Source organism: Paraburkholderia caffeinilytica (genome assembly GCF_051027425.1).
Classification (GTDB): Bacteria; Pseudomonadota; Gammaproteobacteria; order Burkholderiales; family Burkholderiaceae; genus Paraburkholderia; species Paraburkholderia caffeinilytica_A.
Window position 1 is genome coordinate 1256022 of the sequence record NZ_CP186552.1, and the last position, 57671, is coordinate 1313692.

Sequence of the window (57671 nt, forward strand, 5' to 3'; positions counted from 1 at the left end):
GACAGCAGTAACCATGGAACAAGTGGAGGAAGTGATCGAGCAGGCGGTGGCCGCAGAGGAAGCCGGGTCAGTGCAATCAATTGCACAAACGGTCAAGCCCGTGCATACGGTGGGGGGTATCAAGGACGCCGCCCGCCTGTCCCGTACAGTTACCGTGGGCGTGAACCTTGGCATGCAAGTCATCTGTCAGTACGACAAGGGAGCGGTGCCTGCGCATACGTTGATCGTCAATGGCGTGGTGGTCGATGAACCCACGTTAGCGCGCATGCTGGACCGCGCCCAGCGTCGCTAAATTAGGAGAAGCACCATGACCGCGACATACACCGCTACCGTGACAGCGACCTTCCCCCCGCAGACCAAGGCGGTTGGAGACATACCGTCAGGGACGATCACCAACATTGCGTGCGGTGGGCCGTGCGTGGGTGCCCTGTACAGCGGTGCGGGTACGCTGCTGGCGAACTTCAACAACGCCGAGGCGTTCAGTATGCCGGTTAGCTATGCCTTCAGCGGTGGCCGTCCGAGCGTGACCTTGCAAACCCCATCGTCCGTTACTTTTACGATAGTTTCTTAGGAGTAGGAAATGTCAGCAGATAGCCATACAGGCCGTAACAGCAATAACGCGGGCAGCGATACCGCGAAGCACTACGCCAAGGGCGGCGCGATGGAGCAGTTCCAGCGCAGTAGCGTTGCGCCCGCCGCCCCCAACATGAGTGACCCATACGTGCAGAGCCGGACCGTTAAGGCGACCACGGAAGGATCGATCAAGAACTGTGCGTAAGACAGCGGTAATCTGAGCCGATGCATTTGACAATGCAAGTGAGGTCGACCGACTTCTTGAGATATGTCTATTTCAGTTTCGCCAAAGTCACCAATTCCTGGATGACCACGCGTAGGTCTGGGATCAGCTTGTCTATGTCTTGCCGGTGAGCGACAAAGCGTCGGCTGTGGGCGGACTGGTCGCCTACATCCTTCAGTCGAGGAAGCGCCGCTTTGGCGTTCCGGGAAAGATTCCAACTCGTCTCAGCGACCAGGATGCCTATGAGGTCTCGTAGGTAGAGAAAGTCGCCTTTAGGGTTCTTGATTTTGTCGGCGATTCCGCTTGCTTCGAAAACTTCGATGATCAGTGTTTCGACAAGCCGACGCACCATGACGGCTGATGCGTCGTACCAGCCACCCTCATATGCCCCATTTATCTGATGCACTATTTTCTCCAGGTAGGGGCGGGTGCCCCTGACCAGCGAAAAATAGACTACAGGCTCCTCTGAACTGGGGGCTCCTTCTTCGGGTGGCGGGTTTTTAGCTCGCACGGCATCTCGCAGTTGTTTCGCTACTTCAAGAGCCTTGGCAATGTCCATGTTCGTACTCAAGAGCGGAAGTCCTTGAGGTGCTTCGCCATGCTTTCGAAAATCTTGTCGATCTGTTCGGGGCTGCTCTCCGGCGAGATATGAATTTGCACGTCTATGTGGAGCTTGGGCGCGAAGGTGTGGCCCCCTTCGCCTAAGGGGGGGTGTTGCTGCAAGGGCGCTGCACCCATTGAGCCGTTGGTCGTCGTTGATGCGGCGGATTTGGCTGGCTTCGGCGTCGCGGCCTTGGACGGTGCGGGTGACGATTTGGCCGTGGACTTTGCCTTAGGGGGTGTCCCAACCTTGGCTTTATCCAAATCCGCCTCAAGCAGCATCAAATATGTTGCTGCATACTTGGTCGCTGCCGCCTCGCCAACTCCCCCTTGGCGGGCGAACCAACCGGCTAACCTTTTAGTGTCCGTATCGGGCGACGGAAACAGGTCATGAAGTTCGCCCGGGTAGGTGTTTTTTATGATGGTCGAGCAGACCTCGGCGTACGTTTCGTCGTCCCTCCAGTGCAAAGCCAATTCGGTGGGCTTGCCGTTATCGTCAACTAAACCGAACGTTCGCAAGGGAGCGATGACGTTTGCACTTGCGGACGCAGGTGTCATGTTCAGTGCGGTTGCGATGTAGCTGGGGGAAACATCGGAGGGCATCCGTTGCTTGAACTTGTCGCGAAGACCAAACCAACTGCCTTTGGGAATCTTCGGATAGCCGCGCTTCTTATTGTCTTCTGCCACGTTACACCCCACTAGGTGGACGCCTATTTATCTACCCAGCCGCGTTTTATGAAGACACTGCGACCGGGCACTCTCAATAGCGCGAAATAGTGACATAAAAAGAGCATTTGGAGGGGACTTGGCCGTTTGTGAATGAGAGTGAGACGGCTGCACGTCCTGGCGGTGCGAGTTTCGCCATGAAGGGCGATATGCGTGCGGAGGGGGCGCTTGCCGCTGCAATCAGTTGCACTTTCCTTGGCTCGTGCGCAGGGTTGGGGGCGAATCTTGGGGGCAAATACTTGCCCCGCCAGCGCCAAATACCCAATAACCAAGCGTATTCAGCGGATTACCACCACCCATGCGGGTTACGCTTGGTAAATGGCATTAGCCAGCGCCGCCCCCAGCAAGGTATTTGCGGATGGTTTCCGTGTCCCAGTACGGGCGCAGCCAGCGGCCCACATAGCCATCGTGGCCGTCGCACGGCGGCACAGTGCCATTCTTGATGCGGGTGCGGAGGGTTGCCCCGCTGATGCTAAGTAGCGTAAGCAAATGGCCTTCTCTTAGCCGTCCGGGCTGATCGAGCGGGAGCGTGACGGGCAGAGGCTTGGTGTTGCCGTTCCGTTTTTTCTTCGGCGCTGGTGCCAGTACAGCTTTTGATGCGAATGAAACGCCCATCACCCCTCCTTACAGGGGATAACGGCACTCCATTGCCAGGTGGATTAACAGTGGCAGACGCCCCCCGTTAGGGCGTCCGTTGCTACGTGACTAATGTGGCTCCGTCCTTAGTCGTATTCAAGCGTACTTGCTGGAATATTTTCCGGCATCGCGGCGGCGCGTAGCTGGTCAAGGTAATCCGCCCAATCCTGCATCATGGGGATGCGTTGATCGAGATAGTCCGCATCGTTGTACGCGCCTTCGACGCCCCGCACCTTGTGGGCCAGTTGCGCTTCGATCACGTCGCGCGGGTACTTGCGAGCGCCATTTGCCAGCATGCCGTTTATCAGTGTCGAGCCTGTGCCACGGCTCCCATGCGCGCGGAACCACGGCAGGGATTCGCCATGCCCCAGCCGCGCCAGCGCGTGGTTGAACGTATTGGCGTCCATCGGCTTCGTGGGGTGTTTGGCGTTAGGGAAGAGCAGCCCCTTGTTGCCGTATTTCTGGAGTTCGCGCAGCAGTGCGACGGCTTGCTTGGAAAGCGGCACGGTATGTTCGACGCGCATCTTCATGCGGCTGGCCGGGACGACCCATACAGCGCTGTCCAGGTCGAACTCGCTCCATGACGCGCCCCGCAGTTCGCCGGTGCGGGCGAGCGTGAGCAACAACAGCTTGAGGCCGATACGCGTCTTCTCCGTACCGCCATGCTGTTCGAGCTTCGCCAGCAACCCGCCTAACTGGTCGGGCTTCAGCTTGGCATTGTTGCGGGTCTTCAGCTTTTTATTGCCCAGCACTTCAGTCAGCCCCACGTCTTTGACGGGATTGCGGTCGGCCTCATCCATGACTAGCGCAAGGCTGAAAATACCCTGCAAGTGGTGGCGAATCCGTATGGCGACATGGGGTGCATTGCTCTTGACCTCGCCCGATGCCTTATCGATTTTCTCCCGCTCCGCGATGCCGGAGAGCAGTTCGTAGATGTGTTTGGGCGCTATGTCCCGCGCCTGCATCTGGCCGATACCATCCTTGACGTACCGTTCCAGGAAGCGCACCGCCTGACTGTAGTAGTACGCCGACCAGACCGGCTTCTTTTTCTTCAGCCACTTCTCAACGATGGACCAGAGCATGCCCTTGGCGGGATCATGTTTCTTATCCTCGGCCTCCGCTTCGTCCTTGGGATCTTTGCCGCTCTTGAGTATCTTTTCCAGCTTGCTGCGCGCTTCACGCGCGGCGGCGGCGCTTACATCGGGGAACTTGCCTATCTTGTAAACGCGGTCCTTGCCATCCGGCGCGCGGTACGCCCAGAGCCATGTCTTGGTCCCCGCGACGGACACCAATACGTACAGCCGGTGGCCCCCGCGTAAGCGGTAGGGCTTGGCCTTGGGTTTCGCCTTGTCCACATCGGTATCGGATAACTCTACGGCGGTCTTCACGTCAGCACTCCTTGCTTGGGGTACTAACCCGTAAGTTTACGCTTCTCCTTGCCCCCACTTGCCCCCATTTGGGTTAAGTACGGCCAAGTACGGATTAGTACGGTTATGGGCAGAAGCCTGTTTTTACAAGGGTTTGCGAGGACCATGTAGTACCGTTAAGTACCGACCCTATTTAGTATTGAGAATCGCATGCCATGTCTCCAGATGAATCGGGCGTGGTGGCGCGATGCATGCGAACCGGCGAAGGTGCCGGCCGCATTACGATGCACCACTGGCACTATCATGACAAATTCCTTCCGTTTTGACGGCCTGTCCAAAAGGCATAGGAGGAATGACATAAAAAAGCCCCGCGCGCGGCGGGGCATTCTGATGTCGGACGGTGCGGCGCAATGACGCCGACGCCGGTGGGTCAGTGGAAATGCGGTTGCGCGGGCTCCGCGTCTTCCGGCATTTCGGCATGGACGATCTCGCCGAGCGGGTCCGCATAGAGCGGGACGCCACAGTCATCGCAATATTCCGGCTCGAAGCGGCCCGAGTGGCGGCGCACGTCTGTCACACCGGTTTCCTTGAGCAATGCGACGATTTCTTCGAGCGGGTCGTCTGACGCAGCCGTTTCTTGCGGTTCTTCATCGATGCCGGGTTCGCCGTTTTCGCGGCCATAAAGCGGCCACACAACGCCGTAGATCACATCATTGCTGCCCTTGCGTGTGAAGCCGACGCGATATTCGTCGATACGGCGTTCGCCGAAGCCCGCGACAACCGCGCGCAACTCCTGGGGCGCCGCTCCGATTGTGTCGAACAGATAGCGCACGGCGGTACGTACCGTGTGAGGGCGCACGCGTTCGTCGGCGTCGCGGCAGGCTGAATAATAGGCATCCGGCAGCAGACACTCGAATTCACATCCGGGCAGCGCCAGCGACAGATTGGCGCCGCCTTGCGTTGCCCATTGTTCGAGGCATTGGCCACGCTCGATCCGGGTGCCGTTTTCTTCTTCCTGCCAGCGAAACGACGGTTCGCCCACCGGCGCCGCGACCACAGCCAGCAGAAAGCGTGGGTCGGCCAGGATTGGCGAGGTTTCCGGCAGTTCGCCGAAATTGAGTTTGGCGTTGCCGCCGGCCATTGCTGCTTGAGCGAGTTGCTGGGCAATTCGCCAGGTTTCGACGTGGTGACGCGGCAGTTGATCGATGCTGTACAGGAACGGCACCATGGCGACACGCGTATTGGCGGCGAGCACATGCGCCTGCAAGTGTGCGCGCAGCGCGTCGGCGGCGTCCGGTTTGAGCGGGCCGGAAGGAATCATGTAGCGAGTCCAGGCCAGCACGGGCGCGGCGATCAGCAACGCTTCATAAGGAACGTCTTCATGTTCGATGATGAATGACTCGCTGTGCGTTTCCGCCATGTCGGCGAGTGCGCCGTAGGCATCAGGATGATTCTGCTGCAGATGATCGAGCGCGGCGTCCAGCGTAGTCTGGTTGGCGTTGCGGACGATCTTGGTCAGCAGCGCATCGAGCTTCGCTTCCCAGAAGCGGTCTTCGGTGCGGCTGCCCGACGCGAAAAGCGCGAGCGAGAGACCGACGAGTTTGTCGGCATCGGGAGGGAGACGTTTGGCGATTCGCGAGCGCATAAATCCAGAAATTTGGGGGCACAGAACCTTATATTCTAGTCTTTTCTATGCCGCCATATTATTTGGCCGACTATGCCGGATGGATTGGGACGTTTCCGCATTAAAAATAAGCCTGTTACGGGCCGCTGCCAGATGCGTTGCGCGGCGTCTTGGCCGGATGATATAAGACAGGCCCGGAGGTCTGACTCGCTTCTATACTGGCTGACTTCGGTGGGCGCCTCGCAAGCGTGTGTCTATTCGTCGCTGTGGTCTGGCGCAACAGGAGATTCATAGTGAAATCGGACCAACTGATTGAACGACTCGCCGCAGTGTTCGCGCTGATCATCTTGGTGGGCGGCTCTCTGCTGGTGCTTGCGCCTTTTACAACCGCGCTGTTGTGGGGTGCCATTCTCAGTTATAGCTCATGGGGTTTGTACCGGCGGCTCACTACGGCAGTCGGGGGGCGGCGGAAGCTCGCTGCGACGTTGATCGTGCTGATCATTCTGATTGTGGTGCTTGGCCCGTTCGTCTACGCGGGCTTTGCCTTTGGTGCGCATGTTCACGACATTGTCGCGTTGGTACAAAGGCTCTTCGAGGCTGGCTTGCCGGATTTGCCGCCGTGGGTCGGGCGAATCCCACTGGTTGGCTCGAACATCGAGGCGTTCTGGACAAATGTAACGAGCAGCAACTCTGAGCTGATCGCGCAAATGCGCGCGCTTGCGGCGCCGGCCGGCAAGTGGATTCTGGCAGCCGCGATTGCTGTTACGCACGGTTTGGGTTTGTTGGCGCTGAGTATCGTGCTCGCTTTCTTCTTTTATACCGGAGGGGAGGGGGCGGCGGCCTGGCTGAGGGCGGGCATGCGGCGCATCGCCGGCGAGCGCGCCGATTATTTGCTGGCGCTGGCAGGCAGCACGGTGAAGGGCGTGGTCTACGGGATTCTCGGTACGGCGCTTGTGCAGGGCATTCTTGCTGGCTTCGGCTGCTGGATTGCGGGCGTCCCGGCGCCGGCGCTGCTTGGGCTGGCGACGTTCTTCCTGTCGGTGATACCGGGTGGGCCAGTTGTCGTCTGGTTGCCTGCGGCGATCTGGCTGTATCACGGCGGTGCGACGGGTTGGGCAATCTTTCTGGTCGTGTGGGGTGTGTTGGTTGTCGGCATGTCCGACAATGTCATCAAGCCGATCCTGATCGGCAAAAGTAGCGACATGCCGCTGATCCTGGTGATGCTGGGTATCCTGGGCGGCGCATTTGCTTTTGGCTTCCTTGGTGTTTTCATTGGCCCAACCTTGTTGGCGGTTGCCTATACCGTACTGCACGACTGGACGATCGGCGCCCCGGCAGCACGTGTTTCGGCGCCCGAGGTGGAAGCGCCGGTTGTAGATGAGCCTGGCCGTATAGAAAAGGCGCCTTGAAATAAATTCCAGATACCGCTTGCAAGGCGCGGTGCGGCTCGCTAGAATCTCGCTCTTTCGTGCTTCGGACAGCGAGGCACGGGAGGCGGGAGAGCCAGCAGTGGCAAGGCTTTGCGCGAAGTGAACGGGTTCAGGAAGTTATAAAAACCTGTTGACGGCGTAGCGGAAGTTCTTCATAATCTCGTTTCTCTGCTGCAGATGCAGCGACGCAGAACGAAGCGGTGCCGGTGGTTGCGAGGTGTGCGGCGCGGTGCGGTTTCGGTAGTGAATGCGGATCGATCTTTAAAAATTAACAGCCGATAAGTGTGGGCGCTTGATGCGCGACGCGAGCTGGATCTTTCGGGGTCTGGCATAAGCGAAAGTATCAAGTCTCACACTAGTATTAAAGGAAGGTTTTCCTGTCGGGGTGGATTCACGCCGATGGGATGATCATTCGTCAGTACGTTGAGTGAGCGACCGGGTTCGAAAGAGCCCGAAAAACAGTAACAGGTTTGAACTGAAGAGTTTGATCCTGGCTCAGATTGAACGCTGGCGGCATGCCTTACACATGCAAGTCGAACGGCAGCACGGACTTCGGTCTGGTGGCGAGTGGCGAACGGGTGAGTAATACATCGGAACGTGTCCTGTAGTGGGGGATAGCCCGGCGAAAGCCGGATTAATACCGCATACGCTCTACGGAGGAAAGGGGGGGATCTTAGGACCTCTCGCTACAGGGGCGGCCGATGGCAGATTAGCTAGTTGGTGGGGTAAAGGCCTACCAAGGCGACGATCTGTAGCTGGTCTGAGAGGACGACCAGCCACACTGGGACTGAGACACGGCCCAGACTCCTACGGGAGGCAGCAGTGGGGAATTTTGGACAATGGGCGCAAGCCTGATCCAGCAATGCCGCGTGTGTGAAGAAGGCCTTCGGGTTGTAAAGCACTTTTGTCCGGAAAGAAAACCTCCGCCCTAATATGGTGGGGGGATGACGGTACCGGAAGAATAAGCACCGGCTAACTACGTGCCAGCAGCCGCGGTAATACGTAGGGTGCAAGCGTTAATCGGAATTACTGGGCGTAAAGCGTGCGCAGGCGGTTCGCTAAGACAGATGTGAAATCCCCGGGCTTAACCTGGGAACTGCATTTGTGACTGGCGGGCTAGAGTATGGCAGAGGGGGGTAGAATTCCACGTGTAGCAGTGAAATGCGTAGAGATGTGGAGGAATACCGATGGCGAAGGCAGCCCCCTGGGCCAATACTGACGCTCATGCACGAAAGCGTGGGGAGCAAACAGGATTAGATACCCTGGTAGTCCACGCCCTAAACGATGTCAACTAGTTGTCGGGTCTTCATTGACTTGGTAACGTAGCTAACGCGTGAAGTTGACCGCCTGGGGAGTACGGTCGCAAGATTAAAACTCAAAGGAATTGACGGGGACCCGCACAAGCGGTGGATGATGTGGATTAATTCGATGCAACGCGAAAAACCTTACCTACCCTTGACATGTATGGAACCCTGCTGAGAGGTGGGGGTGCCCGAAAGGGAGCCATAACACAGGTGCTGCATGGCTGTCGTCAGCTCGTGTCGTGAGATGTTGGGTTAAGTCCCGCAACGAGCGCAACCCTTGTCCCTAGTTGCTACGCAAGAGCACTCTAGGGAGACTGCCGGTGACAAACCGGAGGAAGGTGGGGATGACGTCAAGTCCTCATGGCCCTTATGGGTAGGGCTTCACACGTCATACAATGGTCGGAACAGAGGGTTGCCAAGCCGCGAGGTGGAGCCAATCCCAGAAAACCGATCGTAGTCCGGATCGCACTCTGCAACTCGAGTGCGTGAAGCTGGAATCGCTAGTAATCGCGGATCAGCATGCCGCGGTGAATACGTTCCCGGGTCTTGTACACACCGCCCGTCACACCATGGGAGTGGGTTTTACCAGAAGTGGCTAGTCTAACCGCAAGGAGGACGGTCACCACGGTAGGATTCATGACTGGGGTGAAGTCGTAACAAGGTAGCCGTATCGGAAGGTGCGGCTGGATCACCTCCTTTCTCGAGCTAACGTGTCAATGCGTTGAGCGCTCACGCTTATCGGCTGTGAATTAGGACAGTAAGTCAGACAGACTGAGGGGTCTGTAGCTCAGTCGGTTAGAGCACCGTCTTGATAAGGCGGGGGTCGATGGTTCGAATCCATCCAGACCCACCATTGTCTTGTCTGCGATGGCTGCGCTAGTCGATGAACCCTGAAGTGTGATGATGCTATCTGTGCATGACTGGGGGATTAGCTCAGCTGGGAGAGCACCTGCTTTGCAAGCAGGGGGTCGTCGGTTCGATCCCGTCATCCTCCACCAATCTTCAATGCCGGTTTTACTGCGGCAAGCCCTGAAAGGGGTTTGCGGTGTAGTGAAACAGGCATTGGCGATTGAGCCAGTCAGAGTGATACGCGGTTATAGCAATCGTGATATCGGCTGTCGTTCTTTAACAATCAGGAAGAAGTAGTAAAGAGATTCACGAAAGCATACTTAGAGATGGGTGTGTGAGTAGGTGAATCAGGGTTGTGATTGTATCAATGTATTTTTAAGTGATCGAAAGATTGCTTTGGAATACGGCGCAACACGAATACTCAACCTGTAGCGATTGTGGCGAAGGTGGCATTCCCAGTGAATGACACATGAGACACACCCGTTATAGGGTCAAGCGAACAAGTGCATGTGGTGGATGCCTTGGCGATCACAGGCGATGAAGGACGCGGTAGCCTGCGAAAAGCGACGGGGAGCTGGCAAACGAGCTTTGATCCGTCGATGTCCGAATGGGGAAACCCACCTCTTTTGAGGTATCCGTAACTGAATACATAGGTTACGTGAAGCGAACGCGGTGAACTGAAACATCTAAGTAACCGCAGGAAAAGAAATCAACCGAGATTCCCAGAGTAGTGGCGAGCGAAATGGGATCAGCCTGTACTCTTTATTCTTATTGTTAGTCGAAGGCTCTGGAAAGTGCCGCCATAGCAGGTGATAGCCCTGTAGACGAAAACAGTTTGAAAGAACTAGGTGTACGACAAGTAGGGCGGGACACGTGAAATCCTGTCTGAAGATGGGGGGACCATCCTCCAAGGCTAAATACTCGTGATCGACCGATAGTGAACCAGTACCGTGAGGGAAAGGCGAAAAGAACCCCGGGAGGGGAGTGAAACAGATCCTGAAACCGCATGCATACAAACAGTCGGAGCCTCGCAAGGGGTGACGGCGTACCTTTTGTATAATGGGTCAGCGACTTACATTCAGTGGCAAGCTTAACCGATTAGGGCAGGCGTAGCGAAAGCGAGTCCGAACAGGGCGTTCAGTCGCTGGGTGTAGACCCGAAACCAGGTGATCTATCCATGGCCAGGATGAAGGTGCGGTAACACGTACTGGAGGTCCGAACCCACTAACGTTGAAAAGTTAGGGGATGAGCTGTGGATAGGGGTGAAAGGCTAAACAAACCTGGAAATAGCTGGTTCTCTCCGAAAACTATTTAGGTAGTGCCTCGTGTATCACCTTCGGGGGTAGAGCACTGTCATGGTTGTGGGGTCCATTGCGGATTACTACGCCATAGCAAACTCCGAATACCGAAGAGTGCAATCACGGGAGACAGACATCGGGTGCTAACGTCCGGTGTCAAGAGGGAAACAACCCAGACCGCCAGCTAAGGTCCCCAAATATTGCTAAGTGGGAAACGAAGTGGGAAGGCTAAAACAGTCAGGAGGTTGGCTTAGAAGCAGCCATCCTTTAAAGAAAGCGTAATAGCTCACTGATCGAGTCGTCCTGCGCGGAAGATGTAACGGGGCTAAGCAATATACCGAAGCTGCGGATGCACATTTATGTGCATGGTAGGAGAGCGTTCCGTAAGCCTGCGAAGGTGCACTGGAAAGTGTGCTGGAGGTATCGGAAGTGCGAATGCTGACATGAGTAGCGATAAAGGGGGTGAAAGGCCCCCTCGCCGTAAGCCCAAGGTTTCCTACGCAACGTTCATCGGCGTAGGGTGAGTCGGCCCCTAAGGCGAGGCAGAAATGCGTAGCTGATGGGAAGCAGGTTAATATTCCTGCACCATTGTTAAATGCGATGGGGGGACGGATCGCGGAAGGTTGTCCGGGTGTTGGAAGTCCCGGTCCTTGCATTGGAGAAGGCGCTTTGGCAAATCCGGGCGCGGAATTCAAGGGTGCGAGGCCATTCACTTAGGTGAAGAAGCAACTGGAAGTGGTTCCAAGAAAAGCCTCTAAGCTTCAGTTTAACAGGACCGTACCGCAAACCGACACAGGTGGGCGAGATGAGTATTCTAAGGCGCTTGAGAGAACTCGGGAGAAGGAACTCGGCAAATTGGTACCGTAACTTCGGGATAAGGTACGCCCCTGTAGCTTGACTGGCCTGCGCCAGAAGGGTGAAGGGGTTGCAATAAACTGGTGGCTGCGACTGTTTAATAAAAACACAGCACTCTGCAAACACGAAAGTGGACGTATAGGGTGTGACGCCTGCCCGGTGCCGGAAGATTAAATGATGGGGTGCAAGCTCTTGATTGAAGTCCCGGTAAACGGCGGCCGTAACTATAACGGTCCTAAGGTAGCGAAATTCCTTGTCGGGTAAGTTCCGACCTGCACGAATGGCGTAACGATGGCCACACTGTCTCCTCCCGAGACTCAGCGAAGTTGAAGTGTTTGTGATGATGCAATCTCCCCGCGGCTAGACGGAAAGACCCCATGAACCTTTACTGTAGCTTTGCATTGGACTTTGAACCGATCTGTGTAGGATAGGTGGGAGGCTATGAAGCGTGGACGCCAGTCTGCGTGGAGCCGTCCTTGAAATACCACCCTGGTTTGTTTGAGGTTCTAACCTTGGTCCGTTATCCGGACTGGGGACAGTGCATGGTAGGCAGTTTGACTGGGGCGGTCTCCTCCCAAAGTGTAACGGAGGAGTACGAAGGTACGCTAGGTACGGTCGGAAATCGTGCTGATAGTGCAATGGCATAAGCGTGCTTAACTGCGAGACCGACAAGTCGAGCAGGTGCGAAAGCAGGTCATAGTGATCCGGTGGTTCTGTATGGAAGGGCCATCGCTCAACGGATAAAAGGTACTCTGGGGATAACAGGCTGATACCGCCCAAGAGTTCATATCGACGGCGGTGTTTGGCACCTCGATGTCGGCTCATCTCATCCTGGGGCTGTAGCCGGTCCCAAGGGTATGGCTGTTCGCCATTTAAAGAGGTACGTGAGCTGGGTTTAAAACGTCGTGAGACAGTTTGGTCCCTATCTGCCGTGGGCGCTGGATATTTGAAGGGGGCTGCTCCTAGTACGAGAGGACCGGAGTGGACGAACCTCTGGTGTACCGGTTGTCACGCCAGTGGCATCGCCGGGTAGCTATGTTCGGAAGAGATAACCGCTGAAAGCATCTAAGCGGGAAACTCGCCTTAAGATGAGATATCCCCGGGGCTTCGAGCCCCTTGAAGGGTCGTTCAAGACCAGGACGTTGATAGGTCAGGTGTGGAAGCGCAGTAATGCGTTAAGCTAACTGATACTAATTGCCCGTAAGGCTTGATCCTATAACAGGTGTGTTTCGTTTCGGGTTGCGCTTTAGCGCTTAGCCGAAACAACCCCCGCAGGGGGCAGCACACAGGTTGAGATCAGTGTTGTGCCGGAAACAACACAACCCCCGAATCTCCCTCTGGTGAGCATCACCAGAAACTACTTCTTCCAGATTGGCTGTCTTGCCCCAAGGCACTACAGCAACAAGTCATGCCTGATGACCATAGCGAGTCGGTCCCACCCCTTCCCATCCCGAACAGGACCGTGAAACGACTCCACGCCGATGATAGTGCGGATTCCCGTGTGAAAGTAGGTAATCGTCAGGCTCCCCTGCAGCAACAGAAACCCCACCCCGCAAAGGTGGGGTTTCTGCGTTTACGGCGGCAGCAACCGGCCCGGCAAAGCAGACCCGGACCCGCTACGCGGCTGCGCCTTGCCATGCCATCACGACCGCGACAGTCCGCCCACTGCCTTGCGCAGGCACGATCTACCCTTCTTCTTCAAATCTGCCTTCAGGGTCGTGCGCAGACCGGCGGTCCGTTCGGCAGCCATGGCCGGACCGGAAAACCCCGGCGCCACGCAACTTCGCCCGGTACGCGCCGGTTCCCCGGCGCTCACTCCTTCCCGACCCGCAGCACGCTCGCGTAACCCGGCAGTTCTTGCCCACATCTACAGCATCCGTGCGCGGCCTCTTTGTTCTCACTCCTCCCCGAACATGCTCTAACTTCGGCTTTGTTCGCTTAACAGCAGTGCTAAAAGGCAGTTCCCCCTCAGGCGAGAAATCTGCAGCAAAAACAACTTCATCCCCCTCCCCATTTCCTTCCTGCGCTCGTTTCTGTGCATCGGCTTGTCTTAACATCTGCCTCCAAATACTGTATAAATATACAGTAAAAATGCGTCACCCCATGCCTATCCGGTGCCGGGCAGGGTGGAGCATTCCTTATTGAATGAGCGTATCTATGGCTGCAGCGGTTCACCTGGCGACGACGACGTTGTCGTCGCAATTGCGGCGTCAGGTGTGGCAGGGCAATGAGCTTGCCGAAACGGACCCTCGAGTGATTTCCAGCGGGTATGTCGCACTGGATCAACTGTTACCTGGGCAGGGCTGGTCGGCTGGTGGCCTGACGGAATTGTTGATTGAACATGGTGGAGTCGGTGAACTGCGCCTGTTGGCCCGCGCGCTTCGGCATCTTACGGCACAAGCTGAACGGCACGTCATGCTCGTGGCGCCCCCTTACCAACCTTGTGCTTCGGCACTGAGGGCTTGGGGTATCGATGTCGAACGCGTCTTATGGGTGCGTTCGAGTGAGGATCAGGCGCTGTGGGCGGCTGCTCAGGCATTGAAGCAGGATGGCATCGGCGCAGTGCTGGTATGGCTGCCGAATGCGCACGCCGACAAGGTTCGGCGTCTGCAGGTGGCCGCTCAGGAGTCGGCATCGCTGGCATTTTTGATCAGGCCTGTCGAGGCAGCTACGCAATCGTCGGCGGCGCCATTGCGAATGATTTGCGAGCCGCTCTTGCCGGTCAATGCGCAGACGATCAATCGTCGTCAATGGTTGCAGGAAATTGGCATCTCGATCGACATCTTCAAGCGCCGCGGGCCACCGCTAGCTGAGCCTCTGCGACTTATTTTGCCGTTACAAAGCGTCTTGTTGCCAGAAAGCAGGGGCGGCAGCAATCAAGGGCGAGAGATCAAACATGTTGTGGATCGCAGTCACATTGCCACTATTGCCACTGGAAGCGGTGAAGCCTCTCGAGCCGCTCCCGGATGGTTCACTCGCGAAACCGAATCGGTGTAAGTCAGGCGATGCGGCAAGCCAACCTCCTGGTGCCGAAGATGTCACCAAGGTGCGCTGCTATGCGCTGGCCGATCACGCACACATCCTGATGCCGGATTTCGACGCATTGCGTGCTGGGGTGCATGCGGGCCATTCGCGCTCGTACGCATTGGCATTGGCTCCTGGTCTCAAGATGCTTTCCGCGGATACAGACCGCGAAACCTCGGCATTCGAAGCGATGGCGCTCGCTTTGCTGACATACACACCGAAGGTGTCGCTCGCGCACGCGCACACCTTGTTGTTGGAAGTCGGCTCTGGTTTGCGGTTGTTTGGCGGTTTACGCGCGTTGTTGTCACGGGTATCCGCGACAGTGGCTGAATTCGGCTATACGGCGCGTATCGCATGCGCGCCGACAGCTTGGGGCGCATGGCTCTTGGCGCAGGCACATGCCGATCGCCAGGGGCATCGTTGGCATGTGATAAAGGAAACGTCGCTTGCGAGGGTGCTCGACCGCGTATCCGTGTCGTTGCTGCCGGTCTCGCAGGCGCATCGCGATGCGTTTGCACATGTCGGTTGCGCGACATTGGCGGACTTGCGTCAGTTGCCAAGGTCGGGTGTCGTGCGGCGTTTCGGCAGTGGCATTCTGGATCTGCTGGCCCAGGCATATGGCACACGTCCGGATCCACGCGAATCGTTTCGCGCGCCGGCATCGTTTCATGCTCAATTGGAGTTGCCGTCGCGGGTCGATAATGCCGATGCACTACTGTTCGCCGCACGTCGGTTGATTGTGCAACTGGCCGGATGGTTGAGCGCGCATCATGCAGCGCTCAGTGGTTATACGTTGGTGCTTGAACATGAATTGGCATCCCGTCATGCACCGCAAACATCGAGTCTGAAGGTCGCGTGGGCCATACCGTCGCGCGATGCCGAGCATCTGATCTGGCTGTTGCGTGAGAAGTTGAATCAGACGGTTCTGGTGGCGCCCGTGATCGAGTTGAAACTGGTCGCGGATCAGATCGATGAGTATGCAGGGCGGTCGGATACTTTGTTTCCCATGCCGGAATCAGACTGCGATTCGATTGCACGTTTGCTCGAACGCTTAAGCGCGCGTTTGGGGCCGGAGAACGTGCTGCAGATGGCGGTGCAGGATGATCATCGGCCTGAGCGGGCAATGCGCGTCGAGGCCTACCAGGCGCAAGCGTTTTCGCGCAAGGCGCGTTCGTCCGCGGAAGCCAAGACAAAAATCAAAGCGGATAAAACCTGGCTGACCGATGAGTTGCAGCGGGCTGCATTGGAGCCTGAGCATGGAGACGGCGGTGTGGCGACGCAGGCAGAACACGCAGAACACATATCACCACACGCTGAAAAAACGAGTGACGCTAAAAGCAACCGCATATTCGTAACACCAGCGGCTGATGCTCAAGCTTCGCTCGATCTGCCTGACAGTGCATTGCCATCGCAGCCTCGTCCTGTCTGGATGCTCGATAAACCGCTGCGCCTGATGGTGCGCGACCAGCGGCCGGTCTATCGTCGGCCGCTAAAAATGCTCACGCGTACCGAACGGATCGAAGCAGGATGGTGGGACGGTAACCGCGTCGAACGGGATTATTACGTTGCGGCAGACGATCGTGGCCATATGTTCTGGGTATATCGAGAACGTCTTGGTGGCGAGTGGTATTTGCAGGGTTTGTTCGGCTGAGCATCATGGCAGATTCCCAGCCCACATTCTTATTCGAGCAGGCGCTTGCGGCCCAATTACCGCCGTATGCGGAGCTGCATTGCCTGACTAATTTCTCGTTTCTGCGTGGCGCTTCACATCCGTATGAACTGGTCGAGCGGGCGATGTCGTGCGGCTATAGCGCGCTTGCGATTACCGATGAATGCTCGCTGGCGGGCGTCGTGCGCGCGCATACCGCGGTGAGAGAAATCGAACAGGAGCGAGACCGCCAAAAGAAGGAACTCGAAGACAAGGCGAAAGCTGCGCAAGCAGAAGCGTCTTTAGAAGAAGCGTCAAAGTCGACGACCACAAAACCGGAAACCTCCCAACGAGAAACCCTCCAACAAGAAACCCCTACCTCAAAAGCCCCTGATCAAGAGGCGCTAAAACCGATCCCTCACCTCATCATCGGCAGCGAGCTCAATCTGACGGACGATGCAGGCAACCCGTTCTGCACACTGATAGCTCTCGCGACCAACCGCAATGGCTACGGCAACCTCTCCGAACTGATCACACTCGCTCGCTCGCGTGCCGACAAAGGCAGCTATCGCCTCAGCCCATCCGATTTCACCGATGCGTTACCGCATCTCGAACATCTCAGGACCTTGCCCGATTGCGTCCTGATCCTCGTGCCGCAACGCACGGCGACGCTCTCGCACACGCTACGCTGCGCGCATTGGCTCGCCTCATTGGCTCCGCAACGCTCATGGATCGCGCTCGAACTCTGGCAAACCGGCAGCGACGATCTTCAGATCGACGCGTTGCGGATGATTTCGAAAGCAAGCGGATTGCCTCTGGTGGCAGCAGGTGGCGTCCTGATGCATGTGCGATCGCGCAAGCCGTTGCAGGACACCCTGACCGCGATCGGCCTCGTCACGCCGCTATCGGCGTGCGGTCACGCGCTCGAGGCCAATGCCGAGCGGCATATGCGCACTCGCGTGCGGCTCGCCAAGCTGTATCCGCGCGATACGCTCGAAGAAACGCTGCGTATTGCAGCCCTATGCCGTTTCTCGCTCGACGAACTCAGGTACGAGTATCCGGAAGAGCTGGTGCCCACCGGTGAATCGCCATCAAGCTATCTGCGCAAGCTGGTCATGGCCGGTGCAGTTGAGCGTTGGCCGGATGGCATGAATCTCAAGGGGATCAAGCAGATCGAAAAAGAATTGCAGCTGATTGCCGAGCTGAAATACGAAAAATATTTCCTGACGGTACACGATATCGTGAGCTTTGCTCGCTCCAGAAACATCCTGTGCCAAGGTCGTGGTTCGGCTGCAAATTCGATTGTGTGTTATTGCCTGCATGTGACGGAGATCGATCCGATAAGTATGAATATGCTGATCGAACGGTTCATCTCGCGCGCACGCAACGAACCACCTGATATCGACGTCGATTTCGAGCATCAGCGTCGTGAAGAAGTGATTCAATATATCTACGGCAAGTACGGCCGTCATCGGGCGGCGTTGACTGCGTCGCTGATTACGTATCACGCGCGCAGTGCGCTGAAGGACGTGGGCAAGGCGTTGGGACTCGAAGCGTCATTGATCGAGCGGATCAGTAAATCGCAGCAATGGTGGGACGGCACGGATGCGGTCGCCCAATACCTGGCTGAAGCGGGCTTCGATGCCAACTCGCACATCACGCAGAATCTGATCCACCTCACCAAGGAATTGCGCAATTTTCCGCGTCATCTGTCGCAACACGTCGGTGGTTTCGTGATCGCGAAAGACAAGCTGTCGCGACTCGTGCCGATAGAGAACGCGACGATGAAAGACCGCAGCGTGATCGAGTGGGACAAGGACGATATCGATGCGCTCAATCTATTGAAAGTCGACGTGCTGGCGCTCGGCATGTTGTCGGCTATCCGGCGTGCGCTGGAGTTCGTCGCATTGCGGCGCGGCTTGCCGAAATTCAGAATGCAGGATATTCCGCGCGAGGATCGGGCCGTCTACGAGATGTGCGGCCATGCCGACACGATTGGAGTATTCCAGATCGAATCGCGTGCGCAGCAAAGCATGTTGCCGCGGCTGAGGCCGAACAAGTACTACGATCTCGTAATCGAAGTCGCGATCGTGCGGCCCGGACCGATCCAGGGCGGCATGGTGCATCCCTATCTGCGTCGCAAGCAAGGTCTGGAGCCGGTGGACTACGCTAAAGATGAGTTGCGCCCCGTGCTCGAGCGTACGCTCGGCGTACCGATTTTCCAGGAGCAGGTGATGCACCTCGCGATGGTCGCCGCGCTCTACACTGGTGAGCAGGCCGATCAATTGCGGCGCGCGATGGCTGCGTGGCGGCGCACCGGCAATCTGGCGAAGTATCAGCAGGATCTGACCGAGCGCATGCTCAAACGAGACTATGAGCCCGAGTTTATCGCGCGCATCTGCAAACAGATCGAAGGTTTCGGCGAGTATGGTTTTCCCGAAAGCCATGCCGCGAGCTTTGCCTTGCTCGTCTATCTCAGTGCGTGGCTGAAGCGTTATGAGCCGGCTGCTTTTCTGGCGGGGTTGCTCAACAGTCAGCCATTGGGATTTTATTCGCCGTCGCAACTGGTGCAGGATGCGAAGCGTCATGGCGTCAAGGTATTGCCGCCTGACGTGACATTGAGCGACTGGGAATCGACCTTCGAAAGACGCGGCCATGAAGGGCAGCGGATTTCATCGAGCGAGACCTGTTTGCGTCGTCAGCAGGGCATATTATCCGCGCAGCAATTACGCGATCTGTCGTTAAAACGTTTCACGGTGGCCCGGACGATCCGGTGCGCGACAAAACAGCTGACTGCACGCGTATTCCAATCGTCGAAAACCTATGGGGCGCGTGGCCCGGCAGTGCGCATCGGCATGCATCTGATCAAAGGTCTTTCACAGGTGGCTGCCGAACGGATCATGGCGGCCCGCAGCGACGCGCCGTTTGCCGACGTCGACGATCTGACGCGTCGCGCGGCATTGACGCGGCGGGATCTCGAAGCGCTTGCAGCGGCGAACGCGCTGGTCAGCATTGCAGGTCATCGGCGCGAAGCGTGGTGGGCGGTGACCGCGCAGCACTCGGTGCCCAGGTTGCTGCGCGACGCGCCGATTGCCGAAGCGCCGTTGGCATTGCCGCAGGCAGCCGAAAGTCGCGAGATCGTCGACGATTACGCGAGCATCGGCCTTACGCTCAATCGCCATCCGCTTGCACTATTGCGCGAGCGTCTTGCCAGTCAGCGTTTTCGTACGGCGGCCGAACTTGCCGCGTGCCGGCACGGTACGCTGGCGCGCGCCTGCGGCATCGTCACCGTGCGGCAGCGGCCGGGTACGGCAAACGGCACCGTGTTCGTTTCCATCGAAGACGAAACCGGTTCGATCAATGTGATCGTCTGGCCAGCGCTGGTGGAAAAGCAGCGCAAGGTGCTGCTGGGGTCATCGTTGCTGGCGGTGTATGGCGTCTTGCAGCGTGATGACGGTGTTTCTACCGGTGGCAACAGCGCTGGCAGCGTGGTGAACGCACATAAAGCGGGCAACGCGAAACAGAAGCAGAAGGGCGAAGTGGTTCATCTCGTCGCGCATCGACTCGAAGATCATAGCGAGTGGCTCGGCGAACTGGCCACGGCGAGCCGTGATTTTCACTGACGCCAACCTGCCGTGGCTTGGCTTGCCTGACCTGCCCGGATGTCATGCCGACATACCAGCGGCTCATGGAAACGGAAGCAGTACCTGTCGCGACTAACTTGCGGGTCCGGACCAGGCAGGCGTGTCGTCGGACCGCGGAAACGCGGGCGACACCTGCCGTGGTCAAGCTCGCTGCCGGGCGCTACGCCGACGTTTTGCCTCACCACGAAACGCGGGAGCATGGGCCGTGATTAAGCTCACTGCCGGGCAACTATGCCGCCGTCTCACCTCTCCACGGAAACGCGGCCAGCACCTGCCGGATCGCAACGTCGAACGGCGTGCGGCGGCCAATGCCGAGTGCCTCGAGCCGATCCGACGCCAGGTGGCAGTTGTGCGGACGTGGCGTAGCGTCGGTGGGCGTGAGCTGGGGTGTCAGTTGCGCGCCGACTTGCAGCGCTTCTGCGAGCCGCACTGCGATTTCATACTTGTTCATTGGCTCGTCGCCCGACCATTGCACGGTGCCGCGGATTGTTTCGCCACGCGCATGCCGTTCGAGCATCTGTCGGATCACGAACGCGACGTCAGGCGTGAAGGTCGGATAGCGAATCGCCCATGCATCCATGACGGCCGCCTTGCCTTCGTGTGAAGCCGATGCGGCAATCGCCGGCACGAGACTTGTCACCGCCGATTCCGCCCAATCGACGATCGGCCCATACAGCAGCGGCAAACGCAGCACGCAGCCGAGATCGGTGGATTCCGTCAGCGCTCGCTCGCCTTCAAGTTTGCTGCGCCCATAGGCGTTGAGCGGCGCGGGCGCGGAATCGTGCCGATAGGGCGGGTGCGTGCCGTCAAACACGTAATCGGTTGAGATCGAGAGCGTCCATGTGCCGCGCCGCTTTGCCGCCGCGGCCAGAGTGCGCACTGCATCGACATTCAATGCCCGAGCGAGCGCCGGATCGTGCTCGCACACATCCGGCCGGCGTTCCGCTGCGGCAATCACGAGTGCGTCCGGCGCTTCGAGTTCGACAAATTGCTCGACCGCCCGCGCGTCGCGTATATCCAGCGCGACCGTATTTGGACCCGGCCGGCTGAACGCCGTGGCGACAACTTGCCAACCGGACTGCCGTGTCAGTTCGTCGACGAGCGCCCGACCGAGCAGTCCGGAAGCACCAATGACGGCAACTTTGAACATGGCGGCCGCTCGCTTAGCGGGCCGAGCCGCTGGTCACGCCGGTCACCGTGTAGCCGGCCTCGTCGATAGCGGCTTTCAGGGTGTCAGCCGATTGTGCTGATTCGACCGCCACGCGGCCGGATGCCAGGTCGATCCGGACCTGAGCGGCTCCATCGTGTTCACGGATCGCGTTCGTGACCGCCGCCACGCAATGCTGGCAGCTCATGCCTTCTACCTGGAATTCGATCGTCATCGGGATTGCCTCGAAAAAATGAAGATTGCGATGATTGAATTATGCCTGCCGATACGTAATTGAGTAGCTGACCTTCCCACGATGGGAAGGTGTACGATCGAAACACACACTGGGGAAACAGTCATGAACATCGGTGAAGCGGCCCGCGCGTCGGGCGTCACGGCGAAGATGATTCGCTACTACGAGAGCGTGGGCTTGCTGGCGGCGAAAGCGCGTACAAGCGCCGGCTATCGCGTATACGGGCCGCAGGAGGTTCATTCGCTGCGCTTCATCCGGCAGGCGCGCCGTCTTGGTTTTCTGGTGGAAGACATTCGTCGCCTGTTGGCGTTGTGGCACGACCGGTCACGCGCCAGCGCTGAAGTGAAGGCGATTGCGCTGGAGCACGTTGCAGAGCTTGATCGCCGTATTACCGAGTTGACCGACATGCGCGACACATTGGCGCATCTGGCTGATCATTGCCACGGCGACGAGCGCCCGGATTGCCCGATTATCGAGCGGCTCGCCGACACCGATCTGGTGTCGGGGAAGGGTTGTCATCCGATTTGAACGCATTGGGTGCAACCTGTCGCAAGATTTGTCGCAACCAGGCGGCCAAAAGCACAATTATGGTGCAAAATAATTTGGGGCGATATCGACGACTTCAAAAAGGTCATCTTGAAGTTAGATAAATCAATAACTTAAGTGCACCACAGGCGTGCACCATTCCAAAACGGAATGCACGTCATGCGGGCATTTCACTAGCAAGGTTGCACCATAGGGATATAATTCGGGTTAACCCTTTTGAGGGAAATCCCTGATGCAGAACTCACCGGGGATTCAATCTGATCCTTGGAGAACATCATGTTTGCATACGTACTTGAAAAGCTGAGCACCTGGTTTGAAACTGCAGAACGCAGCCGTCGTGAAGCCTACCTGGCGTCGTCGTCGGATATCGTTCAGCTCGAACAGCGCATCCGCTCGCTCGAAACCAACGGCTACTCGCTGTAAGTTTCAGCTGCATCAAGCTTGACCCGGCAGCGCTCGTGCGCAGCCATCGCAGTAAAGTGTAGAGCCCCGTATAGACGGGGCTTTGTCACATCTGGACCGCGAAAACTTCACGGCAAGTGGTGCTTTAAGGCTGCTCATGGCCAATAACAACTAGCCTGGCGGTTGCGGCCGCGGTAAGGTAAAGCGCTTTCCGCGCAATCCGGCATTTTCAAACTCAACCGGTCCGCCCATGCTTCCTGCCCACTCGCTCAGATCTGTCCTTGTCACGGCCGTCGCGGCTTCGCTGACAATGGCCTTCGCCGTACCGGCGACTTTCGCCGCGTCGAGCAACAACGCTCGCAAGCCCGTGATACTCGACTCGCAGAGCGGGATAAGCGACGGCCAGAGCGGCACAGTGCTGCAGACTGCGCCGCTCTCGCGGCAGCCAATTGTCGGGGCACAGCCCATTGCGACGCCCACGGAGTTGGCGCCCAATTCGTCGATACCGATTGTTGTCGCGCCCTATATCCCGGTGCCAGTTGGCGGCGGCAAGCCGTCTTCACAATCGCAGCCGCAACCCCGTTCAGTGCCCCGTGCGCAATAAGCGTCTCCGGCGCGATATCTTCCGGTAGTTTCTTTTCCGTCCGTTGGTGCTTTGAACCGCGGGCCTTCTGTCGTGCCCACGGCCTATTTGCTCAACGACTCGGCACTCTATATACGGCGGTTTTCCGTGCCGTGCACGACGAGTATTTGCTGGACGGTGCGAGGCCCGTGGACGGTCCAGCGACCTTGTTACGCGCCTTGTCGTCGTTCGATCGCAGCGATACGCGCGTGCGCACACTGCGATGCCGGCCGTGCGCCGCGAGAGGTGTTTGAGCAAGCCGCTACCGTGCGCGAGCGCCTCGATATATATGCGCGGAACCAGCCCCTGCCACGAGACTTAATCGCCGCGATATTCGACCTTGAACTGTGCGGCCTTGTCCTCGCCGAGCGTTTGGACCAGCCACGGCATCTGATCTTTAAGCGTTTTCGCCAGCGTATACGGTGGATTCAGGATGAACATACCGCTGCCGAACAACCCGAAGCCGTCGGTCGGTGGATTGCTGACGGTCAGGCTCACATGCAGCCAGTTGCGCTCCTGCAGCTTCTTCAACTGATCGGGAAAGCGCTGCGATTCAAGACGTCTTACCTGTGGATACCAGACCGCGTACGTGCCGGTCGGGAAGCGCTTCAGGCTTTCTTCGACGCAGCGCAGCGTGCGCGTGTAGTCGCGCTTGTCTTCATACGAAGGATCGAGCAGCACCAGCGCGCGGCGCGGCGCCGGCGGCAGCAGCGCGAGGATGCCGTCGAAGCCGTCGCCCGCATACAGCATCGCGCGGCGGCCTGCATCGCGGAAGTTGTGGCGCAGCACGTCGATTTCAGTGGTGTGCAGTTCGAACAGACGCATGCGGTCCTGCTCGCGCATTTGCCGCCACGCGATATACGGCGAGCCCGGGTAGAAGCGCAACTGGCCGTCCGGATTCAGCGCGCTAACTTCGTCGACATACTCCGCGAAGACCGACGGCAGGTCGTTACGCTCCCACAGTTTGGCGATGCCGGTCTGGAACTCGCCGGTTTTGGTCGCGTAGCCTTCCTTCAGTGAATAGACGCCGGCGCCCGCGTGCGTGTCGATATACCAGTAGGCTTTGTCCTTCTGGCCGAGGTAGCGCAGTAGCTGCAACACGACGGCGTGTTTCAGAACGTCGGCGTGATTGCCTGCATGAAAGGCGTGGCGGTAGCTGAGCATGATGAGGAGACGCTGAAAGAGGGCGTGCCGGTCCAGGGCGGATTCGGCGATGCGAGTGCAAAGCGGCAGCACAACTGAAGTGCAGCGCGGTCGCGTATTGTACGCGACGCCGCGTTGCACCCCGTAGTGCGTTGCGCGTGACACGGCCCCGATGGTGCGCGCGTCATGCTCCGCGGGCCGGTTCGCGGTCCAATCGGGTCTGGATTGGACCGGTGCGGCCGATCAGTCGTAGGCGTCGCCGATGATCTCCTCGATCCGCTGCTTGATCTCCGGCGTGATCCGTTCGGCCACCTCGGCGGACTTCATGTTCTCACCGATCTGTTCGACGTGCGACGCGCCGGTGATGACGGTGCTCACATTCGGATTCTTCAGAATCCATGCAATCGCCAACTGGCCGACCGTGCAGCCCAGTTCGTCGGCCACTTCGCCCAGCTTGCCCACTACGTTGTTCTTGCCCGCATCGGTGACCTGCTTGCGCAGCCAGTCGTAGCCTTGCAGTTGCGCGCGGCTATCAGCAGGCACGCCGTCGCGATACTTGCCGGTGAGCAGGCCGGACGCAAGCGGACTCCACGTGGTCAGCCCAAGGCCGATATCCTCGTAAAGCCGCTTGTATTCCTGCTCGACGCGCTTGCGGTGGAACAGGTTGTACTGCGGCTGTTCCATGACCGGTTTGTGCAGATGATGCCGCTCGGCGATCTCGTAGGCAGCGCGGATTTCGTCGGCGCTCCATTCGGATGTACCCCAGTAGAGTGCCTTGCCGCGCGTGATCATGTCGCTCATGGCCCAGACCGTTTCTTCGACCGGCGTGTTCGGGTCAGGACGATGACAGAACACCAGATCGACATAATCGAGCTGCAGGCGTTTGAGCGATGTGTCGATCGCGTTCAGCAAGTATTTGCGGTTCAGCGTGTGGTACTGGTTCGGCGCTTCGTTGAGGCCCCAGAAGAATTTCGTCGATACCACATAGCTCACGCGCGGCCATGCCAGTTCCTTGAGCGCCTGCCCCATGATTTCTTCGGATTGGCCGGCGGCGTATACCTCCGCGTTGTCGAAGAAGTTGACTCCCGCATCACGCGCGGCCGCCAGCGATTCGCGCGCCGCGCGATGATCGACCTGATTGCCGTAAGTGACCCATGAGCCGATGGACAGTTCGCTGACTTGCAGGCCTGAACGGCCTAGACGTCGATAATTCATGCATTCCTCCTTGGTAGTGATGCCGCCGGAATCCCGCTGAAACGTCCAGTTTAAAGAGATAAAGCTCGATGTGCAGTTTTCGGATGCAGTTCACACGGTTCATGCACAATAGCAGCGTTGGCCGCAGTGCAGCATTCGGCCAGACGGCCTATGCCGTTTGGCTGACTTCACGCCGCCCGCGGCCCGTGGTCTCATTGCTCATCAACTGCATGGAGGTTCTGGATGTCGTCACTGAACACGAATCTGAATGGTAAGGTCGCGGTGGTTACCGGCGCTGCGAGCGGCATCGGCAAGCAGATTGCGCTCACGCTTTCCGCGGCGGGCGCGACGATCGCGATCGCCGACCTGAACCAGGACGGCGCAAACGCCGTCGCTGAAGAAATCAAACAGGGCGGCGGCAAGGCAATCGGCGTGGCGATGGACGTCACGAACGAAGACGCCGTGAACCAGGGTATCGACAAAGTTGCGGCCGAATTCGGCTCGATCGACATTCTGATTTCCAACGCCGGCATCCAGATCGTCAACCCGATCGAAAACTACTCGTTTTCCGACTGGAAGAAGATGCAGGCCATCCACGTGGACGGCGCCTTTCTCACCACCAAGGCCGCGCTCAAGCACATGTACAAAGACGATCGCGGCGGCATCGTGATCTACATGGGCTCGGTCCATTCGCACGAAGCATCGCCGCTGAAATCCGCCTACGTGACGGCCAAGCATGCGCTGCTCGGGCTCTCGCGCGTACTGGCCAAGGAAGGCGCGAAACACAACGTGCGCTCGCATGTGGTGTGTCCGGGTTTTGTGCGTACGCCGCTGGTCGACAAGCAGATTCCCGAGCAGGCCAAGGAGCTTGGTATCAGCGAAGAAGACGTGATCAAGCGCGTGATGCTGGGCGGCACGGTCGACGGCATCTTCACCACGGTGGAAGACGTCGCGCAGACGGTGCTATTCCTGTCCACGTTCCCGAGCGCGGCGCTGACCGGCCAGTCCTTTATTGTGAGCCACGGCTGGTACATGCAATAAGGAGGCGCCCATGGCGCAACGCAATCTCAAGCGGGCGCGCGTCGGCGCGCCCGGCGGCGAGGAAGGCGAGGGCGCCGGTCCGGCTCCCTCCGCGCATCCCCATCCCGGCCAGCATCTTCACGTTCCCAACTACGAAACCGTCGCGTTGATGCTGCAAGGCGGCGGCGCCTTGGGCGCCTATCAGGCCGGCGTCTTTCAGGGGCTTTACGAAGCCGGTATCGAGCCGAACTGGCTCGCCGGTATTTCGATCGGCGCGCTGAACACGGCCATCATTGCCGGCAATCCGCCGGAGAAACGTGTCGAGCGGCTGCTGCAATTCTGGGAGACGATCTGCCAACCGGCGTTCGGGCCACCGTTGCCGGCTTTTATCGAGCACGCGCTGTTCAATTCCAGTGAGGCCATTCGTAAGGCCTTCACGGCGACTCAGGCGATGGGCGCGATCGTGGAAGGGCAAAAGGGCTTTTTCGTGCCGCGTTTTCCGCCGCCGTTGCCCACCGTCTCCGGGCCGCCGCAATTGGCGAGCTACTATGACACTATGCCGCTCAAGGCCACGCTGGAAGCGCTCTGTGATTTCGACCGTATCAATTCCGGCGAGATACGTGTATCGGTCGGGGCGGTGAATTGTGGAACAGGCAATTTCGCCTACTTCGACAACACGCATACGAAACTGAGGCCCGAGCATTTCATGGCGTCAGGTGCGTTGCCGCCGGGTTTCGCAGCGGTTGAAATCGACGGTCAGTACTACTGGGATGGCGGCTTGATGTCGAACACGCCGCTCTATGAGGTGATTCAGACCACGCCGCGTCGCGATACGCTCGCGTTCCAGGTTGATCTCTGGAGTGCAATCGGGCCGGTGCCGGACAACATCACCGATGTTCAAGGGCGCATGAAAGACATCCAGTACTCGAGTCGAACGCGTCTCGTGACCGATATGCTGCAACGTTCGCAGCGTTTCCGGCATGTGCTGCGCGAGGTGCTCGATCGCGTGCCGTCCGATCAGCGCGACGACCCGTGGTGCAAGCTGGCGGATGATCTATCGTGTTCGAAGCGCTACAACGTGATCCACCTCATCTATCGGCAGAAGGAATACGAAGGGCACTTCAAAGACTTCCAGTTTGGCCTCTCTACAATGCGTGAGCATTGGAAAAGCGGCCTTGAGGATATCCGCCAGTCGCTTGCGCAACCCGATTGGCTCGACATGCCCGATAACGACGCGGGGTTTGTCACGCACGATATCCATCGGGATGCGCGCTGAAACAACCGCAGGTGAGTGCAGCAGGTTACGTCAGCAATTGACGGTGGCGACGGTGGCGGATCGCAAGCAGCGAGTCGCGACAGCAGACCGTTTTGGTAGGTGACAATCACACGCCTCGCCACAGCTGGCCAATAAAAAACGGCGCCCGAAAGGGCGCCGTTTCTACAAGCAGCTCAAACAGTAATTCAAGCAGCTTCAGCAAAACAAAGCGCGCGCAACGAACGCGCGCCCATGCCGCCAAAATGCCTTATTTCAACACGTGAGCGATCGCGTTAGCCACCACGTCGAGGTTGCGCGTATTCAGCGCAGCCACGCAGATGCGGCCCGTGCCCACGGCATAGATGCCGAACTCTTCGCGCAGACGGTCCACTTGCGGCGACGTCAGACCCGAGTACGAGAACATGCCGCGTTGCGCGTTCACGAAGCTGAAGTCGCGATCCACGCCGCTTGCCTTCAGACGTTCGACCAGACCGTTGCGCATGGCGCGGATGCGGTCGCGCATTTCGGCGAGTTCCGTTTCCCACGTGGCGCGCAGTTCAGCCGATGCGAGCACCGCTGCGACCACCGAGCCACCGTGCGTGGGCGGGTTCGAGTAGTTCGTGCGGATCACGCGCTTGAGTTGCGACAGCACGCGAGCCGATTCTTCCTTGCTTGCCGTGATGATCGACAGTGCGCCGATGCGCTCGCCGTACAACGAGAACGACTTCGAGAACGACGACGACACGAACACGTTCAGTTCCGATGCCGCGAACAGACGGACTGCTGCAGCGTCGGATTCGATGTTGTCGCCGAAACCCTGGTAAGCGATGTCGAGGAACGGCACCAGATCGCGCGCCTTGACGACTTCGACGATCTGCTTCCATTGGTCGACCGTCAGGTCGACGCCGGTCGGGTTGTGGCAGCACGCGTGCAGCACGACGATCGTGCCTGCGGCATAGCTGTTCAGCGCGCTCAGCATGCCTTCGAAATTCACGCCGTGCGTCTGCGCGTCATAGTACGGATAGTTCACGACTTCGAAGCCGGCGCCTTCGAACAGCGCGCGGTGGTTTTCCCAGCTCGGATCGCTGATCGCGACCTTGACGTTCGGATTCACACGCTTCAGGAAATCGGCGCCGATTTTCAGCGCGCCCGTACCGCCCAGTGCTTGCGCCGTCACGACGCGGCCTGCGGCGATCAGCGGCGAATCGTTGCCGAGCAGCAGCGTTTGCACAGCGGCGTCGTAGGCAGCGATGCCTTCGATCGGCAGATAGCCACGCGGCAGCGCGGCTTCGACGCGAGCCTTTTCCGCGTCGCGCACGGCGCGCAGCAGCGGAATCTTGCCTTCTTCATTGAAGTACACGCCAACGCCAAGGTTGACCTTGGTGGCGCGCGCATCGGCATTGAAGGCTTCGTTCAGGCCCAGAATCGGGTCGCGGGGAGCAAGTTCGACGGCGGAGAACAGAGACATGATGAGTGGGCAGCAGTAGTGAAAAGAGGGCGGCTTCGAGCGCGGCGGCCCCGGCCAAAGCTGTCTGACGGACGATTCGGACGGCGGGCGGGCATCGGCGAGCGAGCGCAACTTGGCATTGTAGCGAATCTGGGGGCGTTTTTCGGGCGACAAAGCCTGCTGGACCGAATTATTTGCTTGAAAAACAGGCACTCCGGCGTCATGTGGTCGTAGCGGATCCACCCCGGACCAAGCCCCGCAAGAGGTTCCACAAGCATCCCGCCGCCGCCAGCACCCCCTACGCAGACCCGCTCAGCCCGGGTTCCCGCAACCCGTTAGAATAGTTCTTTGCCCAAGGCCCGGTGCCGCTCCCATGTCCGAACACCATCTGACTGAACTCGACGAGACACTCGACGAATCCAAATTCATCACGTTCGAAGGCTCGCCGTTCCAGCTTTACCAGCCGTATCCGCCCGCCGGCGACCAGCCGACGGCGATCGACACGCTCGTCGAAGGCATCGAGGACGGCTTGTCGTTCCAGACGCTGCTCGGCGTGACCGGCTCCGGCAAAACTTTCACGATGGCCAACACCATCGCCCGGCTCGGCCGGCCGGCAATCGTGTTCGCGCCGAACAAGACGCTCGCCGCGCAGCTCTATTCCGAGTTTCGCGAGTTTTTTCCGCGCAATGCGGTCGAGTACTTCGTCTCGTACTACGACTACTATCAGCCGGAAGCGTACGTGCCGCAGCGCGACCTGTTCATCGAGAAAGATTCGTCGATCAACGAGCACATCGAGCAGATGCGGCTGTCGGCCACCAAGAGCCTGATGGAGCGGCGCGACGTGATTATCGTCGGCACGGTGTCGGCGATTTACGGTATCGGCAATCCGTCCGAGTATCACAAGATGATTCTGACGCTGCGTACGGGTGACAAGCTCGGCCAGCGCGACATCATCGCCCGGCTGATCGCAATGCAGTACAACCGCAATGAAGCCGACTTCCAGCGCGGCTCGTTCCGCGTGCGTGGCGACACGATCGATATTTTCCCGGCGGAGCACGCCGAAATGGCGGTGCGCATCGAATTGTTCGACGACGAGGTCGAAACGCTGCAACTGTTCGATCCGCTCACCGGCCGTGTGCGGCAGAAGATTTCGCGCTTTACCGTGTACCCGTCGTCGCACTATGTGACGCCGCGCGACACCGTGATTCGCGCGGTCGAAACGATCAAGACCGAATTGCGCGACCGGCTCGAGTTTTTCTACAGCAACGGCAAACTCGTCGAGGCGCAGCGGCTCGAGCAGCGCACCCGCTTCGATCTGGAAATGCTGCAGGAATTGGGCTTCTGCAAGGGCATCGAGAACTACTCGCGGCACTTCTCCGGCGCCGCGCCCGGCGAGCCGCCGCCGACGCTGGTCGACTATCTGCCGTCCGACGCGTTGATGCTGCTCGACGAGTCGCATGTGCTGATCGGCCAGTTGAACGGCATGTACAACGGCGACCGGGCGCGTAAGGAGAATCTGGTCGACTACGGTTTTCGCTTGCCGTCGGCGCTCGACAATCGCCCGCTCAAGTTCAACGAGTTCGAGCGCAAGATGCGCCAGGTGGTGTTCGTGTCGGCCACGCCGGCTGACTACGAGCAGAAAACGGCGGGGCAGGTGGCCGAGCAACTGGTGCGTCCTACCGGCCTCGTCGATCCGGAAATCGAGGTGCGTCCGGCGCGTACTCAGGTCGACGACGTACTCGCCGAGATCAACGAGCGTGTCAAGGCGGGCGACCGCGTGCTGGTCACCGTGCTGACCAAGCGGATGGCCGAGCAGCTGACCGAGTTTCTGGCCGACCACGGCGTCAAGGTGCGCTACCTGCACAGCGACATCGATACGGTGGAGCGGGTGGAAATCATCCGCGATCTGCGGCTGGGCACCTTCGACGTGCTGGTCGGGATCAACCTGCTGCGCGAAGGGCTGGATATTCCGGAAGTCTCGCTGGTCGCGATTCTCGACGCGGACAAGGAAGGCTTCCTGCGCGCCGAGCGCTCGCTGATTCAGACTATCGGCCGGGCGGCGCGGAATGTGAACGGCAAGGCGATTCTCTATGCGGATAGAGTGACCGACTCGATGCGCCGCGCCATCGACGAAACCGAGCGACGGCGCGCCAAGCAGATCGCCTACAACGTGGTGCACGGCATTACCCCGCGTGGCGTGGTCAAGCGGATTCGCGACATTATCGACGGGGTGTACAACGTCGACGACGCTCGCGCCGAGTTGAAGGAACAGCAGACCCGGGCGAAATTCGAGGACATGTCCGAGAAGCAGCTCGCCAAGGAACTCAAGCGTCTCGAAAAGCAGATGATGGAGCACGCCAAGAATCTCGAGTTCGAAAAGGCCGCGCAGACCCGCGACCAACTGGCGCTCCTGCGGCAGCGGGTGTTCGGCGCCAACGTCGGCGACCACGTGCCTGGCGTCGAATAACTCGTCTTTCCCCCTTCTGGGCGCGGCAATGTGCCGCGCCTTGTCCTTTTCGCCTTACAACTCGCCAACGCCTTTTCCCGCGCTTTCCTTAACGCTGCCTTAAGTCCCTGCTGGCGTAAGGCTTTGCGAGTGTCCTCGTTTGTTCTCCTTGCCGATCAATGATAAACTCGACCAATATTGAGAATGGTTCGCATTAACGTTAGTAATGCGGTTCGCAATGCGGCGGTTCGCAATGCGCGATTCGTAATGCGATTGTCTGCAATCTGCCGCCCTGTCAGTGAATGTGGGGACCGCGGCTTAAAACGCATGCGCAACGCACTGTTCCAATGAGTTCGATTCCAGTCTGATAAAAACAAGGAGTTTCAATGCGGATTTCTTCATTTGTGCGTGGTGGCGCTGCAGCGGTGGCCGCGGTAGCGGCTCTCTCGGCAACGGCAGCGGAATACCCGATCGGCAAGCACCAGATTCAGGGCGGCATGGAAATCGGCGCGGTCTATCTGCAGCCGATCACGATGGAACCCGAAGGCATGATGCGCAAGGCGTCGGATTCGGACGTCCACCTCGAAGCCGACATCCACGCAGTCAAGAACAATCCGACCGGTTTTGCCGAAGGCGACTGGATGCCGTATCTGCAGGTTCGTTATGAATTGACGAAAGCCGGCTCGAATCAGACCCAGAAGGGCGACATGATGGCGATGGTCGCCAACGACGGTCCGCACTACGGCGACAACGTCAAGTTGCAGGGCCCCGGCAAATACCATCTGAAGCTGGTGGTCGAAGCGCCGATGCAAACCGGTCACATGGCGTTCGGCCGTCACGTCGATAAGGAAACCGGCGTGGGTCCGTGGTTCAAGCCGATCACGCTCGAGTACGACTTCACGTTCGCGGGTATTGGCAAGAAGGGCGGTTACTGATCGCCGCAGACGCAGATCGTCACGGCTCGTTACGCATCGGTGCGTGGCGGGGCGTGAATGAGTGAATGCATGCAGCAGGCGGCGCGCGGACAACACAACCCGCTGCGCCGCGTTTTCCGGAAGGGCCAATGAGAATTAATCGAAAGATCGCGATCCTCGCCATGACCACGATGCTGGTGGGGGCCGCGCACGCAGCGGATCTGCCGACCTTCAACCTGGAAATGAACGACGGCAAGCTCAATCCGGCGCGCATCGAAGTGCCGGCAGGACAGCGCATCAAGATCGCGATACGTAACACCGGCAAGGGCGCGGCCGAATTCGAAAGCGTGCAATTGCGTAAAGAAAAAGTGCTGGCGCCGGGCGGGGATTCGTTCGTCGTCATCGCACCGCTCTCGCCGGGCGAGTACAAGTTTTTCGACGATTTCCATCAGCAGGCGCAGGGCGTGATCGTCGCGAAGTAATCGTAGCGGCTTGGGGTGCGAGCGTATGCCTTGAATAACCGGGCTACGTGTTCGCCAAAGCAGTAGAAGGGTAGAGGGGAGAGCTTGGATGGGTCAGATTCTGTTCATCGTGTGGCGGGAAAGTGTCGAGGCTTTGCTGGTTGTAGGCATCCTGTACGCGTGGTTAAAAAATGGCGACGACGACGCGCGCCGCGGTTTGCCGTACCTGTGGGGCGGCGTCGCGGCCGGTGTGATCGCGGCGGTCGCGCTTGGCGCGGCGTTGGTCGGTTTCACCGAAGTGCTCTCCGGTGACGCGCAGGATTATTTCCAGACCGCCATGGTGCTGGTCGCGTGCGTGCTCATCGTGCAGATGGTGCTGTGGATGAAGCAGCATGGCCGGTCGCTTAAGCGCGACATGGAACAGTCGCTGCAAAAGAGCAAGCGCGATTCGAACTGGTGGGGCGTCGCGTTGCTGGTCGCATTGGCGATCGCGCGTGAAGGCAGCGAAACGGTGATCTTTCTGTACGGCCTTGGTTTCGGCCAGTCCGGCCACGTGGATGGCAGCCAGATGCTTGCTGTGATCATCGGCCTCGGTCTCGCGTTCCTGACCTTCTACGTGTTGCAGTTGGGCGGCAAGTATTTCTCGTGGCGGCTCTTTTTCCGCGTCACCGAAATCATGCTGTTGTTCCTCGGCGCGGGCCTGTTCCAGACCGGCGTCGACAAGCTGATCGACAAGGAAATCCTGCCGACGATCATCGACCAGATGTGGAACTCGTCAGCCATCCTCGACGACTCGAGCACCTTTGGCTCGCTGGTCGCGACGCTCACCGGTTATCGCGCCCACCCGGCGCTGATGAATCTGGTGGCCTACGCCGTGTACTGGGCGGTCGTCTACCTGCTGGTGCGCCGCGCGAATCGCAAGCCGGCGCAGCAGGCCGCAGGGCGCGCCGCATGAGTACCGTCATGACCCGCCCGGGACGCCTCGCCGCGGCCGGGCAATGGATGCAGCGCCACGGCAGTTTGATCCGCGGCATTCAGTGGGTCGTGGTGGCGGTGTACGCATTCCTGATTCTCGTGCCGGCGGTGATGCCGCTGCCGGACGACACCGCGCATCTGTGGACCAACCTGACGCTTGCCGCGCAGTTCGTATTCTGGGGCATCTGGTGGCCGTTCGTGCTGCTGTCGATGGTGATGCTCGGCCGCGTCTGGTGCGGCGTGCTGTGTCCGGAAGGCGCGCTCGCCGAATTCGCCAGCAAATATGGCCGCGGTTGGGCGATTCCGCGCTGGATGCGCTGGGGCGGCTGGCCGTTCGTCGCCTTCGGCATCACCACCATCTACGGTCAGATGGTGAGCGTCTACCAGTATCCGAAAGCGGTGCTGCTGGTGCTCGGCGGCTCGACTTTCGCGGCGATGATCATCGGCTTGCTGTACGGACGCGAGAAGCGCGTCTGGTGCAAGTATCTGTGCCCCGTCAACGGGGTTTTTTCGCTGCTGGCGCGTCTCGCGCCGTTCCACTACAAAGTCGATGAAGACGCGTGGCGCCGTTCGTACAAGAACGGCGAACACGGGCATCGCGTGATTCCGATCAACTGCGCGCCGCTAGTGCCGCTGCGCAATATGAAAGGTGCGTCGGACTGCCATATGTGCGGCCGTTGCAGCGGGCATCGCGACGCGATTGCGCTGACGTGGCGTGCGCCGTCTTCTGAAGTCGTGCAGCTCGGCGATAAACAGGCGAACCCGTGGGACACCGCGTTGATCCTGTACGGTCTGCTCGGCATTGCGATCGGTGCATTCCACTGGACCGCTTCGCGCTGGTTCGTCGACCTGAAGATGTTCTTCGCCACGTGGCTGGTGGATCACGACATCACCTGGCCGCTCGACACCAACGCGCCATGGTTCCTGTTCACGCATTACCCCGAGCAGAACGACGTGTTCTCGTGGCTCGACGGTACGATGGTGATCGGCTACATCCTCGCTACGGCGCTCGTGTATGGCACAGCGTTGCTGGTGCTGCTGTTGGGCGCGACGCGCATGCTGGGACGCTTCAGCGCCGTGCGTCTGCATCATTTGACGCAGGGCCTGATTCCGATTGCCGGCGCGGGTGTGTTTCTCGGCTTGTCGGCGACCACGCTGTCGCTGCTGCGTGCGGAACATCTGTCGTTGTGGTGGGCGTCGGATATGCGTATCGCGATTCTGGCGATTGCCAATCTGTGGAGCGCGTGGCTCGCCTGGCTCGTCACGCGTCGTTATAGCGAGCGCTTCGTTCAACGCGGCCTCGCGATGGTGTGGTTCGCCGCGGCGCTGGCCGTGGTCGATAGCGCATGGTGGCTGATGTTCTGGGGCTGGGCTTCGAAGTAAGTGTTAACGATTCGACGTGCTGCCGGGACCCGCTCGGCGCCGTCCAACAAAAAGCCGTGGAGATGGTCACATCCCACGGCTTTTTAATTTTCTGAATCTGCTTTCTGAATTTGCGACACACGTCGTTTCGTGCATCCGCATTGGGTGAGAACCAAAAAAGCGGCCTGGCTTGCTGCGACGGCTGGCTTGGTGTCTGCACGAAGGGGTCTAGTTCTCACGTGCAAGCCGTCGTGGCTGGCTAATGCCCAACACCTCTCGAGGAGGTGGTCCCCACAATACCCGGTACTTACTGCTATTCGTTGATGCCTGTTACTTTGTCAGGATCAGCTTGCCTAAGCGCGTGGCACGCAGCTGGTAGGTCTCGCCGTTATGCACGATGCTGACGTGGCTGTGTCCTTGCAGCAGTGCTTCGCTGCGTACGACCCGATCCGACTTTTCGCTCGTACCTTTGGCGAGATCCGCTGCGGGCTTCGCGGCGGATGCAGTCGCCGTTGCTGCTTTCGGACGACTGGTCAGCGCGGCCGCCGGGCGGCGCAGGCTGAGTGTGGAAGAGCGGTTGAGATCGGTCATTCGTTTTTGCTGTTGGTCGATTCGATGGATTAATTCTAAATGATAACTATTCCCATTTACAAGAAAGAGAAATTCATCGGATTCGACTTTCGATAGCTGAATGGCGCGGGCAGAACGCCCGCGCGCGCCTCAATGCAACGAACCGGGTTCCTGCTTCGTCTGCACGTACTGGCGGATCAGTCGCACGGTATCGATATCGTTCTCGCGATACGCCGACTTCACGATTTCCTGCGTCTGCACGGCGTCCTGATCGTCGGAGACGGGCAGGGTGGTCGTGTATTCGAAGCGCAGGAACAGTTGCAGTTCGTCAGGCTGCTCGATGGTCATGGTCAACGAGCCGCCGACATAGTCCGCGGTCGGCAGAATGTCGTAGCGCACGCTCTGGCTATCCTGCAGCGTGACGCGGTCGCGCACGGTGGCCTGGCCGTAGTGCAGCTCCCGTTCGAGCGTGTTGCCCTCGCGCGAAAGGATGGTGCAACTGTCGAGACCGATCACGAACAGTTGCGGCTGTTCGGCGCGCAGCACGAGCCCCTCCCACAATTGCTCGCGGGTCATCGAGTCGACTAACGGATTCAACGGATCGTTGATCTGGATAAGGTGTTCGAAATTCAAAACGACGGCTTCCTATGAAAGCGTTGCATAACGTTCAGCCCGGTTGAGCCGATCACGCCATTGTCGCGCTCGGCGAGCTATCGCGCCAAGGTGCAGGCGCGCGAGGTCTGCGTCGCTTCAGGCGACGGCAAGACCCGAACGGATCGTGATCGAATGCGTGAGGATCTTGTGAACCGGGCACGCATTGGCGATTTGCAAGAGCCGTTCCCGCTGCTCGTCGGACAGATCGCCTTCCAGCATGATCTTGCGGTCGATGGTCGTGCCCGCGTCGCCGGTTTCGAGCGACAGCGCCACGCGCACGTCGGCGAGGGACCAGCCCTTACGCTGAGCGTACATCTTCAGCGTGATCGACGTGCAGGCCCCGAGACTCGACAGCAACAGCCCGACGGGCGTCGGCCCGCGATCGCCGCCGCCAAGCGACTCGGGTTCGTCGGCGAGCCACGTGTGTTTGCCGTCGTCGAAAAGGACCTGGAAATTCGTCGAGCCGATGTGGGCGGTGACGGTGGACTCTGCCATGCGCGCTCCTGAACAGGGACGGAAATCGCCGCGCACCACGGTCCGTCAGGGTTAGACGGCGTAGTGCGCGGCATGAGCCGCTATTGTGAACGAATTTACCGGCCTTCGCGCCCATGCGTGGCGGTAGCGCGGACGGTAGGTGAGGCGCCGCGCTACTGCAATCATGCGCGGCGGCGCGCGGCATAGTGAGAGCCGCGCCACCGCGATGGTGAGTGGCGGCGCGTGCCGGCGTGGCTGATCAGTGCGTGATCGCGCCCATGCGCCCGGCCTGGTAATCGGTTACGGCCTGGCGGATTTCGTCTTCCGTGTTCATGACGAACGGGCCGTAGCGGACCACCGGTTCTTTCAGCGGCACGCCGCCGAGAAGCAGCACTTCGAGCGGCTCTTCGCCCGCTGTCAGCGTGACCGACTCGCCGTCGTTCTGAAACACCACCATCTTTCGCGCGTCGATTTCCTGGCGCGCTTCGCCTTCGCCATAGAAACCCTTGCCGGACAGGCCGTAAGCAAACACGCGATAGTCGGCCGGCACCGGCTGCTGAATCGATGCCCCCGGTTGCAGCGAGAAATGCTGATACAGGATCGGCGTGCGCGTTTCGATCGCGGCCTTCACGCCGAGCGCTTCGCCCGCAATCACCTTGACGCGCACCTTGCCGTCCGCGGAAGTCGCAACCGGAATGCTGGCCGACGGCATCTCCTGGTAGCGCGGTTCGATCATCTTGTCGCGTCGCGGCAGATTGACCCACAACTGCAGGCCGTGTACGCGGCCGCCCGTCCGCACGAACGACGGGTCCGGCATCTCGCTGTGCACGACACCCGCGCCCGCGGTCATCCATTGCACGTCGCCGGCGTGCAGCGTGCCGGAGTGGCCTGCCGAATCCTTGTGGCCGAACTGGCCCTCGAGCACGTACGTGACCGTCTCGAAGCCGCGATGCGGATGATCCGGCGCGCCTTTGGCTTCACCCGGCGCGTAGTCGATCGGGCCCATTTCGTCGAGCAGCAGGAACGGATCGAAATCCATCAGCATGCGAGTCGGAAACGGACGGTGGACGATAAAGCCGCCGCCCTCGGTCGTGCGAACGGCGGGAAACGTGCGTTCGATCGTGCGTGCCGTGCTCATCAAAGTCACCTCAAAAAATGGGGAATAGCATTATTTTTGAAACATGGAGCTATTATAGGGACCGTTTTTCAAGGTGCCAGCCGCCGTTACGCAATGGATTGTTCTATTACTGGAACGATGAGATGAAGATCGATTCACACAATCTGAATGACCTGATGTACTTTTCGCAGGTCGTCGAACATGGCGGTTTTTCCGCCGCCGAGCGCGTGCTGGGTATTTCCAAGTCGCGCCTGTCGCGCCGGCTGACCGAGCTGGAAGCATCGCTGGGCGTGCGTTTGCTGCAGCGTTCCACCCGTAAGCTGGCGCTCACTGAAGCCGGACATCTCTTCTATCAGCATTGTCAGGCGATGCTGAGCGAAGCGCAGGCGGCTGTCAACGTGGTGCAGCAACTGCGTTCGTCGCCGCGCGGCACGGTGCGCGTGAGCGTGCCGGTGACGGTTTCGCAGACGATCCTGTCGCAGATTCTGCCGGAATTCATGCATCGTTACCCGGAAGTGAGGGTGGTGATGCGCGTGACGAACCGCGTGGTCGATCTGTTCGAGGATTCGATCGACATCGCGTTGCGCGTACGCTCCGACCCGCCGGAAAACGCCAATATCGTCGTGCGCCCGTTGTGGCGCACGCAGCAGATGCTGGTTGGCGCACCGAGTCTGCTGCAGCAGAATGCGCCGCCGCTGCTGCCTGCCGATCTGAACCGTTTCGAAACGCTCGACGTGCCGACCGGCGACGGGCGCCACGTCTTCGATCTGATCGCCCCCGACGGCACGCGCCACGCGCACGAACACGAGCCGCGCCTCGTCACCGCCGATCTGATGACGATTCGCGAAGCGGTGCTGTCCGGTGTGGGTATCGCCGCGTTGCCGGAAATGATGTACGGCAGCGCGTTGCGCGCGGGGCAGTTGTCGCCGGTGATGCCGGGTTGGACCTTCCCGACGCCGCAGTTGTACGCGGTATTCGTGTCACGGCAGGGAATGGTGCCGGCGGTGCGCGCATTCGTCGATTATCTGGTCGAGATGCTCGATCCGGACGAAGGTAAATACATCATGGGCGAGTGCCCGACGCGTGCCACGCAAGACGCATCGCAGCCTGTTCTCGCGGTCGCGTCATAGCACCTATTGCGTGCGGCGACATCGCTTTTAGCATTTAAACGCCGTTTGCCATGAGTACTTTCAATGGCGGTTTGCTTGAATGCGCGCGCTCGCGGGCCTATAGTGAAATCCCTTCGCTAAGGAGTCTCTTATGCGAAAACTCATGGCCTCTATGATAGTGGGCCTGATAGGGCTGACCGCGCTGTCCGTGTCGATCACGGCTGTCGCATGCGGTGACTCGAGCTATCAGTCATCTTCTGATGGTAAATAATCCCGCCGCCCGAAGGCGCCGAGTGCGCACAAAAAAAGGCCTTCATCTGACGATGAAGGCCTTTTACTTTTAGCCCTTGTTTCAAGGGCTTTTCTGATTTTTCGGCAGGCGCTGCTTAACAGCAATACGCCGCGATACGCGGATCACCTGCCTTCACGTGCGCTTATTTGCCTTTAGGCTGCGTGACGAAGCCGATCTTCGTGAGACCGCCGGCCTGCGCCGCCGACATCACTTCGGCCACTTTTTCGTACGCGACCTTGCGATCCGCATCCAGATGCAGCTCCGGTTGCGGATTCGCTTGCGCAGCTTCCGCAATCTTCGCGCGCAGCGCTGCGTCGTCGACCTTCTTGTCGTCCCACAATACGTTGCCGTCCGCGTCGACGGCGACCGTCACCTGGGCGGGCTTGGTGTCTTCCTTCTGACTGCTCGCGTGCGGCAGATCGATTTTGACCGCGTGACGAATCACCGGGATCGTCACCATGAAGACGATCAGGAGAACCAACATCACGTCGACGAGCGGCGTCATGTTGATTTCGTTCATCAGGCCGTCGTCATCGTCGCTGGCGAAAGGGCTCATTGCCATCGGAATGCCTCGTCGATCAGTTGGTGCGTGTGGCGAGGCGCAGACCGTCGCCGCGCCTCGACGACGACAGACGGGCGCCCGTCACGAAGAAGGCGTGCAGACCGTGCGCAAAGCGGCTCAGTTTGGCGACGACCGCCTTGTTGGCACGCGTCAGTGCGTTGTAGCCCAGCACGGCCGGAATCGCGACGAACAGGCCGAACGCGGTCATGATCAGCGCTTCGCCGACCGGGCCCGCGACCTGATCGATCGACGACTGGCCGCTCGCACCGATCGCCAGCAGCGCGTGATAGATGCCCCACACCGTGCCGAACAGGCCGACGAACGGCGCCGTGCTGCCGATCGAGGCGAGAATCGCCAGACCGCTTTGCATGCGCGCGACGCTTTCGTCCATTGTGTCCTTCAGGCAGCGCGTCACCCAATCCGACACATCCATGCGATCGTGCAGATGCGGCTGCGTCTGATGATGGTGATCCGCGGCTTCCTGGCCCGACAGCGCGAGTGCGAGGAACGGATTGTCCTGCGGCGTCGACGAGCCGGCACCGAGTTTCTTCACGCCGTCGGCGAGATCGTCCGAATGCCAGAACTGCTGCTCGGCATTCTTCGTGAGACGCTTCAGGCGCATCACGTTCCAGCCTTTGATGACGATCACGCTCCACGACATGACCGACATGATCAACAGCGCGAGCGCGATGCCGCGCGTCACGAAATCCCCTTGCGCCCACACGTGCGCCAATCCGTAGTTTTGCATTGCAATTCCTTTTTTTTGAAATCTGCTTCAATCGTTCAGATTGAAGTTGTAAGGCTGGGTGGCCGTGGCCCGAATAGCCTGACCGTTCTCGAGATAGGGCTTGCACGAGCTCGCATGCGCGGCGGCGATGGCGGCGTCATCCAGACGGCTGAAGCCGCTGCTCTTTTTGAGCGAGATGCTTTCAACCTTCCCCGTCGGCCCGATGACGAACGTCACGTAGGCCGTACCGGTTTCGCCGCGGCGCTTCGACAGCGCGGGGTAGTCCGGCGTGATCATGCTGCACTCGATGTGCGAGACGTTCTTCGGCACCGTGATGTCCATGGTCGGACGGCCGATTGCCGGCGCGGCCTGAGCGGCAGGCGCCGCCGGTGCGGCAGGCGCGGGCGTCGGCTCGGGCGCGGCGACAGGCGTCGGTGACGGAGTCGAGGCGATCGGCAATGGCGTAGGTGTTGGCGTCGGTGTCGGCTTGGGCTGGACTTTCGGCTTGGTGTGAACCGGTGGTGTCGGCTTGGGCGGCGGCGGGGCGATCGATTGCACCGCGACGGGCGCGGCGATCGGCGCGGGCGCCAGCAACTGTGCGGTCATCACCTTCGATTCGATCACGGGCTGCAGCGGTTCATGACGCAACGTCATGATCACCGCAAGCAAAGCGACGTGAATTGCCGCGACGGCGGCAGTCGCGGTCAACGCACGGGAATTCATTCGGGCGGACGAAGCCGGCGTGGCGCCGGCTGAAACGGTATGCGAGGCCTGCATGTTAGCGTGGCGACGTGCCGTCGATGCGGCACGCCAGACAAGACATCGTCATGTTCGGAAGATCAGCAACGAAATGAACAAAGTAGTCACGAAACCAATCAACAATTCCATCTCAAACTCCTTTAACGGGTGAGCGGGTAGCTGGCTGGTATGGATACTGGCTTGCTGACGGCAGTGGGATAAGGCGTGAGGCGGCGCGTAAAACAAGCGCATGAAGCGGTGAAGCGATAAAGCGGCGAGCGCCCGAGGCGCGGCATGGGCCGCGCTCTAAATCAGCCTCAGGCGGCCTTGCGTTCGTAAAACGTCAGCGGCATAGCCTGCGAGTGATGATCGAAGCCGCAACGGCTCGCGCACACGCCGCTTTCCATCATGACGCCGCGCACGGATTCCGCGCACTTGCCACAGCAGGAAGCGACGCCGAGTTCGAACTGGAGTTCGTCGAACGAATCGACGCCTTCCGCGATCGAGGCACGGATCTTTCGGTCAGAAACAGACTTGCAGACACAGACAATCATGGCAGGGCGTCATAGCTAACGTTAATGCGAACTATTATCATTTTGATTGGCTGGTTTGGCAAGCGTCCTGCATGATTTTTTGTAACAAAACCAGACTCTTAGAAGGGTTTCGTCTAAAGGGTGGGATTTGCCGCGGATGGCGGGACGGGCGCAAAAACGCCTGAAAAGTGCGCAAAATGGCCGTGCGGCGGCCTAAAAAGCAGCGTGCGAGGGGTTTTATGCGGCTTGGGAATCCGGCGCTGCTGTGCGGCGCGAAGGAATCACGACCTGCTCGACTGTCGCGTCGATGTGCAACAGGGTCGCGGCAAGCTGTTGCTGATGCGTACCGTCGCCGGTGGAATAAAAACGGGGCAGAGCAGGCTCGGCGCTTTCCGGGGTGGCGCGCAGGCCGTGCTGGTCGAGTATCCGTTCCAGCTGGCGTGCGATGGCCACGCTCGTATCGATCAGCGTCAGCCGGTCGCCGACGATGTCGCGGATCGCCGCATCGAGAAAGGGGTAGTGGGTGCAGCCCAGCACCAGTGTGTCGGCGCCGGCATCGAGCATGGGCTGCAGGTAGCTGCGCAGCAGCTCGCGCAGTTCAGCGGAGCCCACGTCGCAGCGTTCTACCGCCTGCACGAGCCCGTGGCCAGGCTGGCAAAGGAAACGGCAATCGGCGGCGTAGCGCTCCAATAGCGCCTGAAAGCGGGCGCTGCGCAAGGTCACTTGCGTAGCGAGCACGCCGGCCACCCGCGCTTTGGACTGCAGCGCGGCCGGTTTGACGCCCGGTTCGACGCCTACCAGCGGAATCGCCAGTTTTTCGCGGACCAGTGCGATGGACTGCGCGGTCGCCGTGTTGCATGCGACCACCAGCGCCTTGGCGCCCTGGCTTGCGAGCCACTCGCCGATCGCGAGGGTGCGGTCGGCGATGAAATCGTCGTCGCGTTCACCGTAGGGGGCGTAGAGCGAATCGGCGACGTAGATGAGCGCTTCGCCGGGGAGTTGCGCCCGGACCGCCCGCAGCACCGACAACCCGCCCAGACCCGAATCGAAAATGCCGACCGGCGCCCGCGAACCGCCACCTGAGGTAGCAATCCGGGCACTCGAAGACGGCGATTCTGCGGACATAGGCGATAAGGAGACGCGCGGCACAGCGGTCACGGAAAACTCACGAAAACTGGGGCGTGTGCAAGTATATCGCCCGCGCGGCGCCGATTCTGACAAATAAGCAGGCAAACAACCTGGCAAACAAGCAGCCCGGCAAGTTGGCGTATCAGCCGGCCCATGAGCCGTCGCGCGGGCTTTTCCAACCCGGTTCGATCAGGACTCGACCGAACCCATTGCAGTTTGCTGGTAGTTCTGGATGCCGACCTTGTCGATCAGGTCCAGTTGCGTTTCGAGCCAGTCAATGTGTTCTTCGGTGTCGTCGAGAATCTTCACGAAGATTTCGCGCGAGATGAAATCGCGAACGGATTCGCAATACACAATCGCTTCTTTGCAGGTGCTCTGCGAAATCTGTTCGAGCTTCAGATCGCATTCGAGGATTTCTTTGGTTTCTTCACCGATCAGCAGCTTGTGCAGGTCTTGCAGATTCGGCAGGCCGTCGAGCATGAAAATGCGTTCGATCAGCCAGTCGGCATGCTTCATTTCGCCGATCGATTCGTCGTACTCATGCTTGCCGAGTTTCTCGAGACCCCAGTGCTTGTACATCCGCGCATGCAGGAAGTATTGGTTGATGGCGGTGAGTTCGTTCTTCAACTGGGAGTTGAGATACTCAATGACCTTCTTATCGCCTTGCATGATGTGTCCTTGTAGGGGGCTTTGAATTTCCCAGAACAATAAACGGCGAAAGACAAAAAGCCAAGGCAAAAAACACAGTTTTTGGCCTCGATTCGCAAGGTTTTTAGCGTGATGCGTACCGTTCTCATTTCAGGATAAAGAAAGCCGGGGTTTGAGGCCCCGGCTTGCATTTTCTTACCTGATGCTATTTGCCGATCAAACCGTCGCGACCGGAATCTTGCCGATCTTGGCTTGCCATTCCTTCGGACCGGTTTGGTGCACCGATGTGCCGTTCGAATCGACGGCGACCGTCACCGGCATATCCTGCACGTCGAATTCATAGATCGCTTCCATGCCGAGGTCTTCGAACGCGAGAACCTTCGCGCTGCGAATTGCTTTCGACACGAGGTAAGCCGCGCCGCCCACCGCCATCAGATACGCAGCCTTATGCTTCTTGATCGCCTCGATCGCAACCGGGCCGCGCTCGGCCTTGCCGATCATCGAAATCAGACCGGTTTGCGACAACATGGTCTCGGTGAACTTGTCCATGCGCGTGGCGGTGGTCGGGCCTGCGGGGCCGACTGCCTCGTCGCGCACCGGATCGACCGGGCCGACGTAGTAGATCACGCGATTCGTGAAGTCGACCGGGAGCTTTTCGCCCTTCGCCAGCATATCGGCGATGCGCTTATGCGCCGCGTCGCGGCCCGTCAGCATCTTGCCCGACAGCAACAACGTCTGGCCCGGCGTCCAGGCTGCGACTTCTTCCGGCGTCAGCGTGTTCAGGTCGACGCGCTTGCTCTTTTCCGTGTCCGGTTCCCATTGCACTTTCGGCCATGCGTCGAGCGACGGCGCTTCGAGCTTCGCCACGCCCGAACCATCCAGCGTGAAGTGCGCGTGACGGGTCGCCGCGCAGTTCGGGATGATGGCGATCGGCTTGCTCGCAGCGTGCGTCGGTGCAGCCATGATCTTCACGTCGAGCACGGTGGCAAGACCGCCCAGGCCTTGTGCGCCGATACCGAGCGCATTGACCTTCTCGTGCAGTTCGACGCGCAGTTCTTCGATCCAGTCTTTCGGGCCGCGTGCGATCACGTCCTGAATGTCGATCGGATCCATCAGCGATTCCTTCGCCATGACCATCGCTTTCTCAGCGGTGCCGCCGATGCCGATGCCGAGCATGCCCGGCGGACACCAGCCTGCACCCATGGTCGGCACGGTCTTCAGAATCCAGTCGACGATCGAGTCCGACGGGTTCAGCATCGCGAACTTCGACTTGTTTTCCGAGCCGCCGCCCTTCGCCGCAACCTGTACGTCGACCTTGTCGCCCGGCACGATCTCGTAGTGGATCACGGCCGGCGTGTTGTCTTTCGTATTCTTGCGTGCGCCTTCCGGCGGGCTCACGATCGACGCGCGCAGCACGTTGTCCGGGTTCAGATAACCGCGGCGCACGCCTTCGTTGATCATCTCGGTGACGCCCATCGTCGCACCGTCCCAACGCACGTCCATGCCGACCTTCACGAACACCGTGACGATGCCGGTGTCCTGGCAGATCGGGCGCTTGCCTTCGGCGCACATGCGGCTGTTGGTGAGGATCTGCGCGATCGCATCCTTCGCGGCCGGGCTCTCCTCGAGCTCGTAAGCGCGGCCCAAGGCCTGGATGTAATCGAGCGGGTGGTAATAGCTGATGTACTGAAGCGAATCAGCAATGCTCTGGATCAGATCTTCCTGTTTGATGACGGTCATGATGGCTAGCTCAGTGGGGACAATGGCGCTTGTTATCAGACTCGCAGGGCAGTGCGGTCAGTCGTGCGCCTTCAGGGGAGTGGAACCGTTCGAACCCAGCGGATGCAATCCCGCGGGCTCCTGAAAATGTTTCGGATGCGTATGCGTGGTGAGGCGGTCGACCAGCGCCATCACGACCGCCGAGAGAAGGAACGCGACGTGGATAATGACCTGCCACATGATGGTGTGCGTCGAATTCTGGTCGGGGCTGATGAAGGTCTTCAACAGATGGATCGACGAGATGCTGATCAGCGCCATGGAAAGCTTCACCTTCAGCACGCCGGCGTTGACGTGGTCGAGCCATTCCGGCTCGTCCGGATGACCCTCCACGCCGAGGCGCGACACGAAGGTTTCATACCCGCCGATGATCACCATGATCAGCAGGTTCGAGATCATCACCACGTCGATCAGGCCGAGTACCACCAGCATGATGCTGGTTTCGTCGAGCGTCATGGACGCGGTGACCAGATGCCAGACCTCTTTGAGGAACAGAACGACGTAGACGCCTTGCGCGACGATCAGGCCCAGATAGAGCGGCACCTGCAGCCAGCGGCTCATGAAGATGATGACGGGCAGCGGGCGCATCGGGCGGCGCTGACGGGCTGAGTCGGGTCGCGGGGCGGACATAGGCAAGAGTCAGATGAAACGCAGGTGACGGAACACGGACTAAATGCGCTGACCCGAAGCGCAAACCAAACGCGCGTATCGAGCACGCAAACCAGGGCGCAGACGGCGCGATACGCGGCCAGGGGAGGCCGGAAAAGCTCGCGTCAGGCGCGCTATTGTACAGCGTCGGATGAATTTGCTGCGGCGCGGCGGGCAGTGGTGGCGCTCAGGAGGCCACCGGCGGTACCCGCTTCACCTTCAGGCTCGCCAGCCCGATTCCTGCCACCACGCAGGCAAGCGCGATGCCGTGCGCGAGCGTGGGCCGCTCACCGAGAAACACGATGCCGTAAATCGCCGCCGCCACCGGCAGCACGGCGCTGAACACACCCGCGAGACTGCCCGGTACATGGCGAATGCCCTTCATCCACAGCCAGAACGAGAAGATGCTCGCCGATAGCCCGTACCACAGCACCAGCGTCCAGACGCTAACGGGCACCGCGCGATAGTCGAAGTGCAGCAGCGCGGTGACGCCGAGCGGCAGCATCAGCAGCAGGCCGAACAGATGCGTGTAGGCACAGATGTCGATCGGGGCGAGTGTTTGCGTCAAACGGCGCGACAGGATGATGTAAAGCGATTCGCAGCACACCGCGCCCAGCACCATCAGATTGCCGGTGAACGAAGTCTCGCCGCCCGCATTCTCGTCCACATGGGCGAGATTGATGACGACCACCCCGACGATCGCCAGCGCGATCGATGCGAGTGCCCGACCGTTCGGACGCTCTTTGAGGATCAGCCACGAGAGCAGCGCGACGACCGCGGGGATCGTGCTGGTGATGACGCCGGCCGCGACCGCGCTGGTGCGTTGCACGCCGTTAAGCATCAGCAGCGTGAACCCGAAGGTGCCGAACAGCGCCTGCAGAAACAGATTGAGCCATTCATCGCGTTTGACGCGGCGCAGTTTGGCGACGCGCAATAGCGGCCACAATACTGCCATTGCAATGACGAAGCGCAGCAGCGCGAACAGGGGGACGGGGACGAACTCGACGATCGATTTACCGATTCCGACATTGCTGCCGACCAGCAGCATCGAGGTAATGAGAAGCAGGGAGTAACGATTCAAGCTGGAATCCAGACGGCTAGTTCAGTTAGCATTGTAAGAGGGCGTGCGAGCCAGCGTAAAGGCGCAGCGCCGGCGCGGCGCACGTGATGCGTCCCGCGTGCCCGGTTTCGGCATGGATCGGTTGCACCGGCATGTCGATCGGCGCGCATGAACGGACCGTAACGCGTAGCATGCCGAGCGTGACTCCGAGCCGCGTAAGGGTTTTCGCCCGCTACACGATGCGCCTCGCGTAAGTGGCCGGTAAGTTGCAAAGTTTATGTTTGAGCACGAGAGCGGAACGTCAGCCATTCATCTATGTTGCAATGCGGCATACATGAAAGCGAAAGGCGAACGGGCCGCGGCGCAGTGATCGGCGATCGCTGCGCGAGGGTTGGAGACAGCGCGCCGCCTGGTGATCACGAATGGCGGCGCCATCATGACAAGGCGCGTCTCAGGCGCGCCGGCACAGGTTTCTGGTTTCATCTTCACCAAGGGGTTGTCGATGTCTGCGATTGAATCTGTTCTTCACGAACGCCGTGTTTTCCCGCCCTCCGCTGAAGCAGCGGCTGGTGCGACGATCTCCGGCATGGACGCGTACCGGGCGCTGGCCGCCGAAGCGGAGCGTGATTACGAAGGGTTCTGGGGGCGCCTCGCTCGCGAGACGCTAAGCTGGAACAAGCCCTTCACCAAGGTGCTGGACGAATCGAACGCGCCTTTCTACACATGGTTCGAAGACGGCCAGCTGAACGCGTCGTATAACAGCATCGACCGCCATGTCGAAGCCGGCAACGGCGAGCGCGTCGCGATCATCTTCGAAGCCGATGACGGTACGGTCACTAACGTCACTTACCAGGATCTGCTGCAACGTGTATCGCGCTTTGCGAACGCGCTGAAAAAGCGCGGCGTGAAGAAGGGCGATCGCGTGGTGATCTATATGCCGATGTCGATCGAAGGCATTGTCGCCATGCAGGCATGCGCGCGGATCGGCGCCACGCATTCGGTGGTGTTCGGCGGCTTCTCGTCGAAGTCGCTGAACGAGCGGCTGGTGGATGTGGGCGCGGTCGCGCTCGTGACTTCCGACGAACAGATGCGTGGCGGCAAGGCCTTGCCGCTGAAGAACATCGCCGACGAAGCCATTGCCATGGGCGGCTGCGAGGCGGTGAAGAGCGTGATCGTCTACAAGCGCACCGGCGGCAAGATCGCGTGGAACGAAAGCCGCGATCTGTGGATGCACGAACTCACGCAGTCCGAATCGGATCAATGTGCACCCGAGTGGGTCGGCGCCGAGCATCCGCTCTTCATCCTCTATACGTCCGGTTCGACCGGCAAGCCGAAGGGCGTGCAGCACAGCACCGGCGGCTATCTGCTGTGGGCCGCGCAGACCATGAAGTGGACCTTCGACTGGAAGTCCACGGATGTGTTCTGGTGTACCGCCGACATCGGCTGGATCACCGGCCATAGCTACATCTCGTATGGCCCGTTGACGCTCGGCGGCACCCAGGTCGTGTTCGAAGGCGTGCCGACCTGGCCGAACGCCGGCCGCTTCTGGGACATGATCGCGAAGCACAAGGTTTCGCTGTTCTACACCGCGCCGACCGCGATCCGCTCGTTGATCAAGGCCGCCGAGGCGGACGGGAAAGTGCATCCGAAAAGCTACGATCTGTCGACGCTGCGCGTCATTGGCACGGTCGGCGAGCCGATCAATCCGGAAGCATGGGTGTGGTATTACGAGAACGTCGGCGGTGGCCGTTGTCCGATCGTCGATACGTGGTGGCAAACCGAAACCGGCGGACACATGATCACGCCGCTGCCGGGCGCCACGCCGCTGGTGCCGGGTTCGTGCACGCTGCCGCTGCCGGGCATCATGGCGGCGGTGGTCGATGAAACCGGCCAAGACGTGCCGAACGGGCAGGGTGGCATTCTGGTGGTGAAGCGCCCGTGGCCGTCGATGCTGCGCAACGTGTGGGGCGATCCGGACCGCTACAGGAAGAGCTACTTCCCCGAAGAACTCGGCGGCAAGCTGTACCTCGCCGGCGACGGCGCGGTGCGCGACAAGGAAACCGGCTACTTCACGATCATGGGCCGCATCGACGACGTGCTCAACGTGTCCGGGCACCGCCTCGGCACGATGGAGATCGAGTCGGCGCTGGTGTCGAACCCGATCGTGGCGGAAGCGGCCGTGGTTGGCCGTCCTGACGATACGACCGGCGAAGCCGTGTGCGCGTTCGTGGTGCTCAAGCGCGCGCGTCCTGAAGGCGAAGAAGCGGTGAAGCTCGCCAGCGAACTGCGCAACTGGGTCGCGAAGGAGATCGGTCCGATCGCCAAACCGAAGGACATCCGCTTCGGCGAGAACCTGCCGAAGACGCGTTCGGGCAAGATCATGCGGCGCCTGTTGCGCTCGCTCGCGAAGGGCGAGGAAATCACTCAGGACGTGTCCACGCTGGAAAACCCGGCGATTCTCGATCAGCTCGGCGAGTCGCTCTGAGCTTAGGTTTGCCTGGGTTCGCAGCAAGGGCCTGCCGAATGGTGCGCCCTTGACTGGACCCGGGTATCGACCATTTGGGTCAGGCTGTTAAAGCCACCGCGCGGACAATCCCGATTGCCTGCCCGGTGGCTTTTTGATACATAGGCGCATGGCCGCGCCACACCACGCCTCTCACGCTACCCTCAATCCCGCGCCCGAACCCCCTGCGGTCTCGGCGGCGATGGCGCGCGCGCATCAGAAATACTGGCGCTTCAACCTCGCATTGATCGCGACGTTGATGGCGGTGGGCTTCGCGGTGTCGTTCGTTTTGCCGCTGGTGGCGCCGGCGTTGGATCAGGTGCGCTTCGGCGGTTTCCGGTTGCCGTTCTACTTTGGTGCGCAAGGCGCGATTCTGATCTACGTCGCGTTGATCGTCGTTTATATCGTGCTGATGCAGCGCGCCGACCGCCGTCTGCAACGCGCTTTCGACACCGACGCCGGCGTGAATGCCACCGGTGTCAGTGCCGATGCCGGCGCGCCCGCTGCGCGCGGAAACTGAGCCGATGACGCTGACACACAGGCTGATCCGCTCATACGCGCTTTATACGCTCGGCTTTCTGCTATTCATCTATGTGATGTGGCGCATCGAGCGCACCACCGGCCCGGGTGTGTGGATCGGCTATGTGTTCCTGTTCGTGCCGATCGCGGTTTATGCGGTGATCGGCCTGCTGTCGCGCACCTCCGATCTGGTGGAGTACTACGTTGCCGGGCGGCGCGTGCCCTCGGCCTTCAACGGCATGGCGACGGCGGCCGACTGGCTCTCCGCTGCGTCGTTCATCGGTCTCGCCGGTTCGATCTATGCAACCGGATATGACGGGCTCGCGTACCTGATGGGCTGGACCGGCGGCTATTGCCTCGTCGCGTTCCTGCTCGCGCCGTATGTGCGCAAGCTCGCGCGTTACACGATTCCCGACTTTCTCGGCACGCGCTTTTCGAGCAACGCGGTGCGTGGACTCGCTGCGTTGGCGGCGATCCTGTGCTCGTTCGTGTATCTGGTTGCGCAGATTCAGGGCGTCGGCTTGATTGCGACGCGTTTTATCGGCGTGGATTTCGCGGTCGGCATTTTCTGCGGACTCGCGGGCATTCTCGTGTGCTCGTTTCTCGGCGGTATGCGTGCCGTGACGTGGACCCAGGTCGCGCAATACATCATCCTGATCGCGGCAATCCTGATTCCCGTGTCGATGATCGCGCATAAGGATGGCCTCGGCTGGGTGCCGCAGTTTAACTACGGGCGCTTGATGGAGCGTGTCGAAGGCCTGGAGAAGCAGGTGCGCGAGGCGCCGCTCGAGCAGACCGTACGCGACGACTATCGGCGGCGCGCCGCGCTGATGCAAACGCGGCTCGATACGTTGCCGCAATCGTTCGTCGATGAGAAGCTGCGCCTCACGCAGGAAGTCGCGGACTTGCGCCGTCACAATGGCCCGTTGCGCGATATCAAGGAGCAGGAGAGGGAACTGGAGCAGTTTCCGCGCGATGCCGCCGCGGCCCAGATCGTCTGGACCCAACGCCGCGACGAGATGCTGATGCGCGCGGCCGCGCCGGTGCCGATGCACGAACCGTTTCCCGTCACGAGCGAAGAGGACCGGCGTACTCACGAACGCAATTTCCTGTCGCTGCTGCTGTGCCTGTCGCTTGGCACCGCCAGCCTGCCGCACATCCTGACGCGCTACAACACGACGACTTCGGTGGCGTCCGCGCGACGCTCGGTCGGCTGGACGTTGTTCTTCGTCGCGCTGTTCTATCTGACGGTGCCCGTACTGGCCGTGTTGATCAAGTACGAGATATTGACCAATCTGGTCGGCCACCACTTTGCCGATTTGCCGCAGTGGCTCATGCAGTGGCGCAAGGTCGAGCCGAGTCTGATCAGCCTTGCGGATACCAATGGCGACGGCATCGTGCGCTGGAGTGAGATCCAGATGCAGCCGGATATGGTGGTGCTCGCCGCACCCGAGATCGCGGGGCTGCCATATGTGATGTCCGGGCTGATCGCGGCTGGCGCGCTGGCTGCGGCGCTCTCGACCGCGGATGGTCTGCTGCTGACGATTGCCAATGCGTTGTCGCACGACGTCTACTACCACATGGTCGATCCGACGGCGTCGAGCCAGCGGCGCGTGACGATTTCGAAGATTTTGCTGCTGGGGGTGGCCTTGTTCGCGTCGTATGTGGCGTCGCTCAATACGGGGAATATTCTGTTTCTGGTGGGCGCGGCTTTTTCGCTGGCGGCGTCGAGTCTGTTTCCGGTGCTGGTGCTGGGCGTCTTCTGGAAGCGCACGACCCGGCTTGGGGCCGTGGCGGGCATGGTGGCGGGGCTGCTGGTGTGCATTTACTACATCGTGTCGACGTATCCGTTCTTTACGCAGATGACGGGCTTCGCCGGCGCGCGGTGGTTCGGGATCGAGCCGATCAGCTCAGGCGTGTTCGGTGTGCCGGCGGGGTTTCTGGTGGCGATCGGGGTGAGTCTGATCGACCGGAAACCGGATGCTTATACGAGGGCATTGGTGGACTACATCCGGCATCCTTAGGCCGGTTTGCGCATGGGTGTGGCGCAGGGCGCGAAGTTTGCTATAATTCGGCTCCCCGCCGGAGAGATGGATGAGCGGTTTAAGTCGCACGCCTGGAAAGCGTGTATAGGTTAATAACCTATCCGGGGTTCGAATCCCCGTCTCTCCGCCAGAACTGAATGATAAGCCGTTGAATCTAAAAAAGATTCAACGGCTTTTTGTTTTTGGTTCTCGAATTGGCTCTCAAATTGGCTATCGAATGGACGTTAGCGGACTAGCCGGAAATCCTCGTCTAGTCAGGACGACGCAGTCTACTGTTTGACGGTCGCAGTCCGTCTGAGTTCGCGATCCGATAGGAAGGGATCGCGCGCAATTCCCGGTAGCCGAAACGCGCATGGCGCGTCTTTCAGAGCATGCCTTCTGAGACTGACATCGCTTTAAATAGAGCGACATACTTTGTCAGCTCGTGCAACGCCGCGCGAGCCGATTGGCCGCATCGTTTGAATTCTATGACGACGTAGTGTCGTGGCGGGTCACGAGCTAATTTGTCGATGAACCGCCCTGCACCCGCAAGCCGTGCAAGTGCAGATTGACCAATGATCCGCCGGACGGGATTATTGCCGGAATGGCCGTTGTCGCTTTGAAATTGCCATTAACGCGCCTTTGATGCGAACTCTTTGAAGCAGGAGCCTTGCGCGTAGTAATCCATCTCGCGTGGGTTTCCATATCGGCGGTTCGGATACTTCATGATGCGCTTCTTAATACTCGCAAGTTAGACCATATTCCAGCAACTGCAACGCGCACGCAAAATCCTCCATCGTCATCGACTCTGCGGGATTGTGACTGCCATTTTCGTTGCGTACAAAAATCATCGCAGTCGGAATACCTTGACTGGCGAAGATTGCAGAATCATGGCCTGCGCCACTCGCCATTTTCATGGTTGGAATGCCGTGAATCGCTGCTGCGTTGAGCAGCGATGCCTGCAACGCTGCGTCCATCACCGCGGGCTTGCTGTGCGTCTGCAAGCCGAGGTCGAGTTCGACGCCCGAGCTGGCCGAGATTTCCGCGCAACGCAACCGCACGCACGCTTCCAGTCGCAGCAGCGTATCGGGTTCGATCGAGCGCACGTCGATGCTGAACGCAACATGCCCCGGAACCTTGCTGAAATCGGCACGCTTTGGGTCGGTCTGCACGCGGCCGAACGTGATCACCAGGTCGCGTTCTTCTATTTCTGCCTCGTCCCAGTCGTGATCAAGCGCGATGATCAGGCGCGCGACGGCCAGCATCGCGTCCTTGCGCTTGCCGCGCGCAGCCGCACCCGAATGCGCGTATTCACCGATCGCCTGCGCATGACGGAAGCGGAATGCGCCGCGAATCCCAGTGACGATGCCCACCGGCAGATTGCGTTCGACGAGTAGCGGCCCCTGTTCAATGTGTAGTTCGACGAAGCGGCTGATTGCGCGTGCATCGAGAAACGCCTCGCCCGCGCGCAGGCGATCCGGCTCGCCGCCCAGCGCTTCGATGCATTGTGCGAGCGTGCGATTGTCGTCGCTGCGGAGGATGCAGAGATCGTCACCCGATAGCATGCCGAACGCCGCCTTGCTGCCAATGTACGACAGCGGGAACCACGCGCTTTCTTCCGCGCGGATCGCCATCACTGTGCAGTCATGTGCCGGGACGAAGCCCGTGCGCAGCCAGCGCGAGAAAACCGTCATGCCGGCGACCACGCCGGCTGCACCGTCAAAATTGCCGCCACAGGGCACGGAGTCGAGGTGCGACCCTGTTAGCGCGGCGGGCAGCGAGCGGTCGCGGCCGGGAAACGTGACGTACAGATTCAGTGCGGCGTCTGTGCGGACTTCGAGACCCCAGGCGTGGGCGAGTGCGGCAATGCGCTCGTGAGCGCGCTGCTCGCCGGCGCCATATGAGTCGCGGGTGATGCCAGGTGTGTCGATGCCGTCTTTGGCGAGGCCGTCGAACAGTGTCGCCGCGAGCGCCCGCTCCTGCGACCATTCTTGCCAATTCGTGGTCGGAACGCCTGCCGGTGGAGCATCGGAGGCGCGTTTGTCGTTGGAATGAAAGCTCATGGGTTGGGCCGGGTAGGCGCGTAATTTCGATCGTTGAACGGCTGGAATATACCCAAAAATAAATTACTGGTATACCGAAGGTATTCAAATTGTTTGAAGCCTGCTTTGAAGCTCAAATGAATGTTCTTACAGTGGGTGTGGCGTAGGTCACAGAGCCAAAGTCCCCGTCTGGCATGGCGATAAGCCGATGAGCCAGTGGCGGGAGTTGCCCAAAACACGCGTCTATGAACCATCATTGCTCAACGTCTCGCTCTCCAGTCGACGAAGTTTTTTAAAAAAGCTTTGCAAATTTTTTTGTCCGGTGACAATGCGGCATACCAGAGGTATTCAGACGAACGGGGAAAACAGATGAGCGGTGGAAACTGGTCGCGACGCGAGGCGTTGCTGGGAATCGGCGGTGCGATGCTGGCGCCGGTGCTGGGTCGTTCGGCGAATGCGATCGCTGCGGATCAGTCGGTAGTGACGATCTACTCGTCGATGCCGAGCGCCTACATGACGAAACTTGCCGATGCGTTCAACGCCGAGAAAACCGGCATCTCACTGAAGATTTACACCGCTGCGACCTTCCAGACCGTCGAGCGGCTGCAAGCGGAACTTCGCGCGGGCCGCGTGGCCGCCGATCTTTTCCAGGTCTCCGACCTGAGCGCGTTCGTTGCGCTCAAGCGTCAGGGCGCGCTCGCACGCTACGAATCGGAGACCTACAGGCACTATCCGGCCGCCTTCAAGGATCCGGACTTTACGTGGATCAACTCGCGCAGCCTGATCACGCTGTTCGCCTACAACACAAACCAGGTTTCAGCCGTCGACGCGCCGAAAACCTGGGACGACTTCGCGAGTCCGAAGTGGGCTGGCAAGCAGGGCATGGCCGACCCGCGCGTCGACGGCGACGCGTACAACTGGTACTACACGCTGCGCAAGACGAAGGGCGTCGAGTGGTGGAAGAAATACGCGAAAAACAAGCCGCAGGTGTTTCGCGGCCACGGCGCGCTGATTGACAAGCTGATCTCGGGCGAGTTGCCGCTCACCGAGCAACTGGATTACATCGTCTATACGAATGTGCGCGATCGTAAGGCGCCGATCCGTTCGGTGTTCCCGCCAGAAATCGTGCCTGTCACGATGACGCCGCTCGCTGTGCTCAAGCAGGCGCCGAATCCGGACGGCGCGCGCAAGGTGTTCGACTGGTTCCTGTCGAAGCGTGGCCAGGAATTGCTGCAGCAGGTCGGTGGCTGCTATTCGGTGCGCGACGATGTCGCCAATCTGCCGGACCGCCCAGCGTTCTCCAGCTTCAAGACGCTGACCATCGACCCCGAAGACTTTACGAACCGCCGCGAGAAGCTTCAGGACGAGTTCGCCGATATCTTCGGCATGTGAGGTAGCGGATGTTCACGCGTTTCCGTCCAGAAGTCCTGTTGTTTCAGGTAACCGCCGTGCTGTTGTCACTGCTGGTGCTGGCGCCGCTCGCCACGCTGCTGCTCGGCAGTCTGAGCGCCAGCAGCCACGAAGCGTTCACAACCGATCTTGGCTTCGGCAATTTCGAACGGGTGCTGACGCAGTCGCGCTACCTGACCGCGTTGTGGAATACGTTGCGCATAGCTGTCGCGTCCACGGCGATTGCGACGGTCGTGGGCGTGTCGCTCGCGTGGCTGGTTGCGCGCACCGACATGCCGGGTCGCTGGCTCGTGCATCTAGGCGTGGTTGCGCCGTTCTTCGTGTCGCCGTTCATCGGCGCGCTGGCCTGGGGGCTGCTGCTCTCGCCGAAGATCGGTACGCTGAATCAACTGCTTGGCGTGTTCGGCATTGGGCCGTTCGACATCTACACGGTGGGCGGCATCATCTGGGTGATGGGCATTTACTATGCACCCTATGTGTACATGTTCGTGCAGAGCGCGTTGTATAACCTCGATCCGACACTCGAGGAAGCCGCGTTCATGAGCGGCCTCTCGCCATGGCGCACGGTGCTGAAGGTGAGTTTGCCGATGGTGTCGCCCGCGATCATGTCGGGCATGCTGCTGACGTTCGTCGCGGCGGCCGGGCAGTTCGGCGTACCGTCGCTGCTGGGCACGCCCGCTCGCATCAACGTGATGACCACGTACATTTACGATCTGACCAACACCACGCCGTCGCACTTCAATCTTGCGGCAGCGATGTCGGTGATCCTGCTGGTCATCGCCTGTGCCGCGCTTTACGTGCAACATCGGCTGATGCGTGGCCGCAGCTATGTGACGATGGGTGGCAAGAGCACGCGTCCGAAGACGCTGCGGCTCGGCGCGGCGCTCGTTCCGGCCACGGCGTTCGCCTATCTCTTCCTGTTGCTCGCTTCCGTGTTGCCGCTTTTGATGCTCGCGTATGTGTCGTTCGTGCCGTACTACTCCGGGCATATCAGTTTCGCGTCGCTCACGCTGCATCACTACGTGAGCCTCGTGCGCGACAACCAGATCGCGCAGCGCGCACTGGTCAACACACTGGTGGTATCGGTGGGATCGGCCTGCGCGGCCGTGGTCCTCGGCGTGATCATCAGCTGGATTCAGCTGCGTACGCGCGCCTGGTATCGCGGCGCGATCAGCATGGCGCTGGTGCTGCCGGTCGCGGTTCCAGCGATCGTGCTCGGTCTTGCAATCATGTGGACGTGGATCTACGCGCCGGTGCATGTATATGGCACGACGTGGCTGCTCTTCATCGGCTATCTGACCGGCTATCTGCCGTTCGCCGTCCGTTCGATTACCGCCGTGCATCAGCAGATCGACAAATCGCTGGAAGAGGCGGTGTCGATGGTCGGTGGCGGCTGGCTCGCGACGCTTCGTCACGTGACGCTGCCGCTGCTCAAGCCCGGCATCGCCGCGGGCTGGACGCTGCTGTTCATCGTGTTCGTGCGTGAACTGGCGATTTCCATTCTGCTCTACGCGCCGGGCGGCGAGGTGCTTTCGGTGCTGATCTATAACCGGTGGGCCGAGGGCGATTACAACGCGCTCGCAGCGATGGCAATGATCCAGGTCGTCTTGATGATGATCGTCATCGTGCTGATCGGACGCATGTTTAAAATCGATCTTTCGAGAAGTGCACACTAAACATGAGTTATCTGAAGGTTGAATCGGTTGGCCGGAATTTCGGCGATTTCGTCGCCCTGTCCGATATCTCGTTCGAATTGCAGCGCGGCGAGATCGTGACGCTGCTCGGCCCATCGGGCTGCGGCAAGACCACGTTGTTACGCGCAATCGCCGGCCTTGAGAGCATCGAGCGCGGCCGCATCGTACTCGATGGCCGCATGCTCGCTCATGGCGAAAAAAGCATGGCGATTGCGCCGGAGCGCCGCGGCATCGGCATGGTGTTCCAGTCGTATGCGCTGTGGCCACACATGACAGTTGGCGAGAACATTGCGCTCGGCCTGAAGCTGAAGAAGGTCGACAGGGAAACGATGAAAAGGCGCATTGCGAATGCGCTCGAAATGGTCGGCCTGCCGGGCGCGGAGAATCGCGCGACCTCGTCGATGTCGGGCGGCCAGCAGCAGCGCGTGTCGCTTGCGCGTGCACTGGCGCTGGAG

At 59.9% G+C, this 57671-nt stretch carries 48 protein-coding genes, 3 tRNA genes and 3 rRNA genes (2 of these 54 cut by a window edge); 30 read left to right on the forward strand and 24 right to left on the reverse strand.

Translation table 11 applies throughout. The features are described 5' to 3' along the window. The 3 genes in view from ACOSV0_RS05565 to ACOSV0_RS05575 are tightly spaced (at most 15 nt apart) and all read left to right on the forward strand, a layout consistent with a single transcriptional unit that may run on beyond the window. A protein-coding gene (locus ACOSV0_RS05565) for a hypothetical protein (RefSeq protein ID WP_434109247.1) crosses the window boundary here: on the forward strand, positions 1-292 show its 3' portion. It extends 8 nt beyond the left edge of the window; the window shows 292 of its 300 coding nt (coding positions 9-300); the start codon falls outside the window, past its left edge; its stop codon occupies positions 290-292. Between the two features lie 15 nt (positions 293-307). Continuing rightward, a complete protein-coding gene (locus ACOSV0_RS05570) occupies positions 308-571 on the forward strand; it encodes a hypothetical protein (protein WP_434109248.1) in 264 nt (87 codons plus the stop codon). A gap of 9 nt (positions 572-580) precedes the next feature. After that, positions 581-778, forward strand: a complete 198-nt coding sequence (locus ACOSV0_RS05575; RefSeq protein WP_434109249.1) for a hypothetical protein — start codon at positions 581-583, stop codon at positions 776-778. A gap of 67 nt (positions 779-845) precedes the next feature. Here the strand turns inward: ACOSV0_RS05575 and ACOSV0_RS05580 are convergent, their stop codons facing one another. The 5 genes from ACOSV0_RS05580 to ACOSV0_RS05600 all read right to left on the reverse strand — a co-directional run bounded on the left by ACOSV0_RS05580 (position 846) and on the right by ACOSV0_RS05600 (position 5770). Next, on the reverse strand, positions 846-1355 hold the full coding sequence (locus ACOSV0_RS05580; RefSeq protein WP_434109251.1) for a hypothetical protein: 510 nt from the start codon (positions 1353-1355) through the stop codon (positions 846-848). A gap of 8 nt (positions 1356-1363) precedes the next feature. Beyond that, positions 1364-2083, reverse strand: a complete 720-nt coding sequence (locus tag ACOSV0_RS05585) for a DUF5343 domain-containing protein (RefSeq protein ID WP_434109252.1) — start codon at positions 2081-2083, stop codon at positions 1364-1366. 363 nt (positions 2084-2446) lie between these two features. Continuing rightward, on the reverse strand, positions 2447-2737 hold the full coding sequence (locus ACOSV0_RS05590; RefSeq protein ID WP_434109254.1) for a hypothetical protein: 291 nt from the start codon (positions 2735-2737) through the stop codon (positions 2447-2449). Positions 2738-2844: 107 nt separating this feature from the next. After that, positions 2845-4146: a tyrosine-type recombinase/integrase gene (locus tag ACOSV0_RS05595; protein WP_434109255.1), complete on the reverse strand. Its 1302-nt coding sequence runs from the start codon at positions 4144-4146 to the stop codon at positions 2845-2847. Positions 4147-4555: 409 nt separating this feature from the next. Next, a complete protein-coding gene (locus ACOSV0_RS05600) occupies positions 4556-5770 on the reverse strand; it encodes a DUF2863 family protein (RefSeq protein WP_434109257.1) in 1215 nt (404 codons plus the stop codon). 272 nt (positions 5771-6042) lie between these two features. Between ACOSV0_RS05600 and ACOSV0_RS05605 the strand changes: the two genes are divergently transcribed. The 9 genes from ACOSV0_RS05605 to ACOSV0_RS05645 all read left to right on the forward strand — a co-directional run bounded on the left by ACOSV0_RS05605 (position 6043) and on the right by ACOSV0_RS05645 (position 19780). Continuing rightward, positions 6043-7158, forward strand: a complete 1116-nt coding sequence (locus tag ACOSV0_RS05605) for an AI-2E family transporter (RefSeq protein ID WP_434110175.1) — start codon at positions 6043-6045, stop codon at positions 7156-7158. A 493-nt stretch (positions 7159-7651) separates the two neighbouring features. After that, positions 7652-9182, forward strand: a 16S ribosomal RNA gene (locus ACOSV0_RS05610). A gap of 77 nt (positions 9183-9259) precedes the next feature. After that, positions 9260-9336 (forward strand) — tRNA-Ile (locus tag ACOSV0_RS05615). A 69-nt stretch (positions 9337-9405) separates the two neighbouring features. Further along, positions 9406-9481: transfer RNA gene (locus ACOSV0_RS05620), tRNA-Ala, on the forward strand. A gap of 340 nt (positions 9482-9821) precedes the next feature. Further along, a 23S ribosomal RNA gene (locus tag ACOSV0_RS05625) occupies positions 9822-12700 on the forward strand. Between the two features lie 196 nt (positions 12701-12896). After that, positions 12897-13009: ribosomal RNA gene (gene rrf / locus ACOSV0_RS05630) — 5S ribosomal RNA — on the forward strand. Together the 16S, 23S and 5S rRNA genes with 2 tRNA genes alongside form the textbook arrangement of a ribosomal RNA operon. A gap of 633 nt (positions 13010-13642) precedes the next feature. After that, the gene (imuA, locus tag ACOSV0_RS05635) at positions 13643-14482 is read left to right on the forward strand and encodes a translesion DNA synthesis-associated protein ImuA (RefSeq protein ID WP_434109258.1); all 840 of its coding nucleotides are present in this window, start codon (positions 13643-13645) and stop codon (positions 14480-14482) included. Beyond that, entirely contained in the window at positions 14382-16160 is a 1779-nt protein-coding gene (locus tag ACOSV0_RS05640; protein WP_434109259.1) for a Y-family DNA polymerase, read from the forward strand. The genes imuA and ACOSV0_RS05640 overlap by 101 nt, the downstream gene beginning before the upstream one ends. Before the next feature lie 5 nt (positions 16161-16165). Beyond that, the gene (locus ACOSV0_RS05645; protein ID WP_434109260.1) at positions 16166-19780 is read left to right on the forward strand and encodes an error-prone DNA polymerase; all 3615 of its coding nucleotides are present in this window, start codon (positions 16166-16168) and stop codon (positions 19778-19780) included. Positions 19781-20030: 250 nt separating this feature from the next. Here ACOSV0_RS05645 and ACOSV0_RS05650 read toward each other — a convergent pair whose 3' ends face one another. Together ACOSV0_RS05650 and ACOSV0_RS05655 are read right to left on the reverse strand one after the other, a co-directional pair. After that, positions 20031-20951 carry a dTDP-4-dehydrorhamnose reductase family protein gene (locus tag ACOSV0_RS05650; RefSeq protein WP_434109261.1) on the reverse strand — a complete coding sequence of 307 codons (921 nt, stop codon included), beginning with the start codon at positions 20949-20951 and terminating at the stop codon, positions 20031-20033. Positions 20952-20964: 13 nt separating this feature from the next. Beyond that, positions 20965-21183 (reverse strand): heavy-metal-associated domain-containing protein, encoded by a 219-nt coding sequence (locus ACOSV0_RS05655; protein WP_434109263.1) that lies wholly within the window; start codon positions 21181-21183, stop codon positions 20965-20967. Positions 21184-21306: 123 nt separating this feature from the next. Here ACOSV0_RS05655 and cueR point away from each other — a divergent pair, with 123 nt between their 5' ends. The 3 genes from cueR to ACOSV0_RS05670 all read left to right on the forward strand — a co-directional run bounded on the left by cueR (position 21307) and on the right by ACOSV0_RS05670 (position 22753). Next, on the forward strand, positions 21307-21729 hold the full coding sequence (cueR, locus tag ACOSV0_RS05660) for a Cu(I)-responsive transcriptional regulator (protein WP_097391913.1): 423 nt from the start codon (positions 21307-21309) through the stop codon (positions 21727-21729). A gap of 294 nt (positions 21730-22023) precedes the next feature. Further along, positions 22024-22170 carry a DUF3563 family protein gene (locus ACOSV0_RS05665; RefSeq protein ID WP_074284875.1) on the forward strand — a complete coding sequence of 49 codons (147 nt, stop codon included), beginning with the start codon at positions 22024-22026 and terminating at the stop codon, positions 22168-22170. Between the two features lie 229 nt (positions 22171-22399). Continuing rightward, a complete protein-coding gene (locus tag ACOSV0_RS05670) occupies positions 22400-22753 on the forward strand; it encodes a hypothetical protein (protein WP_434109264.1) in 354 nt (117 codons plus the stop codon). A gap of 336 nt (positions 22754-23089) precedes the next feature. Here the strand turns inward: ACOSV0_RS05670 and ACOSV0_RS05675 are convergent, their stop codons facing one another. Both ACOSV0_RS05675 and ACOSV0_RS05680 read right to left on the reverse strand, forming a co-directional pair. After that, complete coding sequence (locus tag ACOSV0_RS05675) at positions 23090-23935, reverse strand: 23S rRNA (adenine(2030)-N(6))-methyltransferase RlmJ (protein ID WP_434109265.1); 846 nt, start codon at positions 23933-23935, stop codon at positions 23090-23092. A 222-nt stretch (positions 23936-24157) separates the two neighbouring features. Next, positions 24158-25129, reverse strand: a complete 972-nt coding sequence (locus tag ACOSV0_RS05680) for a potassium channel beta subunit family protein (RefSeq protein WP_434109266.1) — start codon at positions 25127-25129, stop codon at positions 24158-24160. 222 nt (positions 25130-25351) lie between these two features. Here ACOSV0_RS05680 and ACOSV0_RS05685 point away from each other — a divergent pair, with 222 nt between their 5' ends. Together ACOSV0_RS05685 and ACOSV0_RS05690 are read left to right on the forward strand one after the other, a co-directional pair. Next, a complete protein-coding gene (locus ACOSV0_RS05685; protein WP_434109268.1) occupies positions 25352-26149 on the forward strand; it encodes a 3-hydroxybutyrate dehydrogenase in 798 nt (265 codons plus the stop codon). Between the two features lie 10 nt (positions 26150-26159). Then, positions 26160-27404: a DUF3734 domain-containing protein gene (locus ACOSV0_RS05690; protein WP_434109269.1), complete on the forward strand. Its 1245-nt coding sequence runs from the start codon at positions 26160-26162 to the stop codon at positions 27402-27404. A 247-nt stretch (positions 27405-27651) separates the two neighbouring features. Here the strand turns inward: ACOSV0_RS05690 and ACOSV0_RS05695 are convergent, their stop codons facing one another. Beyond that, positions 27652-28851, reverse strand: a complete 1200-nt coding sequence (locus ACOSV0_RS05695) for an amino acid aminotransferase (RefSeq protein WP_434109271.1) — start codon at positions 28849-28851, stop codon at positions 27652-27654. A 352-nt stretch (positions 28852-29203) separates the two neighbouring features. Between ACOSV0_RS05695 and uvrB the strand changes: the two genes are divergently transcribed. From uvrB to ACOSV0_RS05720, 5 genes are all read left to right on the forward strand, one after another. Then, positions 29204-31297: an excinuclease ABC subunit UvrB gene (gene uvrB / locus ACOSV0_RS05700; protein ID WP_434109272.1), complete on the forward strand. Its 2094-nt coding sequence runs from the start codon at positions 29204-29206 to the stop codon at positions 31295-31297. Between the two features lie 365 nt (positions 31298-31662). Beyond that, positions 31663-32211, forward strand: coding sequence for an iron transporter (locus tag ACOSV0_RS05705; RefSeq protein WP_408234508.1), 549 nt, complete (start codon positions 31663-31665; stop codon positions 32209-32211). Between the two features lie 128 nt (positions 32212-32339). After that, complete coding sequence (locus ACOSV0_RS05710; protein ID WP_434109273.1) at positions 32340-32672, forward strand: cupredoxin domain-containing protein; 333 nt, start codon at positions 32340-32342, stop codon at positions 32670-32672. Between the two features lie 88 nt (positions 32673-32760). Then, entirely contained in the window at positions 32761-33606 is an 846-nt protein-coding gene (locus ACOSV0_RS05715) for an FTR1 family iron permease (protein ID WP_434109275.1), read from the forward strand. Then, positions 33603-35009 carry a 4Fe-4S binding protein gene (locus ACOSV0_RS05720; protein WP_434109276.1) on the forward strand — a complete coding sequence of 469 codons (1407 nt, stop codon included), beginning with the start codon at positions 33603-33605 and terminating at the stop codon, positions 35007-35009. Before ACOSV0_RS05715 ends, ACOSV0_RS05720 begins: the two co-directional genes overlap by 4 nt. A 309-nt stretch (positions 35010-35318) precedes the next feature. Here the strand turns inward: ACOSV0_RS05720 and hemP are convergent, their stop codons facing one another. The 4 genes from hemP to ACOSV0_RS05740 form a co-directional block, all read right to left on the reverse strand. Continuing rightward, positions 35319-35579 carry a hemin uptake protein HemP gene (gene hemP / locus ACOSV0_RS05725; protein ID WP_434109277.1) on the reverse strand — a complete coding sequence of 87 codons (261 nt, stop codon included), beginning with the start codon at positions 35577-35579 and terminating at the stop codon, positions 35319-35321. Positions 35580-35708: 129 nt separating this feature from the next. Further along, the gene (locus ACOSV0_RS05730) at positions 35709-36191 is read right to left on the reverse strand and encodes an SRPBCC family protein (RefSeq protein ID WP_434109278.1); all 483 of its coding nucleotides are present in this window, start codon (positions 36189-36191) and stop codon (positions 35709-35711) included. A 117-nt stretch (positions 36192-36308) separates the two neighbouring features. Next, the gene (locus ACOSV0_RS05735) at positions 36309-36707 is read right to left on the reverse strand and encodes an OsmC family protein (protein ID WP_434109280.1); all 399 of its coding nucleotides are present in this window, start codon (positions 36705-36707) and stop codon (positions 36309-36311) included. Positions 36708-36945: 238 nt separating this feature from the next. After that, positions 36946-37824, reverse strand: a complete 879-nt coding sequence (locus tag ACOSV0_RS05740; RefSeq protein ID WP_434109281.1) for a pirin family protein — start codon at positions 37822-37824, stop codon at positions 36946-36948. 122 nt (positions 37825-37946) lie between these two features. Here ACOSV0_RS05740 and ACOSV0_RS05745 point away from each other — a divergent pair, with 122 nt between their 5' ends. Further along, a complete protein-coding gene (locus ACOSV0_RS05745; RefSeq protein ID WP_434109282.1) occupies positions 37947-38933 on the forward strand; it encodes a LysR family transcriptional regulator in 987 nt (328 codons plus the stop codon). Positions 38934-39346: 413 nt separating this feature from the next. On the opposite strand, the gene ACOSV0_RS05750 is transcribed toward ACOSV0_RS05745, so the two are convergent. From ACOSV0_RS05750 to ACOSV0_RS05790, 9 genes are all read right to left on the reverse strand, one after another. Beyond that, complete coding sequence (locus tag ACOSV0_RS05750) at positions 39347-39766, reverse strand: ExbD/TolR family protein (RefSeq protein ID WP_434109283.1); 420 nt, start codon at positions 39764-39766, stop codon at positions 39347-39349. A 16-nt stretch (positions 39767-39782) separates the two neighbouring features. Next, complete coding sequence (locus ACOSV0_RS05755) at positions 39783-40514, reverse strand: MotA/TolQ/ExbB proton channel family protein (RefSeq protein WP_434109284.1); 732 nt, start codon at positions 40512-40514, stop codon at positions 39783-39785. 27 nt (positions 40515-40541) lie between these two features. Beyond that, positions 40542-41270, reverse strand: a complete 729-nt coding sequence (locus ACOSV0_RS05760; protein WP_434109285.1) for an energy transducer TonB — start codon at positions 41268-41270, stop codon at positions 40542-40544. 278 nt (positions 41271-41548) lie between these two features. Further along, complete coding sequence (locus ACOSV0_RS05765) at positions 41549-41785, reverse strand: (2Fe-2S)-binding protein (RefSeq protein ID WP_408392253.1); 237 nt, start codon at positions 41783-41785, stop codon at positions 41549-41551. A gap of 216 nt (positions 41786-42001) precedes the next feature. Then, positions 42002-42889, reverse strand: coding sequence for a glutamate racemase (gene murI / locus ACOSV0_RS05770; protein ID WP_434109287.1), 888 nt, complete (start codon positions 42887-42889; stop codon positions 42002-42004). Positions 42890-43081: 192 nt separating this feature from the next. Further along, positions 43082-43561 carry a bacterioferritin gene (bfr, locus tag ACOSV0_RS05775; RefSeq protein ID WP_063495349.1) on the reverse strand — a complete coding sequence of 160 codons (480 nt, stop codon included), beginning with the start codon at positions 43559-43561 and terminating at the stop codon, positions 43082-43084. Positions 43562-43756: 195 nt separating this feature from the next. Continuing rightward, entirely contained in the window at positions 43757-45280 is a 1524-nt protein-coding gene (locus ACOSV0_RS05780; RefSeq protein WP_434109289.1) for a fumarate hydratase, read from the reverse strand. Positions 45281-45337: 57 nt separating this feature from the next. Then, positions 45338-45904: a TIGR00645 family protein gene (locus tag ACOSV0_RS05785; protein WP_434109290.1), complete on the reverse strand. Its 567-nt coding sequence runs from the start codon at positions 45902-45904 to the stop codon at positions 45338-45340. A gap of 247 nt (positions 45905-46151) precedes the next feature. Continuing rightward, positions 46152-47045 carry a DMT family transporter gene (locus ACOSV0_RS05790; protein WP_434109291.1) on the reverse strand — a complete coding sequence of 298 codons (894 nt, stop codon included), beginning with the start codon at positions 47043-47045 and terminating at the stop codon, positions 46152-46154. A gap of 481 nt (positions 47046-47526) precedes the next feature. On the opposite strand from ACOSV0_RS05790, the gene acs reads away from it, so the two are divergent. The 4 genes from acs (at position 47527) to ACOSV0_RS05810 (ending at position 52221) form a co-directional block, all read left to right on the forward strand. After that, a complete protein-coding gene (gene acs, locus ACOSV0_RS05795) occupies positions 47527-49509 on the forward strand; it encodes an acetate--CoA ligase (protein WP_434109292.1) in 1983 nt (660 codons plus the stop codon). Positions 49510-49657: 148 nt separating this feature from the next. Continuing rightward, positions 49658-50047, forward strand: a complete 390-nt coding sequence (locus tag ACOSV0_RS05800; protein ID WP_434109293.1) for a DUF4212 domain-containing protein — start codon at positions 49658-49660, stop codon at positions 50045-50047. Between the two features lie 4 nt (positions 50048-50051). Beyond that, a complete protein-coding gene (locus ACOSV0_RS05805; RefSeq protein ID WP_434109294.1) occupies positions 50052-52070 on the forward strand; it encodes a sodium:solute symporter family protein in 2019 nt (672 codons plus the stop codon). Between the two features lie 60 nt (positions 52071-52130). Continuing rightward, positions 52131-52221: transfer RNA gene (locus ACOSV0_RS05810), tRNA-Ser, on the forward strand. Between the two features lie 586 nt (positions 52222-52807). Here the strand turns inward: ACOSV0_RS05810 and ACOSV0_RS05815 are convergent. Then, positions 52808-54133 carry a Zn-dependent hydrolase gene (locus ACOSV0_RS05815; RefSeq protein WP_434109296.1) on the reverse strand — a complete coding sequence of 442 codons (1326 nt, stop codon included), beginning with the start codon at positions 54131-54133 and terminating at the stop codon, positions 52808-52810. A 348-nt stretch (positions 54134-54481) separates the two neighbouring features. Here ACOSV0_RS05815 and ACOSV0_RS05820 point away from each other — a divergent pair, with 348 nt between their 5' ends. The 3 genes in view from ACOSV0_RS05820 to ACOSV0_RS05830 are tightly spaced (at most 8 nt apart) and all read left to right on the forward strand, a layout consistent with a single transcriptional unit that may run on beyond the window. Continuing rightward, on the forward strand, positions 54482-55504 hold the full coding sequence (locus ACOSV0_RS05820) for an ABC transporter substrate-binding protein (protein WP_434109297.1): 1023 nt from the start codon (positions 54482-54484) through the stop codon (positions 55502-55504). An 8-nt stretch (positions 55505-55512) separates the two neighbouring features. Next, the gene (locus tag ACOSV0_RS05825; protein WP_434109298.1) at positions 55513-57198 is read left to right on the forward strand and encodes an ABC transporter permease; all 1686 of its coding nucleotides are present in this window, start codon (positions 55513-55515) and stop codon (positions 57196-57198) included. Positions 57199-57200: 2 nt separating this feature from the next. Further along, positions 57201-57671 carry the 5' portion of an ABC transporter ATP-binding protein gene (locus tag ACOSV0_RS05830; protein WP_434109299.1) on the forward strand. It continues 600 nt past the right edge of the window, so only the first 471 of its 1071 coding nucleotides appear in the window; the start codon lies at positions 57201-57203; its stop codon lies beyond the right edge, outside the window.

Coding starts and splice junctions, on each gene's coding strand:
- ACOSV0_RS05750 (WP_434109283.1), bottom strand. CDS start 39,766: ATGGCAATGAGCCCTTTCGCCAGCGACGATGACGACGGCCTGATGAAC.
- ACOSV0_RS05645 (WP_434109260.1), top strand. CDS start 16,166: ATGGCAGATTCCCAGCCCACATTCTTATTCGAGCAGGCGCTTGCGGCC.
- hemP (WP_434109277.1), bottom strand. CDS start 35,579: ATGACCGATCTCAACCGCTCTTCCACACTCAGCCTGCGCCGCCCGGCG.
- bfr (WP_063495349.1), bottom strand. CDS start 43,561: ATGCAAGGCGATAAGAAGGTCATTGAGTATCTCAACTCCCAGTTGAAG.
- ACOSV0_RS05765 (WP_408392253.1), bottom strand. CDS start 41,785: ATGATTGTCTGTGTCTGCAAGTCTGTTTCTGACCGAAAGATCCGTGCC.
- ACOSV0_RS05690 (WP_434109269.1), top strand. CDS start 26,160: ATGGCGCAACGCAATCTCAAGCGGGCGCGCGTCGGCGCGCCCGGCGGC.
- ACOSV0_RS05680 (WP_434109266.1), bottom strand. CDS start 25,129: ATGAATTATCGACGTCTAGGCCGTTCAGGCCTGCAAGTCAGCGAACTG.
- ACOSV0_RS05640 (WP_434109259.1), top strand. CDS start 14,382: ATGTTGTGGATCGCAGTCACATTGCCACTATTGCCACTGGAAGCGGTG.
- ACOSV0_RS05575 (WP_434109249.1), top strand. CDS start 581: ATGTCAGCAGATAGCCATACAGGCCGTAACAGCAATAACGCGGGCAGC.
- cueR (WP_097391913.1), top strand. CDS start 21,307: ATGAACATCGGTGAAGCGGCCCGCGCGTCGGGCGTCACGGCGAAGATG.
- ACOSV0_RS05665 (WP_074284875.1), top strand. CDS start 22,024: ATGTTTGCATACGTACTTGAAAAGCTGAGCACCTGGTTTGAAACTGCA.
- ACOSV0_RS05825 (WP_434109298.1), top strand. CDS start 55,513: ATGTTCACGCGTTTCCGTCCAGAAGTCCTGTTGTTTCAGGTAACCGCC.
- ACOSV0_RS05800 (WP_434109293.1), top strand. CDS start 49,658: ATGGCCGCGCCACACCACGCCTCTCACGCTACCCTCAATCCCGCGCCC.
- ACOSV0_RS05655 (WP_434109263.1), bottom strand. CDS start 21,183: ATGACGATCGAATTCCAGGTAGAAGGCATGAGCTGCCAGCATTGCGTG.
- ACOSV0_RS05780 (WP_434109289.1), bottom strand. CDS start 45,280: ATGACCGTCATCAAACAGGAAGATCTGATCCAGAGCATTGCTGATTCG.
- imuA (WP_434109258.1), top strand. CDS start 13,643: ATGGCTGCAGCGGTTCACCTGGCGACGACGACGTTGTCGTCGCAATTG.
- ACOSV0_RS05755 (WP_434109284.1), bottom strand. CDS start 40,514: ATGCAAAACTACGGATTGGCGCACGTGTGGGCGCAAGGGGATTTCGTG.
- ACOSV0_RS05740 (WP_434109281.1), bottom strand. CDS start 37,824: ATGAGCACGGCACGCACGATCGAACGCACGTTTCCCGCCGTTCGCACG.
- ACOSV0_RS05805 (WP_434109294.1), top strand. CDS start 50,052: ATGACGCTGACACACAGGCTGATCCGCTCATACGCGCTTTATACGCTC.
- ACOSV0_RS05720 (WP_434109276.1), top strand. CDS start 33,603: ATGAGTACCGTCATGACCCGCCCGGGACGCCTCGCCGCGGCCGGGCAA.
- ACOSV0_RS05705 (WP_408234508.1), top strand. CDS start 31,663: ATGCGGATTTCTTCATTTGTGCGTGGTGGCGCTGCAGCGGTGGCCGCG.
- ACOSV0_RS05600 (WP_434109257.1), bottom strand. CDS start 5,770: ATGCGCTCGCGAATCGCCAAACGTCTCCCTCCCGATGCCGACAAACTC.
- ACOSV0_RS05695 (WP_434109271.1), bottom strand. CDS start 28,851: ATGTCTCTGTTCTCCGCCGTCGAACTTGCTCCCCGCGACCCGATTCTG.
- ACOSV0_RS05745 (WP_434109282.1), top strand. CDS start 37,947: ATGAAGATCGATTCACACAATCTGAATGACCTGATGTACTTTTCGCAG.
- uvrB (WP_434109272.1), top strand. CDS start 29,204: ATGTCCGAACACCATCTGACTGAACTCGACGAGACACTCGACGAATCC.
- ACOSV0_RS05815 (WP_434109296.1), bottom strand. CDS start 54,133: ATGAGCTTTCATTCCAACGACAAACGCGCCTCCGATGCTCCACCGGCA.
- ACOSV0_RS05820 (WP_434109297.1), top strand. CDS start 54,482: ATGAGCGGTGGAAACTGGTCGCGACGCGAGGCGTTGCTGGGAATCGGC.
- ACOSV0_RS05570 (WP_434109248.1), top strand. CDS start 308: ATGACCGCGACATACACCGCTACCGTGACAGCGACCTTCCCCCCGCAG.
- ACOSV0_RS05580 (WP_434109251.1), bottom strand. CDS start 1,355: ATGGACATTGCCAAGGCTCTTGAAGTAGCGAAACAACTGCGAGATGCC.
- ACOSV0_RS05710 (WP_434109273.1), top strand. CDS start 32,340: ATGAGAATTAATCGAAAGATCGCGATCCTCGCCATGACCACGATGCTG.
- ACOSV0_RS05685 (WP_434109268.1), top strand. CDS start 25,352: ATGTCGTCACTGAACACGAATCTGAATGGTAAGGTCGCGGTGGTTACC.
- ACOSV0_RS05670 (WP_434109264.1), top strand. CDS start 22,400: ATGCTTCCTGCCCACTCGCTCAGATCTGTCCTTGTCACGGCCGTCGCG.
- ACOSV0_RS05675 (WP_434109265.1), bottom strand. CDS start 23,935: ATGCTCAGCTACCGCCACGCCTTTCATGCAGGCAATCACGCCGACGTT.
- ACOSV0_RS05715 (WP_434109275.1), top strand. CDS start 32,761: ATGGGTCAGATTCTGTTCATCGTGTGGCGGGAAAGTGTCGAGGCTTTG.
- ACOSV0_RS05650 (WP_434109261.1), bottom strand. CDS start 20,951: ATGTTCAAAGTTGCCGTCATTGGTGCTTCCGGACTGCTCGGTCGGGCG.
- murI (WP_434109287.1), bottom strand. CDS start 42,889: ATGTCCGCAGAATCGCCGTCTTCGAGTGCCCGGATTGCTACCTCAGGT.
- acs (WP_434109292.1), top strand. CDS start 47,527: ATGTCTGCGATTGAATCTGTTCTTCACGAACGCCGTGTTTTCCCGCCC.
- ACOSV0_RS05590 (WP_434109254.1), bottom strand. CDS start 2,737: ATGGGCGTTTCATTCGCATCAAAAGCTGTACTGGCACCAGCGCCGAAG.
- ACOSV0_RS05785 (WP_434109290.1), bottom strand. CDS start 45,904: ATGCGCCCGCTGCCCGTCATCATCTTCATGAGCCGCTGGCTGCAGGTG.
- ACOSV0_RS05735 (WP_434109280.1), bottom strand. CDS start 36,707: ATGGCAGAGTCCACCGTCACCGCCCACATCGGCTCGACGAATTTCCAG.
- ACOSV0_RS05760 (WP_434109285.1), bottom strand. CDS start 41,270: ATGCAGGCCTCGCATACCGTTTCAGCCGGCGCCACGCCGGCTTCGTCC.